Here is a 55426-nt window from a genome sequence, read left to right on the forward strand (position 1 = left end):
CATTGCTTGTTTTGCCTGATTACCAAAACGTTTACGGCCAGGGAACAGGCGGTGCGTTTTCTTATGTAAACGGAAAAGGCGGCGGAATTAATGACGCAACGGACGAAAGCTGGGGCCCGAAAATGGACGGCAGGCTGATTCCACAGTTCTTCTCAAACGGCGAACCTGCTCCATTTGTGGCACATCCGGACAATGTTAAAAACTTCTTCGAAACGGGTCACACCAGAACAACAGGCGTATCGGTTTCTGGCTCGAATGAAAAGATCGATTACCGCTTTTCTTTCAATAACAGCAAGCAAACGGGGGTTATTCCAAACACGGATATTTCCAAAAATTCATTCGGCGTGAACACAACATTCCGTCTGAATGATAAGCTTACATTGACAACGAGCGCCAATTTTGCACGTAATGCTTCCGACAATTTGCCGGGAACATCGGGCAGGGGATCGAGCGTAATGCTTCAATTTCTTTGGTTCGGACGTCAGGTTGACACGGAGTTGCTGAAAGATTATAACAAAGGCGGTTTTGACTACAACTGGAACCACAGCTATTACAGCAATCCTTATTTGCTTCAATACGAAAATACTGCTCAGCAACGTCGTGACCGCTTTTTCGGGAATGTCAATCTGAATTACAAAATCACAGACTGGCTAACGGCAACGGTCCGCACCGGAAATGATTATTACAATGATAAGCGCAAATTCAAAGTTGCTTACGGCACCAACGGAACGCCTTTCGGCTCTTACACGGAGGATAGCTACATTGTGAATGAGAACAATACGGACTTTAACCTTAATTTCCACAGAAACGTCAGCACTGATTTTGAGCTTGACTGGCTTGTGGGCGGTAACCTGCGCAGCAACTTCAACGAACAGAATTTGCAGCAGGCTCCTAAGTTGGCGGTGGCGGGTTTGTACACGCTTAATAACTCGCGTGATCCGCTGGTTTCTTCCAATGTGCTGCGTAAACAGAAGGTTTACAGTGCATTCAGTTCCGCACAATTGGGTTTCAGGAATTATGCTTTCCTTAACCTTACAGCCAGAAATGACTGGTCTTCAACGCTGCCGACTGGAAATAATTCCTATTTCTACCCATCGATCAATGCGAGTCTGGTGCTTACTGATGCATTCAATATTAAAAGTAATGTGCTGACTTACGTTAAGTTACGCGGAGGCTGGGCGGAAGTGGGAAAAGACACGGATCCTTATCAGCTGATCAACACTTATCCATTTAACCAGCCATTTGGCAGCAATCCATTATTGACCGTTTCTGATGTTCTGCTGAATTCGGATTTGAAACCGGAAATTACAAAATCGACAGAGATCGGTGCGGATATTGCTTTGTTTAAAAATCGGGTGCGATTGGATGTGAGTTATTATAACACAGACAGTTATAACCAGATCCTGAAAGCGGACGTGAGTCCTTCAACAGGTTATAAGCAAAAGCTTTTGAACGCAGGACACATTAATAACAAAGGTTTTGAGGCAATGCTGAATGTGAAAGCGCTTGAAACGAACTCAGGTTTCAGATGGGACGTAGGCGTCAATTTCTCACGGAACAGGAGCAAGGTAATTGCTCTGGATGACGAAGGATTTTTGAACGATTACAAGCTGGGAACCAATGGGGTAACGGTTTATGCGAGCAAAGGATTGGGTTACGGCGCATTGTTTGGATCGGCATATGCCCGCAACGAAGGAGGCGAAATGATCATCGGTTCAACCGGGATTCCTTCAAGAGATCCGAACCTGAAAGTTTTGGGACATTACACGCCAAAATGGATCGGCGGGATCACCAACTCATTCTCACTTAAAGGCTTTAATCTGAGCGTTTTAATTGATACAAAGCAAGGCGGATCAATTTATTCTGCAACAAACGCAACGGGGCGTTACACAGGTGTGCTGGCTTCAACATTGCCAGGCCGTGATGCTGAACATGGCGGGTTAACTTACTATTATCCAGGCAATAACAAGTCAGGCGTTGCGGTGCAGATCGACAATCCGGGTGCAGCTCCTTCGGGCGCCGTGGTTTATGAAGACGGCATCATTGCGCCGGGCGTAACAGCGGACGGCAAGCCAAATACGACCATTGTTTCCGCAGAGCGTTATTACAAAGGCGTTTACAGCAACAGTGCAGGCATTAACGAAGCGAGCGTTTTTGATGCATCTTTTATCAAGTTGCGTGAGGTTAAGCTGGGTTACACGGTTCCACAATCATTTGTTTCTAAATACAAATTGCAAAGTCTGATCTTCTCTGTTTATGGCAGAAATCTGGCTTTCCTGCAAAAGAAAGCGGATAACATTGATCCGGAGACTGCGTTCAGCACGGCGAATACAGGACAAGGATTGGAGTCATTGCAGCTGCCGACGACCAGTTCTTACGGATTTAACATTTTGATCGGATTTTAATTGAACAGTAATCATGAATAAAAATATAGTAGTAAAAGGAATTGCAATTGCTTCATTAACAGCGTTTCTGGCGAGTTGCCAGGACAAATTGGAGGAAATAAACGAAAACCCGAACGAAGCGATCAGCGCGCAACCGGAATATCTTCTGGCCAACTCGATCAAGTCCAACGCGGACGTGATTCTGGGTTCGGACGCTTCGATGGAAACGACGACATTGTTCGTGCAGCATTGGGCCAAAATCCAATATACAGACGTTGACAAATACACGGTGAGCATTGCAAACATTCAGAATGTCTGGACGAACATGTATTCGCAAGGACTGACGGATTATGCGGCGATCATTAAAATCGGTGAAGAAACCGGCAATGTGAATTACCAAGCCGTCGGATTGATCCTGAAATCGTGGTCGTTCCAGATCCTGACTGACTTGTATGGCGACATTCCTTACAGCGAAGCCGTCAAGATCGAGCAGACATTAACACCAAAATATGACGCCCAAAAAGACGTGTATCTGGGTCTTTTGAACGACCTGAAAAAGGCATCTGAGCTCATTAATACAACAGGCAGTCCGATTGCGGGAGATGTTGTTTACAATGGTAATCTCACCAAATGGAAGAAATTCGCGAATTCACTGCGCCTGAGAATTGCGTTGCGCATCGCCGACAAAGATCCGCAAACTGCGAAAGCTGTGATTGCTGAACTGGCAGCTGATAAAACCCAGCTGATCGCTTCCAATGACGACATTGCACAACTCGTTTATCAGGCATCGCCCAATCAAAATCCGGTTGCCCGCGACCGTGAAACACGTGATGATTACCGCGTTAGCAAGTCTGTAATTGACAAATTGCAAGAATTGAAAGATCCGCGTCTGGCCGTTTTTGCAAATAAAACAGTGGATGCAACGCCAACGGGTTACATTGGTGTAACAAACGGATTACCAGCAGATTCTGCGTCTAAACTTGGTTTTACAAAAACTTCAAAGCTGGGAGATTACTTCACTGCGCCGACTTCGCCAGCCGTTTTCCTGAGCTATTCGGAAGTGTTATTTAACCTGGCAGAGGCAGCGCAAAGAGGTTTTATAACCGAAAAGCCCGCAGATTTATACAAAGCCGCGATCACAGCTTCATTGCAGCAATTTAAAGTAAACAGCGCCGACATTACGTCTTACCTGGCACAGCCTGCGGTCGCTTACAGTCCGACCAATTTCAAAAAATCTATTGGTGAGCAGAAGTGGCTGGCCTTGTTTGGTCAGGGACTGGAAGCCTACACAGAATGGAGAAGGCTGGATTATCCGCAGCTGAAACCGGCATATGCAGGTGTATTAAGCGGAAAAATTCCTTCAAGACTGCTTTATCCAACAGGCGAACAAGCATTGAATGGCGCTAATTACAGAGCCGCCGTAGCCGCCCAAGGTGAAGATAAGCTGACAACAAAATTGTGGTTTGACGCTTTTTGAAAAAGCCGCTAAACTTTTAGAACGAACACATTAGCCATATAAAAACAACATCAACATGAGCAAACTCTTTTTTCTAAGATCATTTACCGGAACGCTGTGAGTCTGCACAAGATCACATCCATTGTAGAATCCGTCAAAGGCGCCAAGATCAAGCACCTTAACTTCATCAGCAAAGGGCGGCAATTCGTTGGTGTGATCGCGTTCGAAGCATCCCAGCTGATCGACTTCCAGCACATCCTGAACCTAATGAAAGGCAACCGGGACATCTCGGAAGTGGAGGAAATTACAGATAAGAGTTTGTGTTTTTGAGAGTTTTGGTTGATGCTGTTTCGTATTCTTTGATGTTGAATGAAAATGGCAAAAGCACGTCAAAAGAAAATGCCAGCGGCATGTAATATTGGTAGCAAAGCAACGATACATGAAAATCGAAAGTCCCGTAGGGACGCGATATCGGCAGGAAAAAGATCGGCTTGAAAGTCCCGGAAGGACGTAATATCGGTAAGAAAAAGAATGTCGGTTTGTAAAGTTAAATTCCCAGCGGGACGTAATATCGGTAGAAAAAAGAATGTCGGTTTGTAAAGTTATAAGTCCCAGCGGGACGTAATATCGGTAGAAAAAACAGCGCTTTAAGACGTTGAAAGTCCCGGAGGGACGCAACAGGAATCGGAATGCTAATCATTCACGCTGTTACGTCCCTCCCGGACTTTTTGTTTCTTACGTGGTCGCGATTGTTACCAATATTTCGTCCCGCTGGGACTTGCGATGTTCGGGTTTGCGATTGTTACCAATATTGCGTCCCGCTGGGACTTTGCTATCATCACGTTACGTTTGCATTCTTACCAATATTGCGTCCCGCAGGGACTTGCGATGTTCGCGTTTGCATTGTTACCGATATTTCGTCCCGCTGGGACTCGCGATGTTCCCTTGTTACCAATATTTCGTTATTTTGAAACTTGCGATCTTTATGTTCACATTTGCATCGCTACCAAAATTGCGTCCCGCTGCGACTTTGCATTTGATATCGCGGCGCCCGGAATAATCAGACAAATCAATACGCCGAAGCCACCTCTTTCGGCTTCCGATATTTGTGCAGGTTAATGAGCAATACGCTGCCTAAAATGATGACCAGACCGATGATTTGCAACATTGAAATGGACTCTTTGGCAAAAAATATCCCTAGAAGCACTGCAACAACCGGATTGACATAGGCATAAGTGCTGACTTTGGTGGCGGGCTGCACTTTGAGCAGCCATACATAGGCGCTGAAAGCGGCTATCGAACCGAAAATAATGAGGTAAATAACTGCAAGCCAGGCTTCTGTGGGAATAGTTCCAAGATTCAGACTATCGAATTCGCCAGATAAAATGCTTCCTGGAAGAAATGCGATTCCGGCTGCCAGCATTTGCCAGGTGGAATTGACGGTTGCAGAATCAGAGCCGGATTTGTATTTGGAATATAAAGAGCCTCCTGCCCAGGCCATTGACCCGAAAACAACCAGCGCCATGGCGAAAAGATCTCTTGAACTATTAATCGAGGACATGGATGCCATGATCTTTTCACTAAACAAAAGGACTACGCCAGCAAAACCGATCAGCAAACCCACAATCGTCGATTTGTTGCTCAGATTTTCTGACCATTTCGGTTTGTCAATCAAGATAAACCAAAGCGGTGCGGATGAAATCGATAATCGCGACCATTGCGCTCGGCAGAAACTGTTCTACCCAGATCACAATGCCGTTTCCAACGAAAAGGAGCAGTAATCCGGTGATGGCGGCGGGTTTAATGGCTTTTGCCGAAAACACATTTTCACCTTGAAAAAGGCTCCATCCGAGCATGAGCAAGCCGGCAATGGTAAAGCGGAAAGTGCCCAGAAAAAATGGTGGAAAGCCTTCCAATGCGCGCTGAATGAAGAAATACGTGGAACCCCAAACAATGTAAACGGTGGCGAAAGCCAACACAGCCATGAGGGTCGACGGAGCTTTACTTTGTGCTTGCATGATCTTTTATTTTTCAGGTATGACTAATTGTTGTTCTTCTTTAACCGTTTCCAAGACAATGGTCGTCCGGGTGGAAAGGATATTGGGGATTTTGCTGAAAGTGTTGCGCATCAGGTCCATCAGCGAGGCCGAGTCCGCCGTCCGCACCTTAACCAGATAGCAGTCTTCACCCGCAATGTGATGCACTTCCTGGACTTCCGAAATTTTGGCCAGTTCCTTGGCGACATTGTTGCTGCCCATGCCTTCCGAAGATTTCATGGATATAAAAGCGAGCAATTTTTGGTTCACTGCAGCTGGGTTAATGCGCGCCGTATATTGCAGGATCACTTGCTTCTGTTCCAGCTTCTTAACCCGTTCGAGCACCGCCGAAGGAGCCATTTCCAGCTCGCGCGCAATGTCCGCATTCGTAATCCGAGCATTGCCTTGCATCAGCCGAAGAATGCTGTGGTCTATTTTATCAAGAATTATTTCCGTTCCGTTCATAGTTCTGTAAATATATATTTTTTCAGAATTATATTCATTTGTAGCTTATTTTATTTGTTTATTATTCAGTGAACGGTTGGCTTGGGCTTGCGGATTGTTCACCTAATGTGACGCGAAGGCGCTAATCTCATGCATTATCTTTGTGTAATCTTACAAAGGTCCCTAAATGCTGTTTGAAAAGGATTTGAAAAATATTTGCAAATAGCGGACAGTCATGCAGTGCCGAAATCATTTCTGAGAACCGATTCTCTTCTTAAATTGAGCCATGCGCATCAATGGTGATACAATCCGGCTCCTCAGAATTCCTTTCTCGTTTTTCTTATTGCCGTTGTTCCTGTTCGCTTATAGTCAGGCAGATGCGGTCGTGCACCATCAGGCGCTTCTTGCATTTCTGATCATTCATTTCCTCATTTACCCGGCAAGCAATGGTTACAACAGTTACGTGGACCGGGATGAGGGCAGCATCGGCGGACTAGAAAAGCCGCCTATGCCGACATCAGAGCTATTTTATCTGACGGTTTTTTTAGACGTTACGGCAATCGTTTTATCACTTGCTTTCGTAAATACTTTGTTTGCGGCTTGCCTGGTTCTTTACATTGCTGCGTCGCGGGCTTACAGTTCACGGCAGATCAGGCTCAAAAATATCCCGTCATTGGTTTTCTGACTGTTGTCACCTTTCAGGGCGCTTTTACGTATTATATGTCAATAGCCGGCATTTCAGGAAAGGCGCTGGCTATGACGCAGGAAAATCTATACGTGCTTCTGGGGTGCTCGTTTCAGATTGCCGGTGCCTATCCGCTGACGCAGGTTTATCAGCATCAGCAGGATTTGAAAGACGGGGTGCAGACATTAAGTTACAAATTGGGCTATAAGGGCACTTTTTTGTTCACAGCAATGATGTTTTTGCTGTGCAACGTGTTTTATTATCTGTATTTTACGTCGAAAGGACTTGGAATGGTTTTTTATATCATACAAGTATTCTTCCTGCCAATTGTGGTTTATTTCGGTTACTGGTTTAGCCTGGTTTTGAGAGAGGATGGCGCGGCAAATTTCAGAAACACCATGCGGATGAACTGGATTGCAGCAATTTGCATGAACAGTTGTTTCCTAGTTTTTAATTATTATCAACAGAATTCCATTGAGTTACATATCCGCTATTGAAACAGCCGTTCCCGAAAATCGCTATTCGCAGGAGTCGCTGACCAATTTTTATATCAAATCGACAGACGACCTCACCAATAAAAGAAAGATCAAGATTGTAGCCAGCAAAACAGGCATTGAACACCGTTATTCGGTCATTTCTGACTTTGACAAAGAACCGGAGGACTTTACCTTTTTTAACAAAACTGCAACCTTACTTCCCGAGCCCAGCCTGACGCAACGCATGCGGCTTTACCAGCAGCACGCAACACAGCTTTCCAGAAAGGCCATAGAAAAAATCAAGGATTTTGACCAGGTTAAAAAAAGCCTGACCCATTTGATAACCGTAACCTGCACGGGGCTTTTTGCGCCTGGTCTGGATGTGGAATTAATGCGTGAATTTGACCTGAATCCTTACATTCAGCGCAGCAGCGTGAATTTTATGGGATGCAATGCGGCCATCATTGCTTTGAAAAATGCGGATGCCATTTGCCGGAGCCAGCCTAATGCGAAGGTCCTAATCGTATGCACCGAACTTTGTACAATACATTTCCAGAAACAATATAATGACGATTATCTGCTGTCCAACCTGCTTTTTGGCGATGGATCTGCGGCGGTTTTAGTTACGTCGGAAGCGACGGATACTTACACGCATAAGGTTGAGATTGATGCATTTAACTCGCTGATTATGCACAACGGCTATTCCGATATGGCGTGGCAGCTCTCGGAAACGGGTTTTATCATGAACTTGTCTTCCTACGTGCCCGATCTCATCCGAAAAAACATCAAACCCATGCTGACAAAAATTGGCCTTACAGCTGATCAGTTTAAACATTGGGCGGTGCATCCGGGCGGAAAGCGCATTGTGGATGATTTTGCAAATGCGCTGGAACTTGACAAATGTGCGGTCGCGCCGACTTATAATGTGCTCAAAAACTTTGGCAATATGTCTTCGCCAACTGTGCTTTTTGTTTTGAAAGAAGTGATTGAAAAGGCGAAACCTGAAAATGTGGGCAACCGCATTTTTACCGCCGCATTTGGGCCTGGGCTGAGTATTGAGACCATGCAGCTTCGCTATGTTTAAATCCAGAAGCCTGCAAAAAGAGCTTTTGGACCAGGACAATATTCCTGAAAAGGATTTGTTTCAAAATCTGCGGGAACTGGATTTTATCAATCATTGGCTTGGCGGATACGACATTTCGTTCAATGCATTAAAAAAGATCATTAAGAAACGGGAGCATTATACATTAGTGGACATTGGCTGCGGGGGAGGGGATACGCTCAAACGCATCAGTAAATGGAATGAGCGCGCTGGCTATAATCTGAATCTTTACGGCGTGGACATTAAGCCGGTTTGCATTGCTTATGCTTCCGAAAATCTGCAAGGGAAATCTATACAACTCATTTGTGATGATTATAGGCACATTTTCAGCCATTTGAATCAGGTTGACATTATTCATGCGTGCTTGTTTTGTCATCATCTTAATGAGGAGCAATTGATTGAACTGATCCGTTTTGCGGTTGAAAATCGGTCGGTGCTGGTGATCAATGATCTGGAACGGAACAGGGTGGCTTACTATGCAATCAAATGGCTAACAAATTTTTTTTCCAAATCCTATCTTGTCAAAAACGATGCGCCGTTGTCGGTTTTACGAGGTTTTAAAAGGAAAGAATGGGTGTCAATCATCAAAAAAGCGGGCGCGATCCGCTATTCCGTTCGCAACAAGTGGGCATTCAGGCATGAAGTGATCATCTATGGAAACGCAGGCTAAGTCATACGATTGCGGAATTATCGGCGGCGGGCTTGCCGGTCTGTGCTTGTCCATCCAACTTGCCGACAGGGGCATTTCTGTGGTTTTGTTTGAAAAAAATCAATATCCATTTCACAAGGTCTGTGGGGAATATATCTCGATGGAAAGCTGGGATTTTCTCAGAAGTCTCGGTTTGAAACTGGACCAACTTAACCTTCCTATCATTAACCAGCTCGGAATCAGTTCTGAAAAAGGATTTATGTTAGAGCATCGCCTGCAAATGGGTGGATTTGGCATAAGCCGTTTTACTCTGGATCAGCAGCTGGCCAAAATTGCTGTGCAAAAAGGCGTTAATCTTGTTGAACGATGCAGGGTTAATGGATTGGTTGATAATGGATTGGATGGATTTCAAGTAAAAACCAATCAGGGAGATTTTGATGTAAATGTTGCTTGCGGCGCTTATGGAAAGTACACACCGCAATTTATCGCTGACACAGCTGAGACTGGCATTTCTGACAACGCCCGAAATTTTATCGGTGTTAAATATCACATCAGAACGCAGCTGGCGGCCGATCGCATTGAACTGCACAATTTTAAGGACGGCTACTGCGGAATTTCAAAAGTGGATCAGGACTGTCATTGCCTGTGTTACCTGACGACCGCAAAAAACCTGCAAGATCACGGCAAGGATATTAAACGTATGGAGCAGGAAGTGCTTCATAAAAATCCTTTTTTGAAACATTACTTTCACGATTCAGACTTTGTAAATCCACAGCCGCTGGTGATCAGCAACATTCAATTTTCCCGTAAACAAACACAGACGAAAGGTGTTTTTCTTTAGGAGACGCTGCCGGATCGATTACGCCGCTTTGTGGGAATGGGATGAGCATGGGCATGCGTGCTTCCAAAATGCTGGCTGACGAGCTGATCCGATATTTTGAAAAAAAGCAGTCGAAGCAAATGCTGACTGCTAATTACGAGCGCGCCTGGAACAATGCTTTTCGCACCAGGATCACCGCGGGATATTATTTGCAAGGTTTGTTCGGAAAAAAGAACACGACTGACATTGCATTGAAATTCCTTTCAAAAATGCCAGGGTTAACGGACAAATTAGTATCATTAACCCACGGAAATCCTTTCTAGAAATGTCCTCCAAAGGCTTACTAAGACAAATTATTTAGCCATCGAATTTTTAGCGTCGCGGAAATATTTCAGCGGGACCCACAGCATGCCAAAACATTCGCCCTGATGTTTTCCAAGGTGCTTATGGTGCATTTTGTGCGCTCTGCGAATGGCCTTTAAATAAACGGAATCCGTATTTCTAAACATTCTGAAACGCTGGTGAATGAAAATATCGTGCACCAGAAAATACGTGAATCCATAAAGTGTAATGCCTAATCCGATCCAGAACAAGAAGTTCATTCCATTGTTAAGGCCAAACATGAGACACAAAATGCCGGGTGTTGCGAAAATGGCGAAGAAGTAGTCATTCTTTTCAAAAAAATCACCGTCGTCGCGTTGGTGGTGGTCATGGTGTAAAAACCATAAAAACCCGTGCATCAGATATTTATGTGCAAGCCACGCAACACATTCCATTCCAACGAATGCAGCCAGCGTGATTAATGTATTAGTTATCCAGGGACTCATAATATGTAAAAGCTTGCGCCATCCACGTCAGCAGATGGTCATTGTTTTGGTTTGATTTTGTCAGCAACTTCGGCGAAGCAAATTTTGAACCATTCTGTGTAGCGCTCCGGATTATTTTGCATATCCACCTTAATGTCAGCGGGTTTCATGTATTTGTAATCGTTTGCTTCTGCCACATCAATGTTAGGCTCCGCATCAGAAATTCCCCAAAATACATGGTCCAGCTCGTTCTCAGTCAGACCATTTTCCAGATTTACACGATATTGAAATGTAAATAAAAACTGCAAATCAGCCTTCATGCCCATTTCTTCTTCTAAACGCCTCACAGCGCCATGATGCGCGGATTCGGCTGGGAGCGGATGACTGCCAGCAAGTGTTTGACCACAAACCTTCGGAGTGATATTTGCCAAATGCTCTTTGCTGCAAAAGCATTTCGCCTTGTGAATTATAAATAAAAACTGAGAATGCGCGATGCAAAACGCCTTTCTGATGCGCTTCAAGCTTCGGCATCAAGCCGATCTCTTTATCATCTTCATTCACCAGCACAACTTGATCAGTCATAAAATTAGATTTTGGGTTCAATGGCTCTTATTTACACAGCCCTCTTTTGGCTAACAAAAAAACGTTACAAAAGGTCGAACTGATGCCTTACCAATGAACGAAACATTAAACCAACTTTGTCATAATCGGGAATCCGAATGCGCGCATTCATCACTTTTTCAGGCGGCGTTTCCTTGATCCGCAGAAAAAGCTTTTTGTAATAATAATAAGCCAGATAAACGCCCCGCCGCGAACCACTCGGCAAGCGCTTAATACCGATCAATGCCTGTTCAAAATCATCCTCAATCTCTTGCTGGATGGTTTCCTTTTCCTTTGAAGAGAAATGATCAAAATTCACACCCGGAAAATAGGTCCGGCCCAGATCCATGTAATCCGCTTTCAAATCACGCAGGAAATTAACCTTCTGAAATGCAGATCCGAGCTTCATGGCATAAGGTTTCAGTTCGCTGAACAGCTTCTGATCGCCTTCTGTAAACACACGAAGACACATTAGTCCGACCACTTCCGCAGAGCCCAGAATGTATTCGCTGTACGAGTCCGGATTGTATTCTTTTTTGGCAAGATCCATTTCCATACTTTTCAAAAACGTGTCAATCAGCTCCCATTCAATGTTGTAAGTGCGCACAACATGCTGAAAACTATTCAGGATCGGGTTAATGCTGATGCCGTCGCGAATGGCCTCCACTGTGTCCTGACGGATCTTGTCCATCATAAATTCCTTGTTATAATCATGGAAGCTGTCCACGATTTCATCGGCAAGCCTTACAAAGCCATAAATTCCGTAAATAGGCGCATGAAACTTCCCTTTCAGAAAGTAGATCCCAAGCGAAAATGATGTGCTGTATAGTTGGGTTGTGGTTTTGCTGCAATTTGCAGATAGGTTGTCGTATAAGCTTTTCATGACTTATCTGTTTAGGAATTTTATGAGTTCTGTGGCTGCTATCCGCCCTGAAATAATGGACGGCGGCACACCGGGGCCCGGAACCGTCAGCTGACCAGCATAAAAAAGGTTGTTAACCTTCTTACTTTTCATTTTTGGCTTAAAAATGGCAGTTTGCATGAGCGTGTTGGCCAGGCCATACGCATTTCCCTTGTAGGCGTTGTAGTCGCAAACGAAATCTGAAACTGAATAACTTTTCTTATAGACCACGTGGCTTCTGATGTCTTCTCCGGCAAATTTTTCCAGCCTATCCATAATTACGTTGAAATAGGTCTCGCGGATGTTTTCAGGGTCGTCCAGATCAATGGCAATGGGCATTAAAATGAACAGATTTTCACTGCCTTCCGGCGCAACGGAAGGATCAGTTTTCGAAGGACAACAAACGTAAAAGAGCGGTTTTGTAGGCCATTTTTTATCCTTATAGATCTCAACCGCATGCTGATCAAAATTCTCGTCGAAAAATAAATTGTGGTGACGAAGCCGGCTGATCTTTTTATTGACTCCCAAATAAAACAGCAGACTGGACGGAGCGAAAGTCCTGCTATCCCAATAACTTTCGTCGTAAGAGCGGTGTTCTTTGGCAAGCAGTTCTGCTTCAATGTGATGATAATCAGCGCTTCCAATGACTGCATCCGTCCGGAAATTTCCATTAGTAGTGTGTACATGACGGATCTTGCCATCCGTGATTTCAAGCTTGTCCACATTCTGAGCCGTAAGCACATTCACGCCCGCGCCCTTTGCAATGTCCCGGAACGCATCCGCTACTCTTCCGAAACCGCCCATGGGGTAAAATGTGCCCTGTTTCAGTCCTGAGAAATTCATGAGGCTGTATAATGCCGGTGTATCCTTTGGCATAGCGCCTAAAAAAAGGACCGGAAATTCGATCAGCGCAAGCAGTCTCGGATCCTTGAAATAGCTTCTGACGTGCTTGTCGAAAGGCGTAAAAACCTGCAATTTCAGCGCATCTTTAAAAAGTTTCAGGCTAAAAAATTCGGTTACTGAATGACCCGGTTTGTAAACCATATCATTCATTCCCACCATATATTTAAACTCTCCCTCTGCAATGAATTTGCGCAGCTTTTCAGCGCTGCCCGTTTCAATACTTTCGAACAGCTCGCAAACACCTTCAAAGTCGGCAGGAATGTCCATTACTTCGTTTTCAAACACTACTGCAAAGCCCGGATCGAGTTTTTTGAGCTCATAAAAGTCGGCTGTGTTTTTACCGAAAAGATTGAAAAAGCTGTCGTAAACGTCCGGCATCCAATACCAGCTTGGCCCCATATCAAACACAAATCCGTCGGCTGCAAACTTTCTGGCACGGCCGCCGGTCTCTATGTTTTTTTCCAGAACGGTAACTTTATTCCCGCTTTCTGCCAGCACAGCCGCTGCCGCCAGTCCGGCAAACCCAGCGCCGATGACTGTTATTTCGTTTGATTTACTTGATTTTGGTATGCTGCGGCTATGCATCGGGTGTGGTAAGGATTTCGGTCAAAGTTTCAATTGAATCTATCAAGTTAATGCCTTTTTTTGTCGCTATCGTTTTTGTTTTCTCATCACCGGACGAAATAAATTTCCTGATTTCAGGGAAGTCTTCTCCCAGGCTTTCCAAGATGCTTTCTGTCTGGCTATCAAACTGATTACGAACAAAAAAGGAGTAAATATGTGTGGGCTTGCACTGGTTAATAACGGCCGATAAATCGCTGTAAGGAACTCGTGATCCAAGATAAACTACGTCTTTTCCAGCTTGCCGGATCAAATAATAGGCAAACAGCAAACCGATTTCGTGGTCTTCCTCTTCATGCAAAAACAGGATCCATTTTTGGTCCGCCTGCGTTTGGAATGGCAGCGCATCAATGGCCGCGAAAAGCTTTTGTCTGATTAGGTTTGATAAAAAGTGTTCCTGAGACGGGATCAGCGCATCCTTTACCCACATTAAACCGGTGCGCACCAAAAGCGGATAGAGGATCTGCGTATAGGTCTTTTTCAGGCCAAGCTGCTTCACCGATCCTGCAAATAGCTCATTAAACGCTGGCACATTATAAGTGGTGATCGCGATCAGCGCCTCATTAATAATGGCATCAATGTAACCGTCCACATGAACCGTGTCATGGATCACTTTATCGATCTCACTGGCAAGTTCCGCTTTCGACAACTTCCCGATATGCGAAATTTTCATTCCGCGATCCAGCAACGTGCAGACATTCAGGAGCTTCTTTACATGGTCGTCGTTATAAAAGCGGATGTTGGTTTCGGTCCTTTCCGGCTCCAAAATCCCATAGCGCTGCTCCCACATGCGTATCGTATGCGCTTTGGTGTTGCTAATCCGCTCTAAGTCTTTGATAGAATACGACGACATTTTGTTTAACTTTTTTCAAAAATACTTAAACAAAATTATTTTAACGATTATTTGTAGGAAAATAAAAATTAGCTGTTACTTTTGATATTATTAATATCATCAGTTTGATTTATTAAATATCATTCGGTTATGGGAAGTCAGGAAATTTTTTGGTCGGTTAATATCAGATATCTGCGTTTGCGCCTCAAATTGAGCCAGGAAGCACTCGCGGAGCGCCTGGGAATCACCAGAGTAAAGCTGAATGCGCACGAGAGCGGACGGACAGCCAATCCGACGATCGACGATCTGATCCACTTTTCTGAATTCTTCAGAATGAGCATTGATAGTTTGCTGAAAGTCGACCTTAGCAAGCTTTCCGAGCAAAAAGTGAAGGACCTGGAACAAGGCAGCGAGCTTTTCATGAAGGGCAACAACATTCGCGTGCTGGCGATCACCGTTGACCGGGAGGAAAAGGAGAACATTGAATATGTTCCTGTGCAGGCAAAAGCAGGTTACCGATCGGGGTACAGCGATCCCGAATTCCTGGCGAGCTTACCACGATTCAGCCTTCCTACGCTTCCCAAAAACGGTACATTCCGCATGTTCCCGACAGTTGGAGATTCCATGCTTCCGGTGCCCGAAGGCAGTGATATCATTACAAGATATGTGCAGGATTGGACAACCATTAAACCGGAAACGCCCTGCATCGTGATCCTGAAAGGAGATCAGGATTTTGTATTCAAGCAAGTGACCATTAATACGGACGGGACAATGCTTTTGCAGTCGTTCAACAAGCAGTATTTTGCTTACACGGTTCCTTTGTCAGAAGTGATTGAGCTTTGGGAATATTATAGTTTCCACAGCAAGGAACTTCCCGAGCCGCAGACAGATATGCAGCAGTTGATGAAGATGTTACAAGAAATGCAGAACGAGATTAAGGAGATCAAAGGCCGCTCGTCTTCCAAATAAAAGGGCACTTGCAAGCGAGTGATTTGCAAGACCCCTGGAATTTTACATTATCACCCAAACAGGGATTAGGTGGTCACAAAAAAAGTAACGTTTTTGTGACCATTATTTTTGTCTAATAGTAAGGCACTTATCCTCCTTCGGTCAGTATCACATTTTACAAATTTGTGAGCCCCTCTCCGCCGGTTAATAGAGTTTTATATAGCGTTATGTGATAACAAAAAAGGCTGTCCCAAGTTTTGAGGGCAGCCTTTTTACTGTTTTTTACAAGGGTTAATCGTCTATCTGCGTTTTTTGCAACGACCAGTTTTTGCGAATAGATTTCCTTTTCCTTTTTCAATCTCAGAATATATAATCCGCTTTCCAGTTGGGAGATATCCAGATCCTCCGGATTCCAAGGCTGTGGCTGCGTAATATTCCTGCCCGTTTTATCGATTACTTCCCAGTAAACCCTCATAACTGACTTGAAGAATGCACACGGATTTTGCCGCTGGCGGGATTGGGGAAGATGATTAATGATCTCCGCTCAACCTCTGGCATGTGAAATGACACCCTTTTGTGAAAGTCTATCGGGTTGCTATTACTATTTTGAGCAAATGAATTGCCAACATTAAGTAAACACAATACGGTAAACAGTGTTTTAAACAATATGTTTTTCATAAATTTAAACTTATTGAGGTTTGTAATCAAAAGTGAATTGGATATATGACCCAACATATCTGCCTGTTATCGTTCCTAGTATTCTGCTTCGTTCCGATCAATGTGTTGCTTATAGAATCGATTTCAATCAGGGTGAATGTGAACGTCGGATCTTCCGCAAAATCGTGCTCATTGTTTACTGCTATAAGCTCAATGTTCACAGTATATGTACCCAGCATTTCATTGAGATCACCGTTGTTTAATGCAAAGGAGATAGGAGCAAAACTGATCGGGTTCGCATCATCTCCAACAGAAGCGTAGTCAACAATGCCATCTGGCCGTGTTACAGTGCATCTGAATTCAAGCGTACCCAGGCTCACTGCACCGTCGTTGTCATCTAAATCCAGCGTGAATCCCAGATTGCCTTTCACTTTGGGATCTGCGGTTTCGTCTTCCGGCTGGGGATCTTCATTGGGTTGCTGTTCGTCGTCGGGGTTATATTCCTTGATTTTTCCCGCATCGTTATCATTGACCCCACTCATGGTTTTGAAATATTTGAATAAGTATGGCGACGAAAAATGCGTTCCGACTGGCGTATTGTTCATTGCAGCGCACATCCCAGGTGTAATCTGTGTCTGAATACAAGTTGGTCAATATCATTTCGGTGTCGAATGTTTCTTTTTCAAAGACCAGCTTGTCTCCTTGAAACAATCTAAAAAGATAACCGTTTGGCGCCCATTGCTTACCCCAGTCAAACTCGACTTTTCGGTAATCAAGCAAGCCATTATCCAGAGTTGGGATGCCACAAGTTTGATTCAACGGGTTGTAACCAATACGAATGATATTCCGAATAAGGCCCAACCATCCATTTCCCCTCTTCATCCATGGCTTTCGCCCGCACCCGCCATTTAAATCCCCCATTAATGTCTTCGGGGAGTTGTTGTGTTCCTTTGATCTGAACCATGGTTTCCATCGTTGATTTATTGCCATTATTAATCACAACATTGTCTTTGGACCAAACCACTTCATACTCTATTGAGCAGTCCCGGTGAACTGACCATCAAAGGAAATCAGTGACAGCATCAAATTTGAAAGAACGGTGAAATTGTCAATCGGAGATACAAGGTTTGGTGCCGGAATCAGCGAATAATCGAGTACAAATGACGAAAAGTACTTTTTGCCAAACTCTATCTCCGTAATAAAAGGAAGTGTGATTTCTCTATACGGCTCAAACGACCAGGTGTAAACTTTGCCATCTGCAACTGCCGGCAATCTCAGGTCCTCATGATCATATAACACCAGTGGCGTTTCCATATCGTCTTTCTTGTCCTGGATCTGGTAACGGTAACCGTCGGCACCGGACTTCTTCCGCTGAAAGCAGAATGTCTTCACCAAATGGCGGAATATGTTGTCCGTTGGCAGGCCCGGGAGGAACCTTCAATGGAGTTTCAGGCAGTGTCGTTTTAAATGATATGATGTCTGTCCATGGTCCAAAAGCGTCTGTATCCAAAAGTCCTGTTGTTTGAAACTTCTTGGAGCCCTTGTCCCAGGTCACGCCTTCTTCCGAACCGAGCTTATGCATTGCGACGACTTGCCAGCTGTACTGGCGATCCTGCGCCAAAGCAAGTTCTTTCACTTCGGTAGCATCTGTTGTTGCTTCCAGCAGAGAGTCTTGTTCTGGCACTATGCCGGTTTGATCGGTCACCCGCAAAATATATCCGGCAGCGCCGGCGTTGTTCCCATTCGAAATATGTTGCCCCATGCAGTCACTTCATCATATTCGAGCGGACTCAAAGCCGAAGAAATGATCGGAGCGGTGGTAACTTCCAGGGTTGGGCTCCAATTGCCCAACATTTTCTCTAAATCACGGCATTTCAGTTCTTCGCCAATCTGGCTAATGCAACCTGATCCGTACGCACTGTAAAGCCGGCTGCGAACAAAATATTTCTTTGCACCCTTCTAGATAAAATTTGGCGGTGCTTGTTTGTCGGCCAGGATCTTTCTCAGTCAATGTAAGGCAGCAGGGTTTCGGACGTGTGCTGAAATGCGCGATATACCGGAGCGTCGGCATCCTTAAACGTGGAGCTTTCTGAAACTTCGAAGAGTCGATCTCCTTCTTTGCCCACATAAGTCACATTGGCCCGGAATTGCGCGTCCCAGGGTTTGCCCTTTGTTTTACTTCATTGCCGTTTTCATCAATGGCCCACAAACCCGGCGGGTTTTCACCATATCGCCCCAGAACGCAGTCAAGTGCATCCCGGCACGTTTTCCAGGTCGACGATGATTCTTTATAACCGTTGCTAGCCACTGAGGACAGAACAGCAAGCGCCATTGCACCAAAAGTGGGTTCGGACAAGAACTTGGTCAGAAGCTTCGAACATCTGATACTTTTCGGCAAGGCCCGGATCGAGTTTAAGGATGAACTTGGTAAGTCCCATCTCGTTTGTAAAACCGTTCACCGGATCGGACCCATTGCTTATTAAATGATAAAATTGCGTCCAGACGCCCGCTTTTTGTTGCGGAGTAGCAGAGGACCAACCTTGTCCGTTGAAAAATTTCAACTGGCCTTTCAATGTCGGATCTGAAAAGCTGCGTCATCGATCCCGAGCCTCCGAACACGTCGGACCCAATTCGTCCAAACGGCATTGAGATTATTTGCTACACGAAATTCATTATTTACTTCTAACCCAAAAATATCCGACAATGCTATTTGGATTGCAATGCCATCGCTGTTCTCGACAAAAGAAGGGTCCCTACCAAATTGATAGATCCCTTGAAAGAATGTACCCGCAATCTGATCCAGGCTCAATGCCTTTTCATTAACATTGAAATTGAGCTGTGTTTTCATTTTTTCTCAAAACCAGGCTGAAAATCGTTCGTTGGCGAGCCCAGGACATGTGTTGATTTTAACCAACCCGTTGCCATCAAGACCTGTGATCCTTGAGCACATTTTTGAAGTGAGATTTGGCCTGAGTGATACAAGCATGCACCGTTGTGCCAGATTTCGACAGCGCTACATCGTTGTCAAATGTGTACGATGTGCATCTGGGTCGTCGGTGTCGATGAAGTCGCCATGGCCTTCGGGGTTGTATATTCTTGTCGTTATTTCCGGAGTGCTTGCACAATCAACGAGGGTGCTGATCTTCGTGCTATTCTTTGCAGACTTCCGCCGTGCTGAAACGGACATTGGCCTTCATCATTCCGTTATGCCACGTAATGAGCGCTTTATCTTTTCCCGCAAGACAATCCGCGTTATAAATCGGTAAGTCGTCGCCTATTCCTACTGCCTGCCAAGCCCTTCTAACAGTTATGGTCTTCTATGGATCCAATCGGAAAGCCCATTTGATGCACGGTCTTAAGCGTCTTTTTGCGCATACCCTTGAAATCCGAGAATGTTGAAAGTTTTGGCAATGTTTCCCACAAGATCTGGATAGCCTTTTCTACGCCGAGACCGGGGAAATTATATGAAATTCCGTTGTCGTTGGTTTTAAATCCACCTGAACCCTCTGCGATCAGATAGTAACAATGATAGACAATGCTGCTGTTGGGATACGGCTTATATTTTGCGCTGCAAGTGTTCACATAGTTCTCGCCGAAATAAGTGTCGGCTGAGCCAAAAGTTTTAGGATCCTTTAAGTTAGCTTGGGTAGTCACAAATATGCCGTCTCCCATTTTCCAATTGTATACTGGGCCGCCTTCAATCTTATTTCTTCAGGTAACAAGCCATTGCAGTGGATATGCCTTCATTAATGCTCAGGAATTCGGAGCAGCTTTCGGCGCTTGGGTCATCATAATCCGCGGGCAATCCATATTTATGCTTACCAACCGCCACGGCCATTAAAAATCCAAGCACATCAATCCGAACAGGCGATTTCCCCGAAATGGACTTGCCAATATGCAAGACTTGATTAGAGTTAACAAAGCCAGCCGACGATATCAAGGTTTCCACCATTTCAACTTTTATTGGTACAGCCCCTGTTCCATCGTAACCGATCCAATTAAATCGATCCCGGATATTTTCAGTAGTTCCTGAAATCCCCACAATGTGCTTATCCCGTCTTCACTCGTAAACAGCGGATTGTCGCTTTCAAACTTGTTAGTGTTTTTGTTGAATACAAAGTGACTGGCATTGTTATTCGCATCACGTGCAACGATCTCAATAGGCGGCAAACCTCCTTCGGTCAGGCTTCCCAATCGCAACTGCTTCTTTGTCCCGCGGGATCGGTGGAGTAGGCCAGCGTTCGAAATGGTTTGGAATCATTATATACCGTTAAGCCTGTCTGATTCACGTTTTTGACATTGTAAATAGGCTGGCCATGTAGTTTTATGCTGACGAGCGCCAGGTGAGACTTGTGCAATCACAAAGCATTGTTGCCAGTTTTTTCTGTAGAGGTGTTTCATCAATTGATTTGGTTTGTGATAAAATTATATGGGCAGCAAATAGCAGGATCATTTGAACCCACTCACAGTCCAATGTGCAACCGGCAGGGATTACTTTTCCTTCGGTCAAAATCACATTTTTTGCTTGCTGCAAATCAAGGAAGCTTCGTGAATTACGCCCACCGTAAACACTTTCCTTAAAATAATCGGCACCGACCACTCACTCATCGGATTGTTGTCAGTCCTCGTTTTTTGCAGAACCTTATGCCACGAAACGCCAAAAACACATTGCCTTATCGCTATGGTCTCACGCAAAACATTTAGAAAATGATGAAACAAAGAACTTTACATTTAGACGTGCAGCGCAAAGGCGCATTGCGTAAAGAGATTATCAAGGTTACCATTACAATGCTCCTCCTATGGTGCAGCCAAAGTCTCTTCGCCCAAAGCGTGGGCGTGAACACAAACAACCCTGACCCCAGCGCCTCACTGGAAGTCGCCGGAACGAATAAAGGCTTACTAATTCCCCGAATCTCTTTACAATCGCTCACGGATAATGCAACAATCCCAAATCCAGCGACGGCATTGCTTATCTATAATACGAATGCGGGGTTGGGAAAAGCTGGGTTTTACTACAATTCAGGAACGCCCGGCAATCCTACATGGAGCATCATGGGTGCAGGGTCGGCTGCTTTGACATTGCCTTTCTCACAAATAGGAACGAACAGCGGTCCTTTGTTCCTTATAAACAACAATGACCTAAATGCTTCATCCGTAGCCATAAGTGGAATTGCTGTAAATGCAATCGGGATTAGAGGCGCTACGGCAAGTGGCACTGGCGTCGTTGGAAACGCAAGCTCGAATGGGAGGGGCGTTCTTGCATCCGCACCAAACGTTAGCGGGACAGCTTTGGAAGTGAACGGCAGGTTGCAAATCCACGGGCCGGGTCAGACGATTGGAGCAGGAAATGTGCTCATGTCAGATGCGAATGGTTATGCAACTTGGCAGAATTTAGCTAGTTCGGTTGCTTTCGCCGCTAGTGGGGTCAAGGGTGGAGGGAGTGAAAAGTTGCCAGCAGGGCTATTTAAAGTTCCCTTTGCATCAGAAGAATATGATTTGGGAGATAATTTTACGGACGCTAATTCTATAAATTATAGCACGTTCATGACACCGTTAGACGGCATTTATCAATTTAGTATATCACTTCAATTTAACACCTCGAATGAAAGCATGTCACCAGAAATGAGATTAATAAGAATTCGAAATGGTGTAACTGTTGAAATCGCCAGATGCTCGCAGTTTTTTGATATGAGCTCCAACGGTCAGCTATTTCTGACTCGGGAATGCATGGGGGCAGTTGGAGACCAGTTTTTTGTGCAGGTATATAACGGAAATCCAGGCGTGAATTTATTCGTCCAGCCTATCGGTTGCTATTTCACTGGACGTCTAGTCGTAAGACAGTAGTATCGAAAGGGGTTGATTTTCAGGTAATTTTGGAAAATAGACTAATGATATATAAATACAGATCCCTGTGTTTCTTATTCTGCCTTCTTGCGAGCAGGCAAAGCGAAGCACAACTAAACACATATGACGGAAAGGTGCTGGTGGGAACGGGTGCAACCATATACAGCGATGGACTTGCACTCACACCGGCGGCTGATTTGCTTTTGGAAGATAAGACGTTTACTCGTGTAAATCAGTCAGTAAATGGTAAGCCTTCTAATAGCATTACGCGGCTCTATACCATTGTAACGTCTCTTAATTTCACCGGGAAAGTAGGAATGCGATATGATGTCTCCGAGCTGAATGATAATGATGAGGCCTTGTTGCAATTTTCTTTTGCGAACAGTCAAACAAATTGTCGGTGCCAGCCAACAAGACGCCGTGGATATAAACAATCACCATTTGGAAGAAGATGTTGTGAGCCAGGAACTTTGGGCAATCACAGCAACAACCTCCGGCAGCGTACTACCAGTTAAACTTATAAATTTCACAGTTATGAACATTGAAAAGCTTATACAACTTGTGTGGAAGACTTCTGAGGAAACCAATGCAGATCACTTTATAATCCAGCACAGTGCCGATGGGAGTGAATGGCGCGATGTCGGGAAGGTTATGGCGACTGGGCAAAGCAAGGTTGATAAAAGTTATTCATTCGAACATAACGACCCGGTGAATGGTGAAAATCTCTATCGCCTCAAAATGGTGGACGCAGACGGAACATTTACGTATAGCAGTTTGCGTACCATGATGTTCAAAAGGGCAGAGCGCGCGAAGGTGTACCCGAATCCAGCCGACGGCTGGCTGACGGTTGACCTTGCGGATTGGTATTCATTGAAAAACCTGCAGGTTAATCAGACAATGCGGGTGTGAAAGTAAAAGAGTGGAGTGTGAAGGAGTTGAGAAATATGACAGAAAAACGAATTGGTCTCGAAGAGTTTCCTGCCGGAATTTACATTTTAAGTTTGACGGGAGAAGACGGAACGGTTCAAACTGAGAAGATTATAAAGCATTAATAACCCACAATAATCGAGATGCAAACCAAAGATATCGCAATCATTGGTGGAGGCATCGCTGGCCTGACATTGGCAATTTGTCTTAAAAACACACGTTTCAATTGTCACGTCTTTGAGAAAAAGCCTGTCTTCGAGGAAAGCAATGCTGCGATATGTTTGTTTCCGAATGCATTGCGGGTGTTCAAACAACTCGGCTTCGCAAAAGAAGTGATGGATGCGGGCGGAGAAATCAACAAAATCATTTTAAAAACGGAAAAAGGGGACATCCTCGCCCAAACCGAGCCACGCTATCAGCTTCCTGCCATCTGCGTTCATCGACAAACATTACATTCCATTTTACTAAAAAACGTTGAAGCATCGCTTCATACAGATCATACACTTGCATCATTTGAAAACCTGCCGGACGGCCGTGTTACTTTGCATTTCACCAATGGTTCCAGCAAAACGTTTGATGCGCTGATAGGTGCAGACGGTATTCATTCGGTGGTGAGAGAAGGCATCATCGGCGATGGTGAACCCATATTTCGCGGTTATCATGTCTGGTTTGGAGTCGCTGAAACGAATTTGCAAATCGAAGGGACAAGCGAAACGTATGGGCGTGGTCACCGCGTAGGGATCATTCCAATAAAACATGGCCGGATAGGCTGGTGGGCCACACAAAATGATACGTTTGATGCTAACGAAACAGATGAAGAAGCGAAAGGAAGGCTGCAAAGCATTTTCAGTAACTGGCACGAGCCCATTCCCAAACTGATATCCAGCACAAAGCAACTTTTGAAATCCAACCTTTCAGACCGGATTCCATCAAAAGGGTGGACAAAAGGCAATTGCACCTTGCTCGGAGACGCGGCACATCCGACAACGCCAAGTCTCGGGCAGGGTGGCTGCCTTGCAATTGAAGGTGCGTACGTTTTAGCAGAAGTGATCCGAAAATATGGACCGACAGAAGTTGCCTTTCAACGTTATGAAGCCATTCAATTTCCGCGCGCCAAATCCATTGTTGAATCCAGCTTGAAACTCGGGAAGTTTGGCCAGCTGCAAAGCCACGTGGCCGTTTACTTCCGTAACATTTTTCTGCGTTTAACACCCTCCTCCATCACATTAGACGTCATTGATAAATTCTTTTTATACGACGTAACGGCATTGAATATTTAAGATAACAGCATGTGTTTTGCTTATCCAGCTCAACTGTTTCGCCACGAAACCACCTCAACGGGTGGTTTTTTGGTTTCTCATCAAACCAGTTTCCGGCCTTTCCATTCATATGATGGCCTTTGTGCCGCAAGTCCGAAAAAGCATACATAGAAGGGGTAAATAACTTGCGTGACCGGTATGTAAAAGACAGATTTCGGCTTTTTCAGGAAGTTCAGAACCGAGCCTAGGAACAACCATTCAGGCAGACATTTGGCAGAAAGCAGGCTCAGAAATGTAAACGAATCAAGCATGCCGAGCGCAAAAAGCAGCCCGCTCATGAGCAATGAAAAGTTGCAGGCAAATATGTAAAGCGCCAGGAAAAGCGGGGTTTTGCTTTGATAATGCTTCCATTTGCTAGCCCAACGTTTCCGCTGACGGAAAAACGCCTGCCAGTTGTTGTGCGCTTTCGTCGTAGCAATGGCTCGCGCATCTTTCAAGAAATGGACGCCTTTGGGATATTTTGCCGCGATCTTATGCATTAAAAATTCATCATCCCCCGAGGCAATGTGCCGCACGCCCTCAAAACCGCCGACTTCGATAAAGGCGTTTTTCTCATAAGCGAGGTTTGCGCCATTGCATAACGAAGGATACCCGGCGGCAATTGCACTCGCGCCACTTCCGATCAGGCTCGCGAATTCAACGGTTTGCAAATGATCTGTAACGGATGTTTCTTCTGAAAAAGTGACCGGCGCACTGATCAATTTAGCCTGGGTGGCTGCATAACAAGCGGCTATCGCCTGTAACCAGCCCGATCCCATGCGGCAATCGCCATCCGTAGTCACGATCAGATTTCCTTTTGCGCGGGTGATAGCCGTTTCGATTGCGCGTTTTTTAGGAGAAGTTGTTGCCGTGTCCGGCAATGGAATTAATTGCAGATTCACCTGGGAATGCGCTGCAAAAGCTTGTGCAATGGCAGCAGTGCGGTCAGTGGAGCCGTCGTCCATGATGAGAACTTCGAATTGCTCGTGTGGGAAATGTTGTTGATCCAGATCATTTAATAGAAAACCAATGTTGTCTGCTTCATTCCGTACGGGCACAATGACCGTAATAAAGATCCTTTTTATCAAAGTTAAAATTACCCGCCGGCTTGATCCGGTTCCAGAAAAAAGTGAGTACGAAAGTGAAAACGGAATAACTCAGAATGAGGAACCAGAGTAGAGGCACGAGCCAGGAAAGCAAATAATGTGTTGTCATTGAGTCAGTTGTTGGAGTTTGCGCGTTTTGTCTTACTCCATTTGTATTTCCAGATCAGGAAAATACCGATCAGTATTGGTCCGAGCACATTGAGTATCCAGACCAGAAAAGTGGCCGCAATGATTTCTTCCGGCGGCAAATTGTATTGTTCAAAAACAAGTAAAGCAGTGAATTCCCGCAGTCCCAGATCGCCCAAAACATTGATGGCGGGAATCAGTGTTTTAGCCAAAAAAATCAATGAAACAGCGGAAGCCAGCTCAGAAGGCGCCACGGGAAAATCAAACAGCGACAACGCGAGCACAAATTGACTCAAAAACACGGTATAACGAAGCAATCCATACAATGTGGAAAGCCCGATGTCCCAGCCCGAATAGTTGCCAATGATGCGCAGATAAGCGTGCGCTTTAATGAAAATCGGTTTTTGCGGATGCCAGTCTGTGAGCGGCTTTCGAAACCAGACCACCAAAATTCCACCTATGATCACCGCAGCGATCAATGTATTAATCAGCTGCTTTGTCTGCGCGGCCAGGTCTATTTTATCCTGCAAATGGATCCAGCCCAGCGCTCCGGCAAGAACGGAAACATAAAACTGGATGCCGTTCGAAACAATGGCGGCACCAATCGCTTCCAATCGCCGGATCGAGGACTTCAAATGCAGCCACGCGACCAATGGTGTACGCACCAAGCTGTGCAGGCGCTGCAACGCCGAATGCAAGGCCTGTTAATGTGCCCCGGAATGCGTCACGGAAGCTGATATCAACCACTTTTTTAGCCAGTCTTGCTGCCATTTCAAACTTTCCAATGCCCAGTTAACCGGCACGAGGATAAACATGAGCAAAAGCACCAGGAAATGATCAAAAATGAAGATATCGCGAAAAACAGCGCTGACGTCGCCAATTCCTTTTTGCTCATTTCGAAAGGTTTTATAGATGTAACTCAGTATGAGGAGCGTTAAAAAGAGCTTGCCCAGCCAGAGCAGGTTTTGCAGGTTTCTTTTTTCTTTCGGAGTAGAGAGTTCCTTATCTTGCACCATGATTAAAATGCAGCAAGCCGACGCTACCGAAAAGGTGATTATTGGAGTGGATCCCGGCACCCAGGTGATGGGTTACGGCGTGATTTCGGTGAAAGGCCAGCACATTACTTTGGTTCAATATGGTGTGATTCATCTGAACAAATATACTACGCACGAATTGAAGTTAAAAGAAAATCTTTGAGCGGATCACCCAGCTTATCGAAGAGTATTTGCCCGATGAAATGGCAATTGAAGATCCATTTTACGGGAAAAATCCGCAGTCAATGCTCAAACTGGGCCGGGCGCAGGGTGTGGCAATGGCCGCAGCGCTGGCCAGAGACATTCCCATCGTTGAGTATTCTCCCAAAAAAGTAAAACAATCGGTGACCGGCAGCGGCAGCGCTTCCAAAGAGCAAGTCGCTTACATGCTCGAAAAAATCCTGAATATGGAGCTGAGCCGCGAATTCATGGACGCGACGGACGGCATCGCGATCGCCATTTGCCATCAATATCACGCCAATTCCCCTGCTTCCGTTTCCTCAGGATCTTCCAAAAAATCCAAAAAGGGCGGCTGGGGTGCATTTGTCAGCGAAAATCCACAACGCGTCAAATAGCTTCCAGCAAGCCTCTTTCCGACATTAAAAAAATTTTAATGGTATTTATTTAATAAATCCTTCCATTAATCAAACGTTTGTTTAGTAAAATCAAACAAGCGTTTGATTTTTGCTTTTGGAGCTCTTAAATTTGCATCATCATTAGCAGAAGACGTTTCATTAATGCCTGCTAATGAGGCTAAAAATGGAATACAGCACCAAACAAATACAAATCATAGAAGTCGCAGAGCGGTTGTTTGCGGACAAGGGCTTTGCGGGGACTTCGGTGCGTGACATTGCGCAGGAGGCCAATGTGAACGTGTCGATGATCTCATACTATTTCGGATCGAAGGAAAAACTGATCGAAGCCCTCTTCGCGATGCGCATGGGCGAGTCCCGCTCCCGGATGGAAACCCTGCTCAGCAATGAGGACCTGATTCCGATTCAAAAAATCAACATTCTAATCGACAGCGCCATTGACCGCCTGATGGGAAATCAATGCTTTCACAACATTATGATGCGCGAGCAGCTTTCTTCGGAGCGGACGCCGACAATTTCGGAGCATATCAGGACTTTGAAACTGCGGAATGTGCAGCTGATGCAGAAGCTGATCGAAGAAGGTCAGGCCGTAGGCGCATTTCGCAAAAACATTGATCTGAGCCTGATGACCACCACATTATATGGCACGATTAATTATGCGATCGCGACCCAGGATTTTTACAAGCGCATCAATGGACTTGAAGAAATGGAAGAGGCTGAATTTCAGATCCATTTGAGAAGAAAGTTGAGCCAGCACTTAAAGAGTTTATTTAAATCAACAGTAACTAATGAACACCACAACCAGGACTAGAAGAATGGTTTTTGCGATCGCCAGCGTGTTCTGGCTCGCCGCAACCGCTCATTCGTTCGCTCAGGACCCGCGAAAATTAACGCTGGAAGAAGCGATTGATATGAGTTTGAAAAACAGCAAGCAGCTCAAATTAAGTCAGACCAATGTAGATCTTGCCGGTCTGGGCATTAAGCAAATCAAGGAAAATCAGTTGCCAAGTCTGAGTGTTTCAGGCTCTTATCTGAGATTGAACTCGCCAAACATTAACCTCAAATTGCCGAGGAACGGAGACGATAGCACGCAAACGAGTTCTCCGGAAGTGCATCAGGTGATGTATGGCATGGCAAGCGCATCCCTGCCGATTTTCTCGGGTTTCAGGTTTAAATATGGCTTGGAATCAGCGCATTATCTGGAACAAGCGGCTAAACTGGATGCTGAAAATGATCGCGATGCTGTGATCCAGAATACGGTGGCGGCTTACAGCAATTTATATAAGGCCAGAAAATCGGTGGATTTGGTTGCAGAAAATCTTCTACGGGAGCGCGAACGTGTGGCGGAATTTACAAACCGTGAAAAGAACGGCATGCTGGCGCGCAACGATTTGATGAAAGCGAAGTTGCAGGAATCGAACATTGAACTTGCTTTGCTGGATGCGGAAAACGATTTGAAAGTAACCACCATTAATATGAACCTCCTGCTGGGCATGCCCGAAAACACGGTGCTGGCAGCGGATTCAGCGAGTTTTATCACATTAAAAGAAGAAGGCAATGCGGCAGAGTGGGAGCAAACGGCCATTTCGCATCGCAAAGACATTGCAGCCAACGGCATCCGCCAGAAGGCCGCTAATACAGACATTAAGGTTGCCAAGGCGGATTTTTATCCCAATGTTGCCCTCACAGCAGGTTATGTTGCACTAAGCATCCCAGGCGTTGCCACGATTCCAAATGCGATGAATGCAGGAATCGGCGTACGATATGACATTGGATCACTCTGGAAATCGGGTGCAAAAATTCAGCAAGCGAGAACGAAAGTTTATCAGCTGAAAACAAATGAAGAGATCCTGCTGGACCGCATTCATTTGGAAGTCAACACGGCTTATTACAATTATGTTTTGAGCAAAAGAAAAATCGACGTGTACGCCAAAGCAGTGGAGCAAGCCGACGAAAATTACCGGATTACCAAAAACAAATACGATAACAGTCTGGTAACCACCACAGAATTACTAGATGCAGACGTCGCCCAGGTGCAGTCCCGCATCAACTACGAAGCCGCCAAAGCCGACGCCATCGTAGCCTACAAAAAACTAGAACAATCAGCCGGAGTGATTAATTAACCGAAGATCATATCGGACATTCACTCATTCAGTCATTCAAAATTCAACATTACACAATGGAAACCAGACAAAATACATTGGAAACCGAGGAAGCTCCAAAAAAGAAAAGCTACACATTCGTGATCATTCTTTGCGTGCTGATTGCGATCGGCGGAACCTGGGGTTTTAACAAATACAACCACGGATTGCACCACGAAGAAACAGACGACGCGCAGATCGACGCGAACATTAGCCCTGTAATTCCCAGAATATCGGGTTATGTAACAGAAATTAAGGTTAAAGACAATCAAACCGTCAAAAAAGGCGACACATTGATCGTTCTTGATAACCGTGATCAATTGATCAAATTGGAACAAGCGAAAGCAGGATTGGCAGGATCACAAGGAAATCTGGTCGTGGCTAATGCGACAACCAATGCATCTCAGGCCAGCGGAATTACCTATCAGGCGAATGTCTCGATCGTAGAAGCGCAGATTGAAGAAGCGAAAGTGAATGTATGGCGTGCAAATCAGGATTTTGCCCGTTATGAGAACCTGATCAAAGACCATTCGATCACACAACAAGAATACGAGCAGGCATCTGCGACTAAGCAAAAAGCAGAACGCCAGCTGGCCGTGTTGGTTGCGCAGAAAAACGCAGCGGAACGTCAGGCAAAAGCCGCAGGACAGCAAACACGCGCCACTTCTGTGCAGACCAATGTTGCTAATGCCAACATTAAAGCGCGCCAGGCAGAGATTGCTAATGCGGAATTGAATCTGTCTTACACAGTGATCACAGCACCAACAGACGGCCGCGTTTCGAAAGTAAATGCGCAGGTTGGCCAGTTTTTGCAGGCAGGTCAGTCGCTGTTCAGCATTATCTCAACCACTGAGCCCTGGGTTGTTGCGAATTTCAAAGAGACGCAGCTGACCAAAATGAAATTAGGACAACATGTGAAAATCCACGTGGATGCTTATCCTGAACATGAATTTGAGGCAAAAGTGGCATCATTCTCGCCAGCAACGGGTGCAAGATTCGCTTTGCTTCCTCCTGACAATGCAAGCGGAAATTTCGTGAAAGTGGTGCAACGACTGCCGGTAAGAATTGAATTTACGCAGCCAGATGACAAGCGCATTGCAGAATTGAGACCGGGCATGAACGTGTTCGTGGATGTGGAATTGAACTAAGGATCAGCACACTGACCTTAAACCCAAATTAAATGGAATTACAGGAATCACTCGTCGAATATGGTTTCCGCAGGGTCATTATTACGATAACAGCTGTACTGTGCGCGTTGCTCGAAATCGTTGACACCACCATTGTCAACGTCGCGCTCAACGACATGCGGGGAAACCTGGGTGGCACATTATCCGAAGTGAGCTGGGTTATTACGGCCTATGCCATTGGTAATGTGATCATTGTGCCCATGACCAGCTGGCTTTCACAGCAGTTTGGCCGCCGGAATTACTTTGCAGCTTCGATCATTATCTTTACCGTTGCGTCATTTCTCTGCGGTAACGCGAACAACATCTGGGAACTCGTATTTTTCAGATTGATACAAGGATTAGGCGGCGGCGCATTGCTCGTAACCGCACAAACATTGATCACCGAAAGTTACCCACCCGAAAAACGCGGGATCGCGCAGGCTATTTACGGTCTGGGTGTGATCGTGGGACCAACATTGGGTCCGCCGCTGGGAGGTTACATTGTGGATCATTACAGCTGGCCTTACATATTTTATATCAACATTCCGCTCGGCATTATCGCCGCGATGCTGACTTTACAATTTGTGAGAAGCCCAAGATATTCGCAGAAGAAGGCAGCCAATGAAATTGATTACTGGGGGATCGTGTTGCTGGCTATTTCGGTGGGTTCTCTTCAATATGTGTTGGAAAAAGGGCAGGAAGAAGACTGGTTTAATGACGAAATCATCATTCTATTGACCGTAACCTCCGTTTTTGGATTCTTTTTCTTCATCTGGCGCGAATGGACTTATAAAAATCCCATCGTTAACCTGCGGGTTTTGGCCAATGGCAACCTGCGCGTCGGGACAATCTTATCCTTCATTCTCGGATTCGGATTATACGGCTCCACATTCATCATTCCATTGTACACTCAGGCCACATTAGGCTGGACGGCGACACAATCGGGGATGCTGATGGTGCCGGCCGCCATCGTTACCGCCATGATGATGCCCATTGTCGGTCAGCTCATTCAGCGCGGCGTAAAACAGCAATATCTGGTTTCAGCCGGAATGGTCTTCTTCTTTATTTATAGTTACTGGGGTTATTTAATCCTGACTCCTGATACTGGAAAAGACGCATTTTTTAACATGCTGATCGTGCGCGGAATTGGTCTGGGATTACTTTTCGTGCCAATCACAACATTAGCATTGTCGACATTGAAAGGAAGAGAAATCGGCGAAGGAGCCGCATTTACGGGGATGATGCGGCAGTTGGGCGGTTCGTTCGGCGTGGCCGTGATCACGACCTATCTCGCCAGACAAAACATGCTGCACCGAAATGACCTCGTAAGCAAGCTGGACGTAAACAATCCGTCTGTAATGCAGCGCGTTGAAGGTTTGCAACAATCATTTATGGCGAAAGGAATGCCTGCGGATGTCGCATTGAAAAGTGGCTACAAGATTCTGGATTACACGGTCACGAAACAGGCGCAGGTGATGTCCTACATGGACGTGTTCCTATATCTCGGACTTATGTTCCTCATCTGCGTTCCCTTCGTTCTTTGGACCAAGAGCGGCAAAACCAAGGTTGATCCATCGTCGGTGCATTAAGATTTCAAGTGTAGTGGTAATATTGTAGAAGCTTTCCGATTTTGGAAAGCTTCTCTAGTTTTGACCCCAGACGAGGCTCATGTTCTAAGGTGAGCGTACGAAGTTTATTTGCCCCCGCGGGGCCTCCTCTTCTAGCAAAGGAGATCATGTAACGGTTTCGGCCCCGGCGGGGCCTCCTTATTCGTGGCATAAGGCAACTCCGCCGGAGTTGTTTATTCTTTCATAACCGGGGTTTTCTAGAAACAGAGTGTCCCTCTGGGACGGGCTTTTGTAAATAAAATATCGACGTGGAAACGTACTTGAGGAGAAAATGTAGGCAATGAAGATTTTTAAACGCGTGAATGTGTAATCGACTCTTCGTCTAAATCCTTTTGCGAAAGACCGCGCCCTGCCCAAATCTCGTCCATTTCCTCGTCGATCTGCCTCGCAAAATATTCAGAAAGCAACTGCTTGATTTCTTTTTCTTGTTTGCTACTCAGTTGCTTTTCGAACATTTTGAGCATAAACAACTGCATTGAGTTCAGTTTAGTCGCCTGTTCCATATTCTTCGTTTTAATTTTTTACAAATTAGTAACCTTTCTATTAACGTCCAAAGAAGTTATGTTTCCGAAACAAGAACTCAAAATTGGCTTGAAATATTCCGTTCTTGCGCGCATTATTAACAAAAGTTTGAAACGAATATGTCTAATTCCTGGGTAACCGCGGCCATAACCAAGATTGAGGCGGATTATCAGCGGTCGGCGGATACGCATTTGATTCCTTTGCAATTGCCAGCTTTTCAGGGGGTTGATTTTTATTTTAAGGATGAATCGACGCATCCTTCGGGGAGTTTGAAGCATCGGTTGTCGCGGTCGCTGTTTTTATATGCGCTTTGCAATGGATGGATTCAGGAAGGGACAATGGTTGTGGAGGCTTCTAGCGGCTCTACGGCTGTTTCTGAGGCTTATTTTGCTAGGTTACTGGGTTTGCCCTTTATTGCGGTGATGCCAAAAACGACGAGTCAGGATAAGGTGCAGGCGATTGAGTTTTATGGCGGAAAATGTCATTTTGTCAATCATCCAGCGGAAGTTTATGATGTGTCAAGACGCATTGCGGAAGAGAATAACGGTCATTTTATGGACCAGTTCACCTACGCCGAACGGGCGACGGATTGGCGTGGCAACAACAACATTGCCGAATCCATTTTCCGACAAATGCAGTTTGAAGCGCACCCTGTTCCAACCTGGATTGTGATTGGCGCGGGCACGGGCGGAAACTTCCGCGACATTGGGCCGTTATGTGCGTTACGAGCGTTATGTGAGCAAGATCTGCGTCGTTGATCCTGAAAACTCTGTGTTTTACGATTGCTGGCAAACGAATGATCCCGGCGTTTGCAGTGATTTCGGGTCAAGAATTGAAGGAATTGGCCGCCCCAGGGTGGAGCCATCTTTTATTCCAACGGTCGTTGACCATATGATCCAGGTGCCGGATGCGGCGAGTTTTGCTGCGATGAAAACGTTGTCGAAACTGCTGAATAGGAGAGTAGGAGGCTCGACTGGCACCAATTTCTGGGGCGCTTTGCAACTGGCGCAGGAAATGAAGGAGCAGGATTTGAAAGGTTCTATCGTGACGCTGATCTGCGATTCGGGCGAGCGTTATCAGGATACTTATTATAATGACTCTTGGCTGTCGCAACATGGTTTCCTTGATGCGGTTCGGGCTGAGGCGGAGAGATTGGCCGCTGTGACCGGTTTAGTTTAAAAGTGCCTACTTTTGCGCTGAATTATCAGAAATGCCGTGCACCAGAATTATTATTTTTTAAAACAGCTTGCCCCGGCTTTGCATCAGCAACTGGCCGGAAAAACCTTCATTGAAGCATTTAGTCAGGAAAAAGACGAACTCATTCTCGTTTTCGACGCGTCCGCCGATGGTGAAAATCTCGTTGATCCGTTTTTTATCAAAGCAACATTAAGGTCCAACTTTGCTTGCCTGAGCTTTCCGGATAGTTTCGATCGTGCGCGGCGGAATAGTGTCAATCTTTTCACAGATTTTCAAAACCAAAAAGTTGAATTTGTTGAGGTTTATCAGAACGAACGTGCGATTCAAATCAGTTTTGAAGATGGTAAAAAGCTTGTTTTCAAGCTTTTCGGGAATCGTTCTAACCTCATTGCATTAAATAGTGAAGGCATAGCGACGCAGCTTTTCAATAATAAGCTTCCTGCGGATAAGGCGATCACTTCTGAATCTCTGTACCGCAACATTGACCAGTCTTACGAGGCATTTGTCCAAAATAATGAGCATTTCGAAGCTTTGTTTCCCACATTTGGGAAGCTTGTAAATGCTTTTTTAACTGATAAAATAAAGGATTCAGGCAATGCAGCAGAAAAGTGGGAAGTCATTCAGCAGACACTGGTTAAGTTGAATGCGCCGCCTTTTTATCTAGCGAAAATAGAACTCGTTCCGGCTCTTTCCCTCTTGGCGGTTGGAGAGATCATTGCACCATATGATGACCCAATTGAAGCGCTGAATGCATTTTATCTCGCTTACATTCGGCTCAGCGGCATTGAAAAAGAGAAATCTGAGATCATGCGAATGTTGAAAAAACGGTTAACGCAAACCGATAATTATCTCGAAAACACCTTCAAGAAACTCGTCGAGCTGGAAGAAGCGACCAAGAATGATGAGATCGGCAACATTATTATGGCTAATCTGCATGCCATTCCAGAGCGGACTGAAAAAATTGAGCTTTTTGATTTTTACCGCGATCAGCCGATAACTGTGAAGTTGAAAAAAGACCTGAGCGCGCAAAAAAATGCGGAAGGATATTATCGGAAGGCCAAAAATGAGAAAATTGAGCTGGGCAGATTGAATGACAGTTTGAGCGCTCGGGAAGCAGAACGGCAAAATCTGACTAATCATCTGGCTAAAATTGAGACCATTGAATCATTGCGCGAACTGCGCGCTTACATCAAAGCCAACGGACTCGATCAAACCAAAGCGCCGGTTACAGCAACCGATTTGTTTAAAAAAGTGGAATTCATGGGTTACACCATTCTCATCGGTCGCAATGCAAAGAATAATGATGTTTTGACCAAACAATATGCTTCCAAAGATGACCTTTGGCTGCATGCAAAGGACGTAACTGGCTCGCATGTGGTGATCAAAAACCAGCCGGGAAGGAATTTTCCAGCGCCCGTTATCGAGCGCGCGGCGGAATTGGCTGCATTTTATTCGAAGCGAAAAAACGATTCCTTATGCCCGGTGATTTACACGCCCAAGAAATTTGTGCGTAAACCCAAAGGACTTCCCGAAGGCGCCGTTGTCATTGACAAAGAAAATGTTGTGATGGTGGAAGCAAAAGGCGAGTAAACGTATTTTCGGGCTTTGATAAGTCTTGTGATATGACGAACTTCGTGTGAAAATAGAGAACAGGAATTTTTAGTGCAGAATGCTTGAAAGTCGTCGCTTTGTCATCATTGGTTTTTTTGCTTTAGTAGGGATAATCTACTTATTACGACTTTTCTACTTACAGGTTTTGGACGAAAGTTACTCCATCGAATCGTCCAGTAATTCCATTAAACGCGTTATTGAAATCCCTTTTCGTGGTCAGATCTATGACCGCACGGGAAAGCTCATCGTTTACAACACCCCCGTTTACGATTTGCTGGTGACGCCATACAAGGCACGGGTGGAGGATACGCTTCGTTTTTGCCAGGTTTTGGGCATTGAGCGCCGTGATTTCGACAGCTTAATGAACGCCGCGAGCGCATATAGCCGCGTGAAACCATCCTTATTTCTCCGTCAGCTGTCCAAAGAGGATTTTGCATCCATTCAGGACATTATGGTCGATTATGCAGGTTTTGAGTTTGCCAAAAGCTCCCTCAGAACTTACACCGCCCCGACGCTTGCCAACACGCTCGGTTATGTGAGTGAGATCACAAGGGGCCAGCTGGAAAAGCAGGAAGAGCCTTATTATCGGCAAAGCGATTACATTGGACAAAGCGGGATTGAGAAAATTTATGAAAATGAACTCCGAGGCAAGCGTGGGACAAAGTTCGTCATGCAGAACGTGAGCGGCGTTTACAAAGGCCCCTGGAAAGGCGGTGAATTGGACACAATGGCCGTTGCAGGTGAAAATCTCTATTCCGGAATTGACCTCGAAGTGCAGCAATATGCGGATAGTCTGATGGTAAACAAGGTGGGAAGCGTTGTGGCCATTGAACCCAAAACCGGCCAGATCATTTCAATGGTTTCTGCTCCGACTTATGATCCGAACATTCTCGCAAGTCGATATTTTTCCAAAAACTATGCTGCGCTGGCGCGAAACCCATATAAGCCGCTGTTTAACAGACCTGTTATGGCGAGTTACAGGCCAGGTTCTACATTCAAACTGATCCAGGCATTGATCGGTTTGCAGGAAGGCGTGATTACGCCGGAAAGTGGTTTTACACATGCCAATTGCCCCGTCGGCTGCCACAATCACCCGGCAACAGGAACAGTGGCTTTGGGCGTTATGCACTCCTGCAACCCCTATTTCTACAATGTTTTCAGGCGGATCATTTATAAAAATAACATTCAGAATACATTCAAAGCTTCTGCCGTTGGGCTGGACGCCTGGCATGATGCGATCAGCAAGTTCGGGATCGGTCAAAGGTTGGGAATTGACCTTCCCAGTGAATACAAAGGGAATTTGCCGAATAAAAAATATTATGACCGCTTTTACGGCGAGTATCGCTGGAAGTTCTCAAACATTTACTCACTCAGCATTGGTGAAGGCGAGTTGCTGATTACGCCTTTGAAAATGGCGAATGTGGCCGCAATCATTGCCAATAAAGGTTATTTCTACACGCCGCACGTAATCCACGGCGTGGGTGATGGCAAAAAAGTGAATCCCGAGTTTTTGATAAAACACGAAACCGGCGTCGCTTCACACAATTTTGACCCTGTTATTGAAGGCATGATCGGCGCGGTGGAAGGCGGAACGGCGCGCAGATCGCGTGTGGAAGGCATCACCATTGCTGGAAAAACGGGAACGTCTCAAAACAAACGAGGCGATGACCACTCGATCTTCATCGCATTTGCACCCGTTGAAAATCCAAAAATTGCCATTGCCGTTTTTGTTGAAAATGCAGGAGCAGGAAGGTTCGGCCGCTGCGCCGATTGCCAACTTGATCATTGAAAAATATCTGACAAGAAAGATCACCAATAAAGCATTGGAAGAGCGCATGTTCAAAGCGGATTTGATGAGCAAAGTAATTTTGCCAGGTCAGAAGAAGCCGATCTCAGCCGATTCGTTGAAGAAAAAACTGATTAATGCCGATTCATTGAAGAAAAAGCCGGCTACTAAACCGGTAACAGCACCTAAAAAACAATAACACACCAATGGCAGAAAGTAAGCCGATAACGAAGAATGTAGACTGGATGGTGGTGCTTATTTACATCGCCTGTCTGGGCATTGGCTGGGTGAACATTTACGCTGCAGTTTACAATCCGGAGGTGAATATGAGCATGTTCGATCTGGGGAATAATGCAGGAAAGCAGCTTATGTGGATCGGAACAGCGGCTTTGCTGATCATTTGCATCCTTGTCATCGATTACAAATTCTACGAAACATTCTCCTTCATTATATACGCGGTCATTATTTTCCTGCTGGTCGTCGTTTTGTTTGCAGGTTCCAACATTAACGGTTCGCGTTCGTGGATCAAATTCGGCTCTTTTTCGCTGCAACCTGCGGAGTTTTCCAAGTTGGCGATCAGTCTGGCGATTTCAAAATATCTGAGTGATCCCGCGATCAGTCTTACTCGCAAGCTGAAAGATTATTATCCCATTATGGGAATCATTGCATTGCCTGCATTTCTGATTCTTTTATCGAATGAAACGGGGTCTATGCTCGTTTTTGCATCATTTGCGATTGTACTTTACCGCGAGGGAATGCCTGGATTTATTCCTGCAATCGGCATTGTGACGGCTGCTTTGCTGATCATTACATTGCTTTTTGTTAAATGGTATATTGCCGGGGCGATCATTGTAATCGCTGGTTTGGCAATATGGCTTATGCCGGTGATGACGCGGCGCCGGGGCGGGCTTTGGGCCACTATTATTGTCGCATTTGTCATGATCGGGATTGTTTTTGGTGTAGACTTTTTCATGAATAATGTCCTTCAAAAACACCAGAGAGGCCGTATTATGGTGCTTTTGGACCCAGATTCAGATCCACGCGGAATTGGCTGGAACGTGATCCAATCCAAGATCGCAATTGGCTCCGGTGGATTTGCAGGAAAAGGATTTTTGCAGGGAACACAGACCAAATTTGACTTCGTACCCGAGCAAAGCACCGACTTTATATTTTGCACAGTAGGCGAGGAGCACGGTTTTATTGGCTCTGCTATTGTAGTTGTGCTTTTTGTGTCATTAATTGCAAGGCTGATTGTGCTTGCGGAGCGACAGCGAAGCCGGTTTGCGCGCGTTTACGGTTACTGCGTGGCCGGGATTATTTTCTTCCACTTCATGGTCAACATTGGCATGACGATCGGGTTGATGCCCGTAATCGGGATTCCGCTGCCGTTTTTTAGTTACGGAGGATCCTCGCTCTGGTCATTTTCAATCTTGCTTTTCGTATTCCTGAAAATAGATGCACAGCGGCCATTCACGCTTTCGAGAGGGTAAAATTAAAGTTTCCCCGCAGCCAAAATCAGTAACACCCAGCCCGCGATTAAGGCCACGCCGCCAATAGGAGCGGTTGCGCCGAATTTTGTGATGCCGGTGAAGCAGATTGCGTAAAGTGATCCTGAAAAAATGATTACGCCAATCGCAAATGCATTACCCGACCAGCCCAGTAATTTAATGGCATCCGTGCCTGCGCGTTGCATTAACAACCCAACCAAAACCATTGCAATCGCGTGGTAAAACTGATATTTCACGGCAGTTTCAAATGTCTCACTTCGTCCCGACGCTTCGAGCATTCCCTTTAATGCATGCGCACCAAATGCGCCCAATGCGACCGCAAGTGCTCCCAAAATCCCTCCCGCCTGAATCATGAATTTCATAATAATTGTTTAATATATCAGTTAAAAATTGTCGTCTGAGCCGATTGAGGCGGATTCTTTTCCCCTAAGGCAAGGTTGTAAAGTTATGTTCGGAATGAACCGCAACCAACTCTTTGTTTCAATTTTATTATCTTGCGCGCTTTTAAAATGCAGGTTAACCGCACTTGCGCATTGTAGAATATACTAGCAAATGACCTTAAAAAGCTTCAAAGCGCTCTGGACTCATCGTTACTTTAAATATACGCACATTGGCAAAGCCCATCTCCTTGGTTATCAGGCGTGGCTTCATTTCAAAGGCGTAAAAGGCAAATTAAAAAAGGGTCAAAAGCTGATTGCGATCATCCGCACCGAGCATTTTGGTGACATTGTGGCAGCGGAACCCATTTCGCGTTATGTGCGCGCATTGCATCCGGATGCGCACATTGTTTGGTTTGTGAAGCCGTCATTTCAGGAACTGGTTGCGCACAATCCTTCCATTGACGAGGTTTTCAAGGAATTTTGTGTGACGGAAAGAAAAACGCTGCTTGACACCGGCATTTTCGACGAGGTCATTCAATTGCAATTCACTAATAATAATCATTGCCCAAAGTGCCAGGTTTTTATAGATAATCCGGTTGCTGCGCGGCGTAACATTAACATTTACAATTACTTCAACTTCGGCAACCTGCTGGAAGTTTTCGCACAAACGGGCGACCTCATTCCTGAAAAAGCAGCGTTTCCAGCCGATGATCAGCCGAGGCTTTATTTGCAGGAAAGTCACCGTAGTAAAGTGGATTCGCTGCATTTAGATCAGCCATTCATTGTATTGCATTGCCAGTCTAACTACGCGCCGAAAGATTGGCCCGCTGAAAAATGGGAACATTTGATCCAATGGCTGTCCGATAATTATCCTTATCAAATCGTTGAAATTGGCCTGAAAAGTAATCTTTCGGTTAAGACAAGTGCTTACCGCAACCTGTGCGGACAGCTTACGATTCTGGAAACAGCCGAGGTTATCAGACGGGCGTCTTATTTCATTGGCCTGGATAGCGGACCATCGCATTTGGGCAATGCAACGGGCACTTTTGGGGTGATATTAATGGGATCGCTCAATGATTTCCCCGCTTATAATCCTTATTCCGGCGCTTATGGGAGACAGGAGAATGCTGTTTTTGCAAGACAAAACGGGCTGCCTTGTTCGCAGCTGTCTTTTGAATTTGTAAGGGATAAAGTTAGAAGTGTGATTGCGTTACCGTGATCCGAAAATGGCACTTCCGACGCGTACAAGCGTGCTGCCTTCTTCCATCGCAATGTTATAGTCGGCGCTCATGCCCATGGAAAGCTCGCGCATGTCGATTTGATCATTATTATATTGTTTAAACGACTCAAAAAGTGCTTTTAATCCGCGGAATTCGTTCCTTACTGCTTGCTCGTTATCAGTATTTGAGGCCATGCCCATTAGACCAGCAATGCGGATGTTTTTCAACGTCGGCAATTCCGGGGAAGTAACTATTTCAACAGCTTCTTCTTCTGACAGGCCGAACTTCGTTTCTTCCTGCGCGATGAAAATTTGAAGCAGACAATCGATAATGCGGTCATTTTTCTTTGCCTCTTTATCAATCTCTTTCAATAGTTTAAAACTGTCAACCGAATGCACAAGTGTCACGTAAGGTGCCATGTATTTCACCTTGTTAGACTGTAAATGACCGATCATGTGCCATTCAATATCCTTGGGCAGCGCCTCATTTTTGGCGGTCATTTCCTGCACTTTATTTTCTCCGAAGCGCTTGCAGCCAGCGTGATACGCTTCCATGAGAACTTCTTCAGGCTTGGTTTTTGTTACCGCAATCAAACGGGTTTCCCGTTTTAATCCTTTTTCTATTTGATTTATGTTTTCAGCTATTGATGGCATTTGAAGAGACTAATTTTTTGATTATTAAAGCATTAAAAGAAAAATTTGCCTGCCAGCATCCAGAAATAGATGTTAACATATTTCAAAATTGGAAAAAACATAGTTCTTTTACCAACTAATTAAAAAATATAACCTTCTGTATGGACTATAATCAGGAACAAAAGCAAGACAGAAAAACACTTTTATGGGCCGCGTTGGCCGTATTGCTATTGCTTAATTTGGTGCTTGTTTATTTTATCTATCATGAAAAACAGGAAAATCTCGCAAAAGACGAAATTATAACGGCTAAGACGGAGGAAGTTCTATTTATCAAAACCAAGCTTGACTCCATTTCTCAGGAGCTGGACATCAAAATCGCCGAAATTCAAAAACTGGGCGGCAGTGTGGATTCCCTTATGGCGATGAAGTCGCAGCTGGAAAAAGATAAGCTGGAATTGAAGAACATGAGCAATTACTCGGCGTCTGGCTACAACAAGAAGATTAAGGGTTACGAAACTGTGCTGAATGAAAAAGATACGGAAATCGCGCAGTTGAAGCAGGAATTGGGGATTGCAACTTCAAAGAATCAGGAGCTTAATCAGAAAGTGACTGGACTGGAATCTGAAAAACAACTGCTTGCGGATTCTGTAACCAACTATTCCGTTCAAAACCGCGAATTGGCAGAGAAAGTAACGATTGCTTCTGCTTTACGCGCTGAGGATCTGACGGTTAACGCAGTTTCAGCAAAAGGGAAAGAGCGTGAGGGCGGAAAATACAAGGCGAAACGTATTGATAAGCTGCGGGTGAATTTCAAACTGGCACCGAATGCAGTTGCGAAGCAGAATGAAAAAGAAATGTATCTGCGCATCCTCGATCCGGACGGCGCGGTGCTGTCGGACATGGCAACTGGTTCAGGATCATTTATGTACGACGGTCAGGAACTGATTTACAGCTCAAAGCAAACGGTTAGTTTCACCAATTCAGGCCAGTCGGTTGACATTCTTTACGGACGCGGCGGCATTCCTTTGAAAGACGGGAAATATGCGATCGAAGTTTATAGTGAAGGGTTCAAAATAGGCCAGGGAGACTTCGAAGTGAAGTAATCTGGCTGCATAGCATCTGATTTCGTAGGATAGGGCTTGGAATTCTGAATTTCAAGCCCTATTTTTGCACCCTCATTTTGGTGTTATGCCAAGGTGAGGCTTTTTATTTAACAATTTATAATTAATCAATTACCGTATGTCTAAGCAATATGAAACGGTGTTCATTCTAACTCCCATTTTGTCTGAGGCCCAGGCAAAGGACGCCGTTGAAAAATTCACGACAATCATCACCGCAAATGGTGGATCGATTGTACATGAAGAAAATTGGGGATTGCGCAAGCTGGCCTACCCCATCCAAAAGAAAAACTCAGGTTTCTATCATGTTGTAGAATATACAGCAAATGAAGGAAACGTGGTTGACGTTTTGGAAACCGAATTCCGTCGTGACGAGCGCATTTTGCGTTTTATGACAATCGCCCTTGATAAGCATTCAATTGCTTACAACGAGAAAAAGCGTAAGGGTCTGATTGGAAGAAAAAGAGAAGAATCAACTGAGTCTAAAACCGAAAACGCATAAGCTATGTCACTAGTAAACGAACCGGTTGAAAAAAACAATAACCGTAAAAAATACTGCCGTTTTAAGAAAGCAGGCATTAAATATATCGACTACAAGAATCCGGATTTCTTATTGAAACTGGTGAATGAGCAAGGTAAGATCTTGCCACGCCGCCTTACAGGAACAAGCTTGAAATATCAACGCAAAGTTTCTCAGGCAATTAAAAGAGCGCGTCACTTGGCTTTATTGCCTTTTGTTGCTGATCAATTGAAATAATATAGAAAGAGCTACAAACAATGGAAATCATACTAATAACTGATATAGCAGGTGTAGGTTATAAGAACGACATCGTAAATGTGAAAGCAGGTTACGGTCGTAATTACCTTATCCCTCAGGGTTTTGCATTATTGGCTAACGCCTCTAACCGCAAGATCGTTGCTGAAAACGTGCGTCAGGCTTCGCACAAAGCTGAAAAGCTGAAAAAAGACGCAGAAGAAATTGCAGCAGCAATCGGCGATCTTACAATTGATATCAAAACAGTGGTTGGAGAAAGCGGCCGTATCTTCGGACGTGTTACCAACACACAGGTTGCTGATGTTTTGAAAGCAAAAGGATTCAATATCGATCGCAAGAAAATTACTTTGGATGATGTTAAATCCATCGGAACATATTCTGCAACAATCGATTTGCATAAAGAAGTGAAACACAAAGTCACTTTGAACGTTATCGCTCAGGAAGATTAATTTTTTCGAGCAAGCATAAAAAAAGCAGCCTTAGGCTGCTTTTTTTATGTCTTATCATCAATATAAACTGCGAGCAAATATCGTTCGCTCATTCAATCATTGACTCATTCAAAATTGGTCAAGGTGCCGGGATTCTCAGCACCTGGCCTGGATATATCTTGTCCGGGTCGGTTAGCATTGGCTTATTTGCCTCAAAAATGACCGGATATTTCATCATATCTCCGTAAACTTCTTTGGCGATCTTCGAAAGCGTGTCACCTTTTTCCACAGTGTGGTAAGTTGCTTCGGGTGCGGGCGTTGCCACTTTCAGGCGATTGTCCACCACTTGCACACCTTCAACATTGCCGACTGCCAGCGCGATCTTTTCTGCATCTTCCTGTTTTGAAACCTCACCCTCTATCGTTACCGTATCTCCGGAAGTCTTAACCGTTAGGTTGTTATACGCAAGACCTAGCGCCTTCACGTGTGCGAGAAGCGCACTTGCGCGCAACGGTTCTGCCTCTGGTGTAGGAGCAGCCGTTTCTTCCTTTTTGAATACTTTTTCTCCTACGCCTTTTAAAAACGATAGTAAGCCCATGTTTAATTTGGTTAAATGATAGATTATGAAATTGTAAGCGCAATAATGATCCGAGATCACAACACAGCAGAGCAATAACTATACCAAAGTTTAAGTCAAATCTCAAAAGAGGCGTGGTCAGCCTCAGGTTTTAAAGCCTGACTTTGTACTTTTGCATGAGGTCAATCAAATGCTCGATATTCTGCTCATAAATGAATCGTAACGCGTCGCTGGGGAAATTAAAAAGTGAAGAGTTTGATATTTGCATCATCGGAGCAGGGGCAAGCGGTGCGGGTTGCGCGCTGGATGCTGTCTTACGCGGTTACAAAGTTGCGATTATTGATAAGAAAGATTTTGCTTCTGAAACGTCTTCAAGATCTACAAAACTGATCCATGGCGGTGTGCGCTATTTGGAACAAGCATTTAAAAAACTTGATTTCGCGCAATTAAAGCAGGTAAAGCATGGTCTGGAAGAGCGGCATATCGTTTTGAAAAATGCGCCACATCTGGCTCGTCCGCTGGCATTAATGACACCAGTCGGGTCGTGGATTGAGGGATTGTATTTCAAAATCGGATTGCAGATCTACGACACATTCGCGACCAACGATTCGCTGCCCAAAAGCAAATGGCTCACCAAAAGTGAAGTCCTCAGCAAAATCCCAACATTAAACAGGGAGAAACTTCACAGCGGCGTTTTATATTATGACGGCCAGCTGGATGATGCCCGTTATTGCCTCGCATTGGTGCAATCCGCTTCGGAGGCCGGGGCTGTTGCTGCTAATTATTTGAATGTTAATGGTTTTGATAAAAGCAATGATGGGAAACTTTCTGCTGTGAGAGTTCAGGATGAGCTGACTGGAGAAGCTTTTACCATTAAAACCAAACTCGTAATCAATTGCACCGGCCCATTTGCGGACCACGTTCGATTGCTGGCGAATTCTGCATTGCCTGAACGTCTCCGTCCCAGCAAGGGTGTCCACGTTGTGCTCCCGTATGAGACGCTGAACAGCGAATACGCGATGCTGATCCCTAAAACTTCTGACGGGCGTGTGGTCTTTGCTATTCCATTTGAAGGCGCGATGATGATCGGCACCACGGATACGGAATCAGATAACCTGGATACGGAAGCAACATTAAACCAAACGGAGAAACAATATCTGGTGGATACGCTCAATCCGTTTTTGGATAAGCCTATTAATATCAGTCAGTTAAGAGCAGGATTTGGAGGCTTACGGCCGTTGCTCGCAGCAGATCCTTCCAAATCGACCAAAAGTTTGGTTAGGGACCACGAAGTTGAAGTGGATACAGTGAGTGGCCTTGTGAGTTTGCTCGGCGGAAAATGGACCACTTACCGCCTGATGGCCAAAGATACAATTGACCAGGCCGATTCGATTTTTTCCAAAACCAATGCGTGCACCACTGCGGACCACATGCTGGCAGGAGGCGAAAATTACAATGCGGATTTGGCTGTTGAGATGGAATCAAAATTTGGCTTACCAGCTGACATTGCAAAACATTTGGTAAAAAAATACGGCTCACGCGCCAGCAAAGTTGCCGAATTGACGCTAACAAACATTGCATTAAAAGAACGGCTGGCTCCGCAATTGCCCTACATTCGGGCGGAAGTGGTTTATACGGTTCAAAATGAAATGGTTATCAAGCCGCGGGACTTTCTGGCCCGCCGCATCCGTTTGGAAATTACGGATTGGCATGAAACCTTAAAGTGTCTCCCTGTTGTTGCCGATCTGATGGCCGCCGAACTGGGCTGGAACGAGGTGGAAAAGCAACGGCACATCGACGAATATGCGCTCCAGATAAACCAGTTCATCACGAACGCGGGCGCCTAATTTCCAATCACATTATCTCGCGCATGTATATTACCGACTCAGCTTGCATTTCGCCGCAGCGCACATTTGACAATTCTTTTTTGCAAGGCGAGGTCAAAGTGCATCAGGGCAACCGTTACGACGCCATTGAACCGGAATACGGGCAATTGATTCCTGCCGGACTGCTCCGGCGCATGGGAAAAGCGGTGCGCATGGGCGTCGGGGCGGGGCTTCCGCTCATTCAAAAAGCAACGGTTGAAGGCATCATTTTGGGAACTGCAAACGGTGGCCTGGGCGATTGTCTTAAATTCCTGAATCAGATTGTCGATTACGATGAGGGCACTTTAACGCCCACGCATTTTGTACAAAGCACTCCTAATGCAGTTGCCGGAAATCTGGCTTTGATGAGCAAAATAACGGGTTATAACACAACCCATGTGCATAAAGGACTCGCTTTCGAAGCCGCCTTGCTGGACGCAATGCTCTTGCTGGACGAAAAGCGATTGAAGAAAATTTTAGTCGGGAGCATTGAAGAGATTTCAGATTACAATCATAACATTGATTTCCTGAATGGTCATTTTAAAACGGGCGATGTCACTTCTGACAACTTGCTAACTTCGGATTCGCCTGGTTCGGTCAATGGGGAAGGGGCGACCATGTTTGTCATGGAAGCCGAGAGAAATGAGCATACTTTGGCACAGATCCGGGATGTGGATCAGCTTAACAATTCGTCTAAAAATGATCTGGCTGAAAAGTTGGAAAATATGCTGAGCCGCAATGGGCTTACGTTCAATGACATTGACACATTGATCCTCGGTTTCAGCGGCGACAACCGCACGGATGGGTTATATGCCGATTTTCAAAACCGGTTCTTTCCCCAAAGCAGCACTTATACTTATAAAAATATGGTGGGCGATTATCCAACGGCTTCGGCGTTTGCAACCTGGATGGCCCTGCAAATGTTGTCGGGCCATCCGGTTCCTGCATCTTGTATACGCGATCAAAAATCTGCTGAAAAACCTGCTAATATTTTGATTTACAACCATTACAAACGCGTTCAGCACGGGCTGATCTTATTGAGCGCCTGATTGTAACGGAGCAATGTTTCCGCTGCTTTTATCCTTCATTTTAATCACCTTAGCAAGCGTCGGCAGGATCGTGTCGTGTTTTTTAACGAATGGATTGGATTGGTCCCAGACATAACCTGCTAATACAGAGCATATTTGCTGTCTGATGTCATCATTGATCTGCGGCGTGAACACAATGGTCTGGAAATCACCGCTATACCAGCCGGTGACGTAGCTTCTGAAAACGTTGATGCCTTGCTGGATCACTTTTTCGTATTCCGTTTCCCAGTTCACTTCTTCGCCCTGCAAATGCTTATGCGTCAACTTTGCTGATAATAATCCGGATGCGGTGGCGAATGTTACGCCGGATGAGAAGATCGGATCCAGGAATTCGGTGCTGTTACCAGAAAGGACGAAGCCTTCGCCAAACATTTTCTTCACACCAATGGAGTAACCCAAAATGTGTTTCGGCTCAAATTTGAACTCCGAATCCTGGAAGCGCCCGTTGAGATCTTTGAATCCCCGTATGAAATTTTTATATGCTTCTCCCCCATTTTCGGCCAGCTCGGTGATTTTTTCTTTGTCACTGACAATGCCCACGGAAGTGGAGCCATCAGAAAACGGGATTGCCCAGATCCACGATCTGTTATTGTCAAAAGAATGGACGAAAATGTTGTTACTGGCCTTTTCTGTGCGGTTTGTATCTTCTAAATGGGAAAATATCGCGCCGCGCGGGCTGAATGCAGACGGCTTGCTCAAATCAAATAATCTTGGCAAAACCCGTCCATAACCGCTGGAATCAATGATAAATCTCGATTCAATCTCATGCAGGTTACCATCAATGTCTTTGTATTCAACATGCTGTTTATCAGCGCTGCAAGTCACTTTCAAAACTTCGCACTCAAAATTTACGTCAACGCCTTTTGCTCTGGTGGCTTCGGCGAGCGTGCTGTCAAAATCGGCGCGTTTTACTTGCCAGGTCCAGGTCCAGCCTTTTGTAAATTGCTCTGAAAAAAAGAATTCGCATCTTTTTTCGGCCCGCATAAAAGCGGCACCAGTCTTTTTCTGAAAATTCCGCTCTTTCACGGCTTCCAGCAAACCCGATTCCTCCAAATGTTCCATGCAGCAGGGCAGGAGACTTTCGCCGATCTGGAAGCGTGGGAATTTTTCTTTTTCTAGTATAGTGACGTCATAACCCTGTTTTTTTAAGTAAGAAGCTGCAACTGTTCCGGCTGGGCCGGCACCGATAACTACAACATCAACTGTTTGCATAATCAAGCATTTTTAACTTTTTGGATGAGTTTCTCTTTGTCTACAAATGAAAAGCACGTTACAAAAGCGCTCACAGTGACGCCTAATATGCCGTGCATGGAAATATTCTGCCCTGTCAAATGCAGGTTTGGAATTCTTGTTTTCGTATTGATCTGCGTCCTGGTTGGGGAATTGGAATTTTTCAAAACACCGTATAATGAGCCGTCTTTATTCCCGATATAATCCCTGAATGTCAACGGACTAGCGCTGTGAACGGCCTTAATCTTTTCTGATATGCCTGGAAAAACCTCTTCAATGCGTGCAAGCACTTTTGCCTCTTTTTCACGCTTGAACTCCTCATAAGCAGCGTCACGCTTGCCGGGCTCCGCCACCGTGCTGAATGTGTCGCTCCATTGAGCGGTTTCCGAAGCATTCATATAAGTCATAATGGACATTGAATCAGCATATTGACCGGTTTTTGAAATGTAAGGCGTGCAAACAAAATAAGTCTGCGGCCAGGTTTCCTGATCATAATCAATGCCGCCCCAGACGTCCTCAATGTGATGCTGGTAAATGTTGTAATTCAAATATTCAAAACTCTTTTCCTTGAATGTAATGTGCACCAGGAATGTCGAAATGCTGTTCTCTAAACCTTGAACCCTGTTCCTATAAACGTTGAGAAAACGCTCCTGTCCGAAAATGTCAATGGTGACAGATGGATGCACATTCGAAATAAACTGCTTTCCTTTAACCGTCTCGCCGTTATCCAGAACAACTTCTGTAACGTTTCCTGCCTCGTCGTAATGGGCGGAAACAACTTTTTTGTGCTTGGAAATTACGCCTCCGTGCGCCCGGATGGCTTTGCTCATTTGAATCGCAATCTGCGAACCGCCATCAATGAACTTGTAAGAACCGGATAAATAACTCTTCATAATCAGCGCATGAACGTAGAACGGCGTCTTTTCCCGCACACCGGCATAAAGGAGGTTTGATCCCGCCAGTACATTCCTAAGTCGTTTATTATCAGTGAGCGACGCAATGTAGTCGTGCGCATTCAAGCCCATTACATCGCCGTCCATTTGATAATTTTCTCCTGAAATCCGCAAGTTGTAAAGCGGAAACTTGTTACAGATCTCAATGATCTTGTCGCAATACGTTTCAATCGCCGTTTTCTCCTCCGGAAAATAGCTGATCAGCGTCTCTTTAAACCGCTCAAAACCCTGAGCATAAGCGTATTCCGAACCGTCCTGAAACCGGATAAGATCAAATTGATCATCGTCCATGCGCTTCATTTTCAGTTTATCCAGGATCCCAAAATATTTGAAGAACTGTGACAGATTTTCACCTTCATCCAGGCTTCCTACGTAATGCACGCCTGTGTCGAAAATGCTCTTGTCCCTGCTATAAACCTGCAAATGACCGCCTATCTGATGATTTTTTTCCAGCACAATTACGCTGAATCCTTCCAATGCCAAAATGTTCGCACAAGCAAGGCCTCCCAGGCCACTGCCTACAATCACAAAGTCGTATTCTGTTTGCAAGACGGAAGATTGCATTTAATTGATTACTGAAAAAATTTGATTCGGGCTAATTCGTGAGTGGTTGGCGCTGCGTCTTCGGCCTTAGTATAAAAAGCACATTGGAAGTGTTGCTCGAATGTTCCTGCATTTCAAAATCCAAGTCGTTAGCATCGGCAAATTCACGAATGTCACCCGACGAAAAGAAGTGGAAATCTCCTTCCTTTCTGTTAAATGAGAACAAACCGGTTGATAAAGCCTCTGTCGCTTCCGTTTTTTGATGTTTCTCTTTATTGTCCGTAATGCCGTCGCGGATAAACAGGATGCCGTCTGCACGGAGTGCTTTTGCGCAACGATTAAGCAAGTTAAGCTGATTTTCTTTTGATAAATAATGCAAGATATCATTTAAAAAAATCACATCCTGACTGCCCACATCAGCTTCCGTAATGTCCTGATAAATGAAATTCAGGTTGGCTGTTTTATTGTAACTATGCTGTGCAATGCTGATCTTTTCGTCATCATAATCAATGCCTGTAATGATCCGATCCGCCTGCTTATAATGCAGGTAAAACGAAAGATAGCCGTAACCGCAGCCAATGTCCAGAATGCGTTTTCTCGCACCAATTAATGCATTATAGCAAGCAAAATTCTTGCTTTCCAGCCGCCATTTGATCTTGAAATACCATTCCAGAACGGGCCCTTTGAAAACGTAATTGGTGAAAATTTTGTGTTTCAGATAGGTTGTGTCTTCCATTTCATCTTTGTAGGAAGCGAATTCTGACTTGAAGAATGCTGCTATATTTTTGGTTTTGTCCCGCAGCTGGCTTCCCCAAACCGAGTCGCTGATATCAATGCTTGGAAGCACACGCACATTAAGCGCGCCGGGTCGGATCAGGAAGTCGTTTTTTGGTAAAACATCAGAAGCGCCATGAATCAGAATGGGCTGAATAGCAAGACCGAGCTGGTCGGCGAGGTGAAAAGCGCCTTTGTGAAAACGGCCGAGTTCTCCGTTTTCAGAACGCGTTCCTTCCGGGAAAATGAGCAGCGAATAACCATCTGCAACGAGCTTTCTGACGTTATTAATGTTTTCCTCCGTGCCATCGTCCGTGTAAACGTAACCTGCATGGCGGATAATAGGCCCGAAGAACGGTGAATTGTAAACCCATCCTTTCACCATCAGCACAATTTTCGGGTTCAGCATAATGGCCAGCAGAATGTCCAGAAACGAAGTGTGGTTAGCGATGAAAACCACCGGTTTCTCGGGATGCAAATGTTCCAGTCCTGAAAAATTCTTCCGCACATGCGGGCCTGAGTAAATGACTGTTTTGGCATAAAAAGAAAGCGAGCGGTTGAGCATGCCTTGCTTTTTTAACCTGGAAATGGGCAGCAGCAAAATGATAATCAGCTTAAATTGAAGCAAAACGCATCCTGCAAGAAAATACGTAAAACTAGTAATGCTGATTATGAATGGCAGCAGCGTCACCGGGGCTTTCTTCCGGGCAATTCTGTTTTGGACAAAAAAACCAAAGAGCACGGGTTGAAATACAAACGAAATAAAGAGAATGCAGACAATCCCCAATACGCTGATAAACGCAATGGAGTGAATGGCAGGATGTTTTGCAAAAATCAAAACGCCCGTTCCAATGATGGTTGTGGTCGCCGACAAGACAATGGCGGACTGGTAAGATCGCAGCGAATCTTTGCCGTATTTGTATTTGTTGAGCAATCCATCCGTGACGAAAATGCTGAAATCGTCGCCCAATCCAAAGATGAAAGTGGTGACGATGACATTGACAAAATTGAATTTAATGTCCAGAATGGCTGCTATGCCCAGAATCCAGATCCAGCTGATGACCATGGGCAGGAATGTCAGCAATGTCAACTCTATCCTTCCGTAAACGAGCAAAAGTGTGAGGAAAACGATGAGTGCAGAAACGAGCAGCAGATAGTTGAAATCTTCCTTAACCATCTTCAAAAGATCACTTGCAAGCTCGCCGCGGTCAAACAAGGCAATTCCGGAAATCGAGCGCAGTTGATTTTTCACGTCGGCCAGCTGACTTTGCGGGACAACCAGTGTGGTGATGAATGTGGTGCCGTTTTTATTGGATTCAATTAAATTGTCAATGCCCAGCTCTCTCAGCAGCGTGTCAACGGGAACGGGGCTTCCTTGCTGGCCCGCCACCCAATTCTTAAAATCGCTGAATGCAGTTGCGTTAAAACCAACACCGGAACCAGCGCGATCCAATGTATTGTAAGTGGTTTCTTTTCGCTGCAATGTCCAGAAATCATGCCATGTGCGACTGCGTTCCAGTTTTAAATCTTTCGGGATCAGGAAAGAACCAGATGATACAAAACTGCTGATTTTGCCCTCGTCATGCAGTTTGACAAGGTTTTGGTAAATCTCATAATTCAATCGCTCGGCAACGTCGCGCGACGCGTTACCGGCAAAAACATAGATCCTTTTCTGCAATTTCGGATCGATTCCGGTCATTGTTTCCTCGCGCTTCCTCATGTCATCATCCTGAATGCTCAGATTGTCAAAACCGCTGTCAAATGACGTGAATCTGGCAAAATAAAGGAACACGAGCGTCGCCAAACCGATAAGAGCGAGCACTGCAGGCCGGTATTTTTCGGGCATGGCCGGGAATTTAAATCCGTCGTGCTTAACCGGAATCTTGTTGTAATCAAACGAAAAAGAAGACAGGATAACCGGCAGCGCAATCAATGTAAATAATGCTGCACCGACCAGACTTAACGACGAAAACAATCCGAAATCCTGCAAAACGGCAGAATTGGCAAAATGCAATGCGCTGAATGCCATCACGGTCGTAAAACTGCCTGTCAAAAGCGGCTCACTCACTTCCTTAATTGCAGTGCTTATGGAATTGGTGTGGCGTAAATGCGTGAAAAAGTGAAAAGCATAATCCAGTAGAATGCCAAAAACGACCGCGCCGGTGGCCAGTGATATTCCTGAAATTTCTGGACGAATAAAACCAATGAGCCCTAGCGCAAAAACAGCCCCAAACAAGCCGGGCAAAATAATGTAAACCGGAATCAGCAGCTTCCGGTAATATAAAAACAGCAGCAGGAGAATGCCTCCCAATGCGATGAATGACGTGAGATAGGAATCGTGCTTGACTTGTATTGCATTTCGCGCAGCAATTTCAAAGGTTCCGAAATAAGAGAAATGATTGTATCGGTGCTTTTGATTCCACTTTGTTTTAAAGCCTTCCACAGCTTCATACAACTCTACATTCTTTTCCGAATTACCTGAATCATAACTGGTTGCCGCAAAAACGATCATTTGTTTCCGGTCTGCGGTAAACATAACCCCGTCTTCCAGCACCATTCCTTTGGCATTGCTGTTGGCGTTCAGTTTTCGGAAATAAGGGCCGGTCAGTCCAAGCGGATCGTTGAGGACGAATTGTTTGAGGAATGTGCCGCCAGGTGTTATGAGCTGATTATAGGCAGATCTGACCGATTTTCGGATCGTGTCCGGATAAAGCCGGGACGCAATGTGCGTGTAATATGCACTGTCGATCAAATGCGGAAAGTTACCGTACACATATTGGTAAACATCTTCCTGAACGAATGGCCGCTCGATTTCGATGCCCCGGATAAAGCCGTTTGTGTAGCGCGTTAGTGAGTCAGAAAACGCTTCGCCAAGCATTTTGGCTTCATCCGAAGTCGTTTCCTCGGGAACATTGATGGAAAAGACGATTTGATTGATGATATTTTTGCTCTCAATCAGCTTATTAAACTCCTCAAAGCTCTTTCCTTTGGGTAAAGTGGCAAAAATGCTTTCGGTAACTTTCAACCTGGAAATCCCCAGAAACAGGACACTAATAAGGATAATCAGACTTATAAAGAAGGCAGGCTTGTGTCTGGAAAGAAATTTATTCAACCTTAAAAGTAAATCTCCGATCATCGAAAGGGGAACGTGAATGTCTGACAAAAGTAAGCAAATGTAAAATTCCGGCAACTTCCTTCGGCCTGTTTGCTATTGCAGCCTGGTTTGTCAAAACCGCAAAAAAAGATTTATTTTACGTCGTATTAATTACGCAAACACTAAATGAATAGTATTTCCTTAGCTCATATCGAGCAGTATGCTTTTGAAAAAAAGGAATTTATCTTAGCCGAAGACGCCCTTAATAAAGTTTCGAAGTCCTTTACCTTTCTTACGAATTTTTCCAAAGATAAAATTATATACGGAATCAACACCGGTTTTGGCCCGATGGCTCAATATCGGATTGAAACTGATAAACTTAGTAACCTGCAATACAATCTGATCCGCAGCCATTCGAGCGGGATTGGGAAGCCGCTGAACGAAATTTATGCACGCAGCGTGATGGTGGCGCGTTTAAATTCATTTTTACAAGCCAATTCGGGCGTAAGCACAGGCGTAATCAAGCAACTTGTTGCGTTTTTGAACAAAGGCATCGTTCCCGAGATTTTCGAACACGGAAGCGTGGGTGCCAGCGGCGATCTCGTGCAGCTTTCACATTTAGGGCTTAACCTCATCGGGGAAGGCTTTGTTTACGAAGGCGGCGTAAGAACGAACACGGCGCAGGTTTTAGAAAAAAACAGCATTGAACCGCTTAAAATGGAGTTGCGTGACGGGTTAGGCCTGATCAACGGCACTTCCTGCATGACCGGAATCGCGGCGATTAACATTATATATGCCAAACGTCTCGTGCAATGGGCTGTTGCGGCGTCGTCTATGCTGAATGAGGTTATTGAAGCCTTCGACGATTCATTTTCGAAAGAATTGAATGCGGTGAAGCATCACAAAGGGCAGCAGATCATCGCACAGCAAATGCGCGATTTCCTCGCAGGAAGCCAAATGATCCGCAGTCGTGAAGAGCTTTTTAAAGACGATACAGCGTTGCAGCGCAAGGAGTTTGAGCGTAAAATACAGGAATATTATTCCATTCGTTGTGTTCCTCAAATCCTCGGACCAATTCTGGATACATTGCAATATGCGCAGGAAGTGGTTGAGAATGAGCTTAATTCGACCAATGATAATCCGATCGTAAGTCCGGAGGAGGACAATGTTTTCCACGGCGGCAATTTCCACGGCGATTACATTTCTTTGGAAATGGATAAAGTGAAAATTGTGCTGACGAAGCTTTCCATGCTGATGGAACGCCAGCTTAACTTCCTGATGAACAGCAAGCTGAATGGAAAATTCCCGCCTTTCTTGAATGCCGGGACCTGGGGTCTGAACTTCGGTTTCCAGGGCGTCCAGTTTACAGCGACATCCACAACGGCTGAAAATCAGGCGCTTTCCGGCTCGGTTTATGTCCATAGCATTCCTAACAACAATGATAATCAAGACATTGTGAGCATGGGAACGAATAGCGCTGTGCTGGCAAAGCAGGTTTTGGAAAATTCATTTCAGGTGATGGCGATTCATATTATGGCCATTTGTCAGGCAATTGATTTGCTGGAACCGGATGAAAAAGAGCGCTTATCGCCAAATGCCAAATCGATTTACAGTCAGATTCGCCAAAAGGCGCATTTTGTAAAAGAAGATCTGCCGCAGTCCGAAAGCATTGCAGCCGTTTTTGAATATATCAAAGAAACCCCGTTTAAATTATGAGCTGTGCATTGGTAACAGGCGCTTCGAGAGGATTGGGCCGTGCCATTGCGGTGCAGTTGGTTAAAGACCACGGTCTGCATATTCTGGTCAATTACGCGTCAAATCAGCTTGCTGCTGAGGAAACGCTTGCAGAAATAGTGGAAGCCGGCGGAACAGGCGAGCTTTTGCAGTTCAATGTGCAAACCAAGTCGGAAGTGGACGCAGCATTGAACAGCTGGAAGGAAAA

Annotated in this window: 64 protein-coding genes and 2 pseudogenes (1 of these 66 cut by a window edge); 33 read left to right on the forward strand and 33 right to left on the reverse strand. The window is 45.1% G+C overall.

What is annotated here, in order from left to right; translation table 11 throughout:
- The 3 genes from AC0IYG_RS13480 to AC0IYG_RS13490 all read left to right on the forward strand — a co-directional run.
- Positions 1-2405, forward strand: a 2405-nt coding sequence (locus AC0IYG_RS13480) for a TonB-dependent receptor domain-containing protein (protein WP_471711580.1), incomplete at its 5' end; no start/stop codon positions are given.
- Positions 2406-2418: 13 nt separating this feature from the next.
- Entirely contained in the window at positions 2419-3861 is a 1443-nt protein-coding gene (locus tag AC0IYG_RS13485; RefSeq protein WP_471711581.1) for a SusD/RagB family nutrient-binding outer membrane lipoprotein, read from the forward strand.
- Between the two features lie 96 nt (positions 3862-3957).
- Positions 3958-4170, forward strand: a complete 213-nt coding sequence (locus tag AC0IYG_RS13490) for a hypothetical protein (protein WP_471711582.1) — start codon at positions 3958-3960, stop codon at positions 4168-4170.
- A gap of 739 nt (positions 4171-4909) precedes the next feature.
- Here AC0IYG_RS13490 and AC0IYG_RS13495 read toward each other — a convergent pair.
- From AC0IYG_RS13495 to AC0IYG_RS13505, 3 genes are read right to left on the reverse strand one after another with little or no spacing between them, the layout of a single operon-like run.
- Entirely contained in the window at positions 4910-5515 is a 606-nt protein-coding gene (locus AC0IYG_RS13495) for an EamA family transporter (protein WP_471711583.1), read from the reverse strand.
- Positions 5508-5858, reverse strand: a complete 351-nt coding sequence (locus tag AC0IYG_RS13500; RefSeq protein ID WP_471711584.1) for an EamA family transporter — start codon at positions 5856-5858, stop codon at positions 5508-5510. The genes AC0IYG_RS13495 and AC0IYG_RS13500 overlap by 8 nt, the downstream gene beginning before the upstream one ends.
- A 6-nt stretch (positions 5859-5864) precedes the next feature.
- A complete protein-coding gene (locus AC0IYG_RS13505) occupies positions 5865-6341 on the reverse strand; it encodes an Lrp/AsnC family transcriptional regulator (RefSeq protein WP_471711585.1) in 477 nt (158 codons plus the stop codon).
- A 265-nt stretch (positions 6342-6606) separates the two neighbouring features.
- Between AC0IYG_RS13505 and AC0IYG_RS13510 the strand changes: the two genes are divergently transcribed.
- Genes AC0IYG_RS13510 through AC0IYG_RS13535 form a run of 6 tightly spaced genes read left to right on the forward strand, consistent with a single transcriptional unit; the run spans position 6607 to position 10375 of the window.
- Positions 6607-7005: a UbiA family prenyltransferase gene (locus tag AC0IYG_RS13510; RefSeq protein ID WP_471711586.1), complete on the forward strand. Its 399-nt coding sequence runs from the start codon at positions 6607-6609 to the stop codon at positions 7003-7005.
- A gap of 35 nt (positions 7006-7040) precedes the next feature.
- Positions 7041-7502 (forward strand): hypothetical protein, encoded by a 462-nt coding sequence (locus AC0IYG_RS13515; RefSeq protein WP_471711587.1) that lies wholly within the window; start codon positions 7041-7043, stop codon positions 7500-7502.
- Positions 7480-8565 carry a type III polyketide synthase gene (locus AC0IYG_RS13520; protein WP_471711588.1) on the forward strand — a complete coding sequence of 362 codons (1086 nt, stop codon included), beginning with the start codon at positions 7480-7482 and terminating at the stop codon, positions 8563-8565. The genes AC0IYG_RS13515 and AC0IYG_RS13520 overlap by 23 nt, the downstream gene beginning before the upstream one ends.
- A complete protein-coding gene (locus AC0IYG_RS13525) occupies positions 8558-9253 on the forward strand; it encodes a methyltransferase domain-containing protein (RefSeq protein ID WP_471711589.1) in 696 nt (231 codons plus the stop codon). Before AC0IYG_RS13520 ends, AC0IYG_RS13525 begins: the two co-directional genes overlap by 8 nt.
- Positions 9237-10073: an NAD(P)/FAD-dependent oxidoreductase gene (locus AC0IYG_RS13530; protein ID WP_471711590.1), complete on the forward strand. Its 837-nt coding sequence runs from the start codon at positions 9237-9239 to the stop codon at positions 10071-10073. Before AC0IYG_RS13525 ends, AC0IYG_RS13530 begins: the two co-directional genes overlap by 17 nt.
- Positions 10074-10114: 41 nt before the next feature.
- On the forward strand, positions 10115-10375 hold the full coding sequence (locus AC0IYG_RS13535) for a hypothetical protein (RefSeq protein ID WP_471711591.1): 261 nt from the start codon (positions 10115-10117) through the stop codon (positions 10373-10375).
- A 30-nt stretch (positions 10376-10405) separates the two neighbouring features.
- Here the strand turns inward: AC0IYG_RS13535 and AC0IYG_RS13540 are convergent, their stop codons facing one another.
- The 6 genes from AC0IYG_RS13540 to AC0IYG_RS13565 form a co-directional block, all read right to left on the reverse strand.
- Positions 10406-10879, reverse strand: coding sequence for a sterol desaturase family protein (locus AC0IYG_RS13540; protein WP_471711592.1), 474 nt, complete (start codon positions 10877-10879; stop codon positions 10406-10408).
- Between the two features lie 38 nt (positions 10880-10917).
- Positions 10918-11205, reverse strand: coding sequence for an NUDIX hydrolase (locus AC0IYG_RS13545; RefSeq protein WP_471711593.1), 288 nt, complete (start codon positions 11203-11205; stop codon positions 10918-10920).
- A complete protein-coding gene (locus tag AC0IYG_RS13550; RefSeq protein ID WP_471711594.1) occupies positions 11168-11440 on the reverse strand; it encodes an NUDIX hydrolase in 273 nt (90 codons plus the stop codon). The genes AC0IYG_RS13545 and AC0IYG_RS13550 overlap by 38 nt, the downstream gene beginning before the upstream one ends.
- Before the next feature lie 64 nt (positions 11441-11504).
- A complete protein-coding gene (locus AC0IYG_RS13555; protein WP_471711595.1) occupies positions 11505-12341 on the reverse strand; it encodes a phytoene/squalene synthase family protein in 837 nt (278 codons plus the stop codon).
- A 3-nt stretch (positions 12342-12344) separates the two neighbouring features.
- Positions 12345-13847, reverse strand: coding sequence for a phytoene desaturase family protein (locus tag AC0IYG_RS13560; protein ID WP_471711596.1), 1503 nt, complete (start codon positions 13845-13847; stop codon positions 12345-12347).
- Positions 13840-14736 (reverse strand): MerR family transcriptional regulator, encoded by an 897-nt coding sequence (locus tag AC0IYG_RS13565; RefSeq protein WP_471711597.1) that lies wholly within the window; start codon positions 14734-14736, stop codon positions 13840-13842. The genes AC0IYG_RS13560 and AC0IYG_RS13565 overlap by 8 nt, the downstream gene beginning before the upstream one ends.
- Positions 14737-14865: 129 nt before the next feature.
- Here AC0IYG_RS13565 and AC0IYG_RS13570 point away from each other — a divergent pair, with 129 nt between their 5' ends.
- The gene (locus tag AC0IYG_RS13570) at positions 14866-15684 is read left to right on the forward strand and encodes an XRE family transcriptional regulator (protein WP_471711598.1); all 819 of its coding nucleotides are present in this window, start codon (positions 14866-14868) and stop codon (positions 15682-15684) included.
- Between the two features lie 154 nt (positions 15685-15838).
- Here AC0IYG_RS13570 and AC0IYG_RS13575 read toward each other — a convergent pair whose 3' ends face one another.
- The 13 genes from AC0IYG_RS13575 to AC0IYG_RS13635 all read right to left on the reverse strand — a co-directional run bounded on the left by AC0IYG_RS13575 (position 15839) and on the right by AC0IYG_RS13635 (position 21015).
- Complete coding sequence (locus AC0IYG_RS13575; RefSeq protein WP_471711599.1) at positions 15839-16138, reverse strand: T9SS type A sorting domain-containing protein; 300 nt, start codon at positions 16136-16138, stop codon at positions 15839-15841.
- A 229-nt stretch (positions 16139-16367) separates the two neighbouring features.
- Positions 16368-16862, reverse strand: coding sequence for a hypothetical protein (locus AC0IYG_RS13580; protein WP_471711600.1), 495 nt, complete (start codon positions 16860-16862; stop codon positions 16368-16370).
- The gene (locus AC0IYG_RS13585) at positions 16846-17139 is read right to left on the reverse strand and encodes a hypothetical protein (protein ID WP_471711601.1); all 294 of its coding nucleotides are present in this window, start codon (positions 17137-17139) and stop codon (positions 16846-16848) included. The genes AC0IYG_RS13580 and AC0IYG_RS13585 overlap by 17 nt, the downstream gene beginning before the upstream one ends.
- Positions 17105-17344 carry a hypothetical protein gene (locus AC0IYG_RS13590; protein WP_471711602.1) on the reverse strand — a complete coding sequence of 80 codons (240 nt, stop codon included), beginning with the start codon at positions 17342-17344 and terminating at the stop codon, positions 17105-17107. Before AC0IYG_RS13590 ends, AC0IYG_RS13585 begins: the two co-directional genes overlap by 35 nt.
- A gap of 8 nt (positions 17345-17352) precedes the next feature.
- The gene (locus tag AC0IYG_RS13595) at positions 17353-17634 is read right to left on the reverse strand and encodes a hypothetical protein (RefSeq protein ID WP_471711603.1); all 282 of its coding nucleotides are present in this window, start codon (positions 17632-17634) and stop codon (positions 17353-17355) included.
- Positions 17609-18004 carry a hypothetical protein gene (locus AC0IYG_RS13600; protein ID WP_471711604.1) on the reverse strand — a complete coding sequence of 132 codons (396 nt, stop codon included), beginning with the start codon at positions 18002-18004 and terminating at the stop codon, positions 17609-17611. Before AC0IYG_RS13600 ends, AC0IYG_RS13595 begins: the two co-directional genes overlap by 26 nt.
- Before the next feature lie 17 nt (positions 18005-18021).
- On the reverse strand, positions 18022-18174 hold the full coding sequence (locus AC0IYG_RS13605) for a hypothetical protein (RefSeq protein ID WP_471711605.1): 153 nt from the start codon (positions 18172-18174) through the stop codon (positions 18022-18024).
- 277 nt (positions 18175-18451) lie between these two features.
- Positions 18452-18676 (reverse strand): hypothetical protein, encoded by a 225-nt coding sequence (locus AC0IYG_RS13610; protein WP_471711606.1) that lies wholly within the window; start codon positions 18674-18676, stop codon positions 18452-18454.
- 213 nt (positions 18677-18889) lie between these two features.
- On the reverse strand, positions 18890-19168 hold the full coding sequence (locus AC0IYG_RS13615; RefSeq protein WP_471711607.1) for a hypothetical protein: 279 nt from the start codon (positions 19166-19168) through the stop codon (positions 18890-18892).
- A gap of 452 nt (positions 19169-19620) precedes the next feature.
- Positions 19621-19992, reverse strand: a complete 372-nt coding sequence (locus AC0IYG_RS13620; protein WP_471711608.1) for a M4 family metallopeptidase — start codon at positions 19990-19992, stop codon at positions 19621-19623.
- A 31-nt stretch (positions 19993-20023) separates the two neighbouring features.
- The gene (locus AC0IYG_RS13625) at positions 20024-20272 is read right to left on the reverse strand and encodes a hypothetical protein (protein WP_471711609.1); all 249 of its coding nucleotides are present in this window, start codon (positions 20270-20272) and stop codon (positions 20024-20026) included.
- Between the two features lie 8 nt (positions 20273-20280).
- On the reverse strand, positions 20281-20514 hold the full coding sequence (locus AC0IYG_RS13630) for a hypothetical protein (protein WP_471711610.1): 234 nt from the start codon (positions 20512-20514) through the stop codon (positions 20281-20283).
- 318 nt (positions 20515-20832) lie between these two features.
- On the reverse strand, positions 20833-21015 hold the full coding sequence (locus AC0IYG_RS13635; RefSeq protein WP_471711611.1) for a hypothetical protein: 183 nt from the start codon (positions 21013-21015) through the stop codon (positions 20833-20835).
- 12 nt (positions 21016-21027) lie between these two features.
- On the opposite strand from AC0IYG_RS13635, the gene AC0IYG_RS13640 reads away from it, so the two are divergent.
- From AC0IYG_RS13640 to AC0IYG_RS13655, 4 genes are all read left to right on the forward strand, one after another.
- Positions 21028-22164 carry a hypothetical protein gene (locus AC0IYG_RS13640; protein WP_471711612.1) on the forward strand — a complete coding sequence of 379 codons (1137 nt, stop codon included), beginning with the start codon at positions 21028-21030 and terminating at the stop codon, positions 22162-22164.
- Between the two features lie 420 nt (positions 22165-22584).
- Complete coding sequence (locus AC0IYG_RS13645; RefSeq protein WP_471711613.1) at positions 22585-23073, forward strand: hypothetical protein; 489 nt, start codon at positions 22585-22587, stop codon at positions 23071-23073.
- Entirely contained in the window at positions 23070-23216 is a 147-nt protein-coding gene (locus tag AC0IYG_RS13650) for a T9SS type A sorting domain-containing protein (RefSeq protein WP_471711614.1), read from the forward strand. The genes AC0IYG_RS13645 and AC0IYG_RS13650 overlap by 4 nt, the downstream gene beginning before the upstream one ends.
- Positions 23217-23234: 18 nt before the next feature.
- Positions 23235-24371, forward strand: coding sequence for an FAD-dependent monooxygenase (locus tag AC0IYG_RS13655; RefSeq protein WP_471711615.1), 1137 nt, complete (start codon positions 23235-23237; stop codon positions 24369-24371).
- Between the two features lie 80 nt (positions 24372-24451).
- Here AC0IYG_RS13655 and AC0IYG_RS13660 read toward each other — a convergent pair whose 3' ends face one another.
- The 4 genes from AC0IYG_RS13660 to AC0IYG_RS13675 are packed head-to-tail and all read right to left on the reverse strand — an operon-like array spanning position 24452 to position 26637.
- On the reverse strand, positions 24452-25447 hold the full coding sequence (locus tag AC0IYG_RS13660) for a glycosyltransferase (protein WP_471711616.1): 996 nt from the start codon (positions 25445-25447) through the stop codon (positions 24452-24454).
- Positions 25431-25604, reverse strand: a complete 174-nt coding sequence (locus tag AC0IYG_RS13665; protein WP_471711617.1) for a hypothetical protein — start codon at positions 25602-25604, stop codon at positions 25431-25433. Before AC0IYG_RS13665 ends, AC0IYG_RS13660 begins: the two co-directional genes overlap by 17 nt.
- Before the next feature lie 4 nt (positions 25605-25608).
- On the reverse strand, positions 25609-26319 hold the full coding sequence (locus AC0IYG_RS13670) for a hypothetical protein (protein WP_471711618.1): 711 nt from the start codon (positions 26317-26319) through the stop codon (positions 25609-25611).
- Positions 26320-26325: 6 nt separating this feature from the next.
- Complete coding sequence (locus AC0IYG_RS13675) at positions 26326-26637, reverse strand: hypothetical protein (protein WP_471711619.1); 312 nt, start codon at positions 26635-26637, stop codon at positions 26326-26328.
- Between AC0IYG_RS13675 and ruvC the strand changes: the two are divergent.
- The 5 genes and pseudogenes from ruvC (at position 26636) to AC0IYG_RS13700 (ending at position 32144) form a co-directional block, all read left to right on the forward strand.
- Positions 26636-27230 (forward strand): annotated as a pseudogene (gene ruvC, locus AC0IYG_RS13680) (crossover junction endodeoxyribonuclease RuvC). The gene AC0IYG_RS13675 and the pseudogene ruvC sit on opposite strands and share 2 nt — an antisense overlap.
- 184 nt (positions 27231-27414) lie before the next feature.
- Positions 27415-28059, forward strand: a complete 645-nt coding sequence (locus tag AC0IYG_RS13685; protein ID WP_471711620.1) for a TetR/AcrR family transcriptional regulator — start codon at positions 27415-27417, stop codon at positions 28057-28059.
- Positions 28037-29371 (forward strand): TolC family protein, encoded by a 1335-nt coding sequence (locus AC0IYG_RS13690; RefSeq protein WP_471711621.1) that lies wholly within the window; start codon positions 28037-28039, stop codon positions 29369-29371. Before AC0IYG_RS13685 ends, AC0IYG_RS13690 begins: the two co-directional genes overlap by 23 nt.
- 56 nt (positions 29372-29427) lie before the next feature.
- Positions 29428-30537: an HlyD family secretion protein gene (locus AC0IYG_RS13695; RefSeq protein ID WP_471711622.1), complete on the forward strand. Its 1110-nt coding sequence runs from the start codon at positions 29428-29430 to the stop codon at positions 30535-30537.
- A gap of 32 nt (positions 30538-30569) precedes the next feature.
- Entirely contained in the window at positions 30570-32144 is a 1575-nt protein-coding gene (locus tag AC0IYG_RS13700; protein WP_471711623.1) for a DHA2 family efflux MFS transporter permease subunit, read from the forward strand.
- Between the two features lie 329 nt (positions 32145-32473).
- On the opposite strand, the gene AC0IYG_RS13705 is transcribed toward AC0IYG_RS13700, so the two are convergent.
- Positions 32474-32686 (reverse strand): hypothetical protein, encoded by a 213-nt coding sequence (locus AC0IYG_RS13705; RefSeq protein WP_471711624.1) that lies wholly within the window; start codon positions 32684-32686, stop codon positions 32474-32476.
- Between the two features lie 138 nt (positions 32687-32824).
- On the opposite strand from AC0IYG_RS13705, the gene AC0IYG_RS13710 reads away from it, so the two are divergent.
- The 5 genes and pseudogenes from AC0IYG_RS13710 (at position 32825) to rodA (ending at position 38789) form a co-directional block, all read left to right on the forward strand.
- Positions 32825-33463 carry a PLP-dependent cysteine synthase family protein gene (locus AC0IYG_RS13710; protein WP_471711625.1) on the forward strand — a complete coding sequence of 213 codons (639 nt, stop codon included), beginning with the start codon at positions 32825-32827 and terminating at the stop codon, positions 33461-33463.
- Positions 33411-33884: a pyridoxal-phosphate dependent enzyme gene (locus AC0IYG_RS13715; RefSeq protein ID WP_471711626.1), complete on the forward strand. Its 474-nt coding sequence runs from the start codon at positions 33411-33413 to the stop codon at positions 33882-33884. The genes AC0IYG_RS13710 and AC0IYG_RS13715 overlap by 53 nt, the downstream gene beginning before the upstream one ends.
- A gap of 36 nt (positions 33885-33920) precedes the next feature.
- Complete coding sequence (locus tag AC0IYG_RS13720) at positions 33921-35492, forward strand: NFACT RNA binding domain-containing protein (protein ID WP_471711627.1); 1572 nt, start codon at positions 33921-33923, stop codon at positions 35490-35492.
- 79 nt (positions 35493-35571) lie between these two features.
- Positions 35572-37498: pseudogene (gene mrdA, locus AC0IYG_RS13725) on the forward strand (penicillin-binding protein 2).
- Positions 37499-37505: 7 nt separating this feature from the next.
- A complete protein-coding gene (rodA, locus tag AC0IYG_RS13730; RefSeq protein WP_471711628.1) occupies positions 37506-38789 on the forward strand; it encodes a rod shape-determining protein RodA in 1284 nt (427 codons plus the stop codon).
- A 2-nt stretch (positions 38790-38791) separates the two neighbouring features.
- On the opposite strand, the gene AC0IYG_RS13735 is transcribed toward rodA, so the two are convergent.
- Positions 38792-39169 (reverse strand): DUF423 domain-containing protein, encoded by a 378-nt coding sequence (locus AC0IYG_RS13735; protein ID WP_471711629.1) that lies wholly within the window; start codon positions 39167-39169, stop codon positions 38792-38794.
- Positions 39170-39359: 190 nt separating this feature from the next.
- Between AC0IYG_RS13735 and AC0IYG_RS13740 the strand changes: the two genes are divergently transcribed.
- Positions 39360-40406, forward strand: coding sequence for a glycosyltransferase family 9 protein (locus tag AC0IYG_RS13740; protein WP_471711630.1), 1047 nt, complete (start codon positions 39360-39362; stop codon positions 40404-40406).
- Here AC0IYG_RS13740 and AC0IYG_RS13745 read toward each other — a convergent pair.
- Positions 40398-41060, reverse strand: a complete 663-nt coding sequence (locus AC0IYG_RS13745) for a YggS family pyridoxal phosphate-dependent enzyme (protein ID WP_471711631.1) — start codon at positions 41058-41060, stop codon at positions 40398-40400. The two genes, AC0IYG_RS13740 and AC0IYG_RS13745, sit on opposite strands and share 9 nt — an antisense overlap.
- Positions 41061-41200: 140 nt before the next feature.
- Here AC0IYG_RS13745 and AC0IYG_RS13750 point away from each other — a divergent pair, with 140 nt between their 5' ends.
- From AC0IYG_RS13750 to rplI, 4 genes are all read left to right on the forward strand, one after another.
- Entirely contained in the window at positions 41201-42142 is a 942-nt protein-coding gene (locus tag AC0IYG_RS13750) for a hypothetical protein (RefSeq protein ID WP_471711632.1), read from the forward strand.
- A gap of 136 nt (positions 42143-42278) precedes the next feature.
- Complete coding sequence (rpsF, locus tag AC0IYG_RS13755; RefSeq protein WP_471711633.1) at positions 42279-42659, forward strand: 30S ribosomal protein S6; 381 nt, start codon at positions 42279-42281, stop codon at positions 42657-42659.
- Positions 42660-42662: 3 nt separating this feature from the next.
- Positions 42663-42914 (forward strand): 30S ribosomal protein S18, encoded by a 252-nt coding sequence (gene rpsR, locus AC0IYG_RS13760; RefSeq protein ID WP_026630174.1) that lies wholly within the window; start codon positions 42663-42665, stop codon positions 42912-42914.
- Between the two features lie 20 nt (positions 42915-42934).
- The gene (gene rplI / locus AC0IYG_RS13765; protein WP_471711634.1) at positions 42935-43381 is read left to right on the forward strand and encodes a 50S ribosomal protein L9; all 447 of its coding nucleotides are present in this window, start codon (positions 42935-42937) and stop codon (positions 43379-43381) included.
- A 118-nt stretch (positions 43382-43499) separates the two neighbouring features.
- Here the strand turns inward: rplI and lysM are convergent, their stop codons facing one another.
- Complete coding sequence (gene lysM / locus AC0IYG_RS13770; protein WP_471711635.1) at positions 43500-43958, reverse strand: peptidoglycan-binding protein LysM; 459 nt, start codon at positions 43956-43958, stop codon at positions 43500-43502.
- 191 nt (positions 43959-44149) lie between these two features.
- Between lysM and AC0IYG_RS13775 the strand changes: the two genes are divergently transcribed.
- Together AC0IYG_RS13775 and AC0IYG_RS13780 are read left to right on the forward strand one after the other, a co-directional pair.
- Positions 44150-45784: a glycerol-3-phosphate dehydrogenase/oxidase gene (locus AC0IYG_RS13775; protein ID WP_471711636.1), complete on the forward strand. Its 1635-nt coding sequence runs from the start codon at positions 44150-44152 to the stop codon at positions 45782-45784.
- Positions 45785-45807: 23 nt separating this feature from the next.
- Positions 45808-46851 carry a beta-ketoacyl synthase chain length factor gene (locus AC0IYG_RS13780; protein ID WP_471711637.1) on the forward strand — a complete coding sequence of 348 codons (1044 nt, stop codon included), beginning with the start codon at positions 45808-45810 and terminating at the stop codon, positions 46849-46851.
- Here the strand turns inward: AC0IYG_RS13780 and AC0IYG_RS13785 are convergent.
- The 3 genes from AC0IYG_RS13785 to AC0IYG_RS13795 are packed head-to-tail and all read right to left on the reverse strand — an operon-like array spanning position 46837 to position 53415.
- Positions 46837-48102: an NAD(P)/FAD-dependent oxidoreductase gene (locus AC0IYG_RS13785; protein ID WP_471711638.1), complete on the reverse strand. Its 1266-nt coding sequence runs from the start codon at positions 48100-48102 to the stop codon at positions 46837-46839. The two genes, AC0IYG_RS13780 and AC0IYG_RS13785, sit on opposite strands and share 15 nt — an antisense overlap.
- 2 nt (positions 48103-48104) lie before the next feature.
- The gene (locus tag AC0IYG_RS13790) at positions 48105-49637 is read right to left on the reverse strand and encodes a phytoene desaturase family protein (protein ID WP_471711639.1); all 1533 of its coding nucleotides are present in this window, start codon (positions 49635-49637) and stop codon (positions 48105-48107) included.
- A gap of 31 nt (positions 49638-49668) precedes the next feature.
- On the reverse strand, positions 49669-53415 hold the full coding sequence (locus tag AC0IYG_RS13795) for a 1-acyl-sn-glycerol-3-phosphate acyltransferase (RefSeq protein ID WP_471711640.1): 3747 nt from the start codon (positions 53413-53415) through the stop codon (positions 49669-49671).
- 255 nt (positions 53416-53670) lie between these two features.
- Here AC0IYG_RS13795 and flxA point away from each other — a divergent pair, with 255 nt between their 5' ends.
- Both flxA and flxB read left to right on the forward strand, forming a co-directional pair.
- Positions 53671-55200: a flexirubin biosynthesis tyrosine ammonia-lyase FlxA gene (flxA, locus tag AC0IYG_RS13800; RefSeq protein ID WP_471711641.1), complete on the forward strand. Its 1530-nt coding sequence runs from the start codon at positions 53671-53673 to the stop codon at positions 55198-55200.
- Positions 55197-55426, forward strand: partial view of a flexirubin biosynthesis SDR family reductase FlxB gene (gene flxB / locus AC0IYG_RS13805; protein WP_471711642.1) — the 5' portion only. It continues 502 nt past the right edge of the window; 230 of the gene's 732 nt are visible here — the first part of the coding sequence; its start codon is at positions 55197-55199; its stop codon lies beyond the right edge, outside the window. The genes flxA and flxB overlap by 4 nt, the downstream gene beginning before the upstream one ends.

The organism is Dyadobacter sp. AC419, from assembly GCF_979253085.1.

What these genes read in the sequence shown, in the direction of transcription:
- AC0IYG_RS13790 (WP_471711639.1), bottom strand. Translation starts at nt 49,637, where the DNA reads ATGCAATCTTCCGTCTTGCAAACAGAATACGACTTTGTGATTGTAGGC.
- AC0IYG_RS13640 (WP_471711612.1), top strand. Translation starts at nt 21,028, where the DNA reads ATGATGAAACAAAGAACTTTACATTTAGACGTGCAGCGCAAAGGCGCA.
- AC0IYG_RS13500 (WP_471711584.1), bottom strand. Translation starts at nt 5,858, where the DNA reads ATGCAAGCACAAAGTAAAGCTCCGTCGACCCTCATGGCTGTGTTGGCT.
- AC0IYG_RS13575 (WP_471711599.1), bottom strand. Translation starts at nt 16,138, where the DNA reads ATGAGGGTTTACTGGGAAGTAATCGATAAAACGGGCAGGAATATTACG.
- AC0IYG_RS13620 (WP_471711608.1), bottom strand. Translation starts at nt 19,992, where the DNA reads ATGGGAGACGGCATATTTGTGACTACCCAAGCTAACTTAAAGGATCCT.
- AC0IYG_RS13750 (WP_471711632.1), top strand. Translation starts at nt 41,201, where the DNA reads ATGGACTATAATCAGGAACAAAAGCAAGACAGAAAAACACTTTTATGG.
- AC0IYG_RS13780 (WP_471711637.1), top strand. Translation starts at nt 45,808, where the DNA reads ATGTATATTACCGACTCAGCTTGCATTTCGCCGCAGCGCACATTTGAC.
- AC0IYG_RS13595 (WP_471711603.1), bottom strand. Translation starts at nt 17,634, where the DNA reads ATGGAAACGCCACTGGTGTTATATGATCATGAGGACCTGAGATTGCCG.
- AC0IYG_RS13525 (WP_471711589.1), top strand. Translation starts at nt 8,558, where the DNA reads ATGTTTAAATCCAGAAGCCTGCAAAAAGAGCTTTTGGACCAGGACAAT.
- AC0IYG_RS13690 (WP_471711621.1), top strand. Translation starts at nt 28,037, where the DNA reads ATGAACACCACAACCAGGACTAGAAGAATGGTTTTTGCGATCGCCAGC.
- AC0IYG_RS13515 (WP_471711587.1), top strand. Translation starts at nt 7,041, where the DNA reads ATGTCAATAGCCGGCATTTCAGGAAAGGCGCTGGCTATGACGCAGGAA.
- rplI (WP_471711634.1), top strand. Translation starts at nt 42,935, where the DNA reads ATGGAAATCATACTAATAACTGATATAGCAGGTGTAGGTTATAAGAAC.
- AC0IYG_RS13745 (WP_471711631.1), bottom strand. Translation starts at nt 41,060, where the DNA reads ATGCCATCAATAGCTGAAAACATAAATCAAATAGAAAAAGGATTAAAA.
- AC0IYG_RS13485 (WP_471711581.1), top strand. Translation starts at nt 2,419, where the DNA reads ATGAATAAAAATATAGTAGTAAAAGGAATTGCAATTGCTTCATTAACA.
- AC0IYG_RS13685 (WP_471711620.1), top strand. Translation starts at nt 27,415, where the DNA reads ATGGAATACAGCACCAAACAAATACAAATCATAGAAGTCGCAGAGCGG.
- rpsF (WP_471711633.1), top strand. Translation starts at nt 42,279, where the DNA reads ATGTCTAAGCAATATGAAACGGTGTTCATTCTAACTCCCATTTTGTCT.
- AC0IYG_RS13775 (WP_471711636.1), top strand. Translation starts at nt 44,150, where the DNA reads ATGAATCGTAACGCGTCGCTGGGGAAATTAAAAAGTGAAGAGTTTGAT.
- AC0IYG_RS13675 (WP_471711619.1), bottom strand. Translation starts at nt 26,637, where the DNA reads ATGGTGCAAGATAAGGAACTCTCTACTCCGAAAGAAAAAAGAAACCTG.
- AC0IYG_RS13505 (WP_471711585.1), bottom strand. Translation starts at nt 6,341, where the DNA reads ATGAACGGAACGGAAATAATTCTTGATAAAATAGACCACAGCATTCTT.
- AC0IYG_RS13565 (WP_471711597.1), bottom strand. Translation starts at nt 14,736, where the DNA reads ATGTCGTCGTATTCTATCAAAGACTTAGAGCGGATTAGCAACACCAAA.
- AC0IYG_RS13580 (WP_471711600.1), bottom strand. Translation starts at nt 16,862, where the DNA reads ATGAGTGGGGTCAATGATAACGATGCGGGAAAAATCAAGGAATATAAC.
- AC0IYG_RS13695 (WP_471711622.1), top strand. Translation starts at nt 29,428, where the DNA reads ATGGAAACCAGACAAAATACATTGGAAACCGAGGAAGCTCCAAAAAAG.
- rpsR (WP_026630174.1), top strand. Translation starts at nt 42,663, where the DNA reads ATGTCACTAGTAAACGAACCGGTTGAAAAAAACAATAACCGTAAAAAA.
- AC0IYG_RS13615 (WP_471711607.1), bottom strand. Translation starts at nt 19,168, where the DNA reads ATGAAAACACAGCTCAATTTCAATGTTAATGAAAAGGCATTGAGCCTG.
- AC0IYG_RS13530 (WP_471711590.1), top strand. Translation starts at nt 9,237, where the DNA reads ATGGAAACGCAGGCTAAGTCATACGATTGCGGAATTATCGGCGGCGGG.
- AC0IYG_RS13655 (WP_471711615.1), top strand. Translation starts at nt 23,235, where the DNA reads ATGCAAACCAAAGATATCGCAATCATTGGTGGAGGCATCGCTGGCCTG.
- AC0IYG_RS13710 (WP_471711625.1), top strand. Translation starts at nt 32,825, where the DNA reads ATGTCTAATTCCTGGGTAACCGCGGCCATAACCAAGATTGAGGCGGAT.
- AC0IYG_RS13785 (WP_471711638.1), bottom strand. Translation starts at nt 48,102, where the DNA reads ATGCAAACAGTTGATGTTGTAGTTATCGGTGCCGGCCCAGCCGGAACA.
- AC0IYG_RS13735 (WP_471711629.1), bottom strand. Translation starts at nt 39,169, where the DNA reads ATGAAATTCATGATTCAGGCGGGAGGGATTTTGGGAGCACTTGCGGTC.
- AC0IYG_RS13740 (WP_471711630.1), top strand. Translation starts at nt 39,360, where the DNA reads ATGACCTTAAAAAGCTTCAAAGCGCTCTGGACTCATCGTTACTTTAAA.
- AC0IYG_RS13510 (WP_471711586.1), top strand. Translation starts at nt 6,607, where the DNA reads ATGCGCATCAATGGTGATACAATCCGGCTCCTCAGAATTCCTTTCTCG.
- AC0IYG_RS13555 (WP_471711595.1), bottom strand. Translation starts at nt 12,341, where the DNA reads ATGAAAAGCTTATACGACAACCTATCTGCAAATTGCAGCAAAACCACA.
- AC0IYG_RS13665 (WP_471711617.1), bottom strand. Translation starts at nt 25,604, where the DNA reads ATGACAACACATTATTTGCTTTCCTGGCTCGTGCCTCTACTCTGGTTC.
- AC0IYG_RS13605 (WP_471711605.1), bottom strand. Translation starts at nt 18,174, where the DNA reads ATGTTGGGCAATTGGAGCCCAACCCTGGAAGTTACCACCGCTCCGATC.
- AC0IYG_RS13570 (WP_471711598.1), top strand. Translation starts at nt 14,866, where the DNA reads ATGGGAAGTCAGGAAATTTTTTGGTCGGTTAATATCAGATATCTGCGT.
- flxA (WP_471711641.1), top strand. Translation starts at nt 53,671, where the DNA reads ATGAATAGTATTTCCTTAGCTCATATCGAGCAGTATGCTTTTGAAAAA.
- AC0IYG_RS13705 (WP_471711624.1), bottom strand. Translation starts at nt 32,686, where the DNA reads ATGGAACAGGCGACTAAACTGAACTCAATGCAGTTGTTTATGCTCAAA.
- AC0IYG_RS13560 (WP_471711596.1), bottom strand. Translation starts at nt 13,847, where the DNA reads ATGCATAGCCGCAGCATACCAAAATCAAGTAAATCAAACGAAATAACA.
- lysM (WP_471711635.1), bottom strand. Translation starts at nt 43,958, where the DNA reads ATGGGCTTACTATCGTTTTTAAAAGGCGTAGGAGAAAAAGTATTCAAA.
- rodA (WP_471711628.1), top strand. Translation starts at nt 37,506, where the DNA reads ATGGCAGAAAGTAAGCCGATAACGAAGAATGTAGACTGGATGGTGGTG.
- AC0IYG_RS13540 (WP_471711592.1), bottom strand. Translation starts at nt 10,879, where the DNA reads ATGAGTCCCTGGATAACTAATACATTAATCACGCTGGCTGCATTCGTT.
- AC0IYG_RS13550 (WP_471711594.1), bottom strand. Translation starts at nt 11,440, where the DNA reads ATGACTGATCAAGTTGTGCTGGTGAATGAAGATGATAAAGAGATCGGC.
- AC0IYG_RS13625 (WP_471711609.1), bottom strand. Translation starts at nt 20,272, where the DNA reads ATGGTGGAAACCTTGATATCGTCGGCTGGCTTTGTTAACTCTAATCAA.
- AC0IYG_RS13535 (WP_471711591.1), top strand. Translation starts at nt 10,115, where the DNA reads ATGAGCATGGGCATGCGTGCTTCCAAAATGCTGGCTGACGAGCTGATC.
- AC0IYG_RS13700 (WP_471711623.1), top strand. Translation starts at nt 30,570, where the DNA reads ATGGAATTACAGGAATCACTCGTCGAATATGGTTTCCGCAGGGTCATT.